The organism is Lentibacillus sp., assembly GCF_035301925.1.
Lineage (GTDB): Bacteria > Bacillota > Bacilli > Bacillales > Amphibacillaceae > Lentibacillus.
The window spans coordinates 1-57,671 of sequence record NZ_DATGTI010000157.1; the positions used below are offsets into that span (position 1 = coordinate 1).

54 protein-coding genes and 1 pseudogene (1 of these 55 running past the window's edge) are annotated in these 57,671 nt (G+C 45.2%); 4 read left to right on the forward strand and 51 right to left on the reverse strand.

Annotation, left to right across the window (positions count from 1 at the left end):
• Positions 1-195: 195 nt before the first annotated feature.
• Positions 196-1,083 (reverse strand): UTP--glucose-1-phosphate uridylyltransferase GalU, encoded by an 888-nt coding sequence (gene galU, locus VK080_RS12720; RefSeq protein WP_324225143.1) that lies wholly within the window; start codon positions 1,081-1,083, stop codon positions 196-198.
• A 349-nt stretch (positions 1,084-1,432) separates the two neighbouring features.
• Between galU and VK080_RS12725 the strand changes: the two genes are divergently transcribed.
• Positions 1,433-2,851: a peptide MFS transporter gene (locus VK080_RS12725; RefSeq protein ID WP_324225144.1), complete on the forward strand. Its 1,419-nt coding sequence runs from the start codon at positions 1,433-1,435 to the stop codon at positions 2,849-2,851.
• 231 nt (positions 2,852-3,082) lie between these two features.
• Here VK080_RS12725 and VK080_RS12730 read toward each other — a convergent pair whose 3' ends face one another.
• The gene (locus VK080_RS12730; RefSeq protein ID WP_324225145.1) at positions 3,083-4,159 is read right to left on the reverse strand and encodes an MraY family glycosyltransferase; all 1,077 of its coding nucleotides are present in this window, start codon (positions 4,157-4,159) and stop codon (positions 3,083-3,085) included.
• Between the two features lie 870 nt (positions 4,160-5,029).
• On the opposite strand from VK080_RS12730, the gene VK080_RS12735 reads away from it, so the two are divergent.
• Together VK080_RS12735 and VK080_RS12740 are read left to right on the forward strand one after the other, a co-directional pair.
• Positions 5,030-5,458, forward strand: a complete 429-nt coding sequence (locus tag VK080_RS12735) for a DUF2935 domain-containing protein (RefSeq protein ID WP_324225146.1) — start codon at positions 5,030-5,032, stop codon at positions 5,456-5,458.
• 200 nt (positions 5,459-5,658) lie between these two features.
• On the forward strand, positions 5,659-5,880 hold the full coding sequence (locus VK080_RS12740) for a hypothetical protein (RefSeq protein ID WP_324225147.1): 222 nt from the start codon (positions 5,659-5,661) through the stop codon (positions 5,878-5,880).
• A 36-nt stretch (positions 5,881-5,916) separates the two neighbouring features.
• On the opposite strand, the gene VK080_RS12745 is transcribed toward VK080_RS12740, so the two are convergent.
• From VK080_RS12745 to VK080_RS12765, 5 genes are all read right to left on the reverse strand, one after another.
• Complete coding sequence (locus VK080_RS12745) at positions 5,917-6,207, reverse strand: hypothetical protein (RefSeq protein WP_324225148.1); 291 nt, start codon at positions 6,205-6,207, stop codon at positions 5,917-5,919.
• Positions 6,208-6,703: 496 nt separating this feature from the next.
• Positions 6,704-9,775: an efflux RND transporter permease subunit gene (locus VK080_RS12750; protein WP_324225149.1), complete on the reverse strand. Its 3,072-nt coding sequence runs from the start codon at positions 9,773-9,775 to the stop codon at positions 6,704-6,706.
• On the reverse strand, positions 9,772-10,638 hold the full coding sequence (locus VK080_RS12755) for an efflux RND transporter periplasmic adaptor subunit (protein WP_324225150.1): 867 nt from the start codon (positions 10,636-10,638) through the stop codon (positions 9,772-9,774). Before VK080_RS12755 ends, VK080_RS12750 begins: the two co-directional genes overlap by 4 nt.
• A gap of 29 nt (positions 10,639-10,667) precedes the next feature.
• Positions 10,668-11,549: a helix-turn-helix domain-containing protein gene (locus VK080_RS12760; protein WP_324225151.1), complete on the reverse strand. Its 882-nt coding sequence runs from the start codon at positions 11,547-11,549 to the stop codon at positions 10,668-10,670.
• 177 nt (positions 11,550-11,726) lie between these two features.
• Positions 11,727-12,227 (reverse strand): competence protein ComK, encoded by a 501-nt coding sequence (locus VK080_RS12765; RefSeq protein ID WP_324225152.1) that lies wholly within the window; start codon positions 12,225-12,227, stop codon positions 11,727-11,729.
• A 403-nt stretch (positions 12,228-12,630) separates the two neighbouring features.
• Between VK080_RS12765 and VK080_RS12770 the strand changes: the two genes are divergently transcribed.
• Positions 12,631-12,822 carry a YjfB family protein gene (locus tag VK080_RS12770; RefSeq protein WP_324225153.1) on the forward strand — a complete coding sequence of 64 codons (192 nt, stop codon included), beginning with the start codon at positions 12,631-12,633 and terminating at the stop codon, positions 12,820-12,822.
• 77 nt (positions 12,823-12,899) lie between these two features.
• Here the strand turns inward: VK080_RS12770 and VK080_RS12775 are convergent, their stop codons facing one another.
• The 44 genes and pseudogenes from VK080_RS12775 to prmC all read right to left on the reverse strand — a co-directional run.
• Complete coding sequence (locus VK080_RS12775; RefSeq protein WP_324225154.1) at positions 12,900-13,226, reverse strand: hypothetical protein; 327 nt, start codon at positions 13,224-13,226, stop codon at positions 12,900-12,902.
• A 351-nt stretch (positions 13,227-13,577) separates the two neighbouring features.
• A complete protein-coding gene (fabZ, locus tag VK080_RS12780; RefSeq protein ID WP_324225155.1) occupies positions 13,578-13,997 on the reverse strand; it encodes a 3-hydroxyacyl-ACP dehydratase FabZ in 420 nt (139 codons plus the stop codon).
• A gap of 134 nt (positions 13,998-14,131) precedes the next feature.
• A complete protein-coding gene (locus VK080_RS12785; RefSeq protein WP_324225156.1) occupies positions 14,132-14,518 on the reverse strand; it encodes a DNA-directed RNA polymerase subunit beta in 387 nt (128 codons plus the stop codon).
• Between the two features lie 374 nt (positions 14,519-14,892).
• Positions 14,893-15,720, reverse strand: a complete 828-nt coding sequence (locus tag VK080_RS12790) for a flagellar hook-basal body protein (RefSeq protein WP_324225157.1) — start codon at positions 15,718-15,720, stop codon at positions 14,893-14,895.
• A gap of 10 nt (positions 15,721-15,730) precedes the next feature.
• Positions 15,731-16,534, reverse strand: a complete 804-nt coding sequence (locus VK080_RS12795; protein WP_324225158.1) for a flagellar hook-basal body protein — start codon at positions 16,532-16,534, stop codon at positions 15,731-15,733.
• 96 nt (positions 16,535-16,630) lie between these two features.
• A complete protein-coding gene (locus VK080_RS12800) occupies positions 16,631-17,632 on the reverse strand; it encodes a rod shape-determining protein (protein WP_324225159.1) in 1,002 nt (333 codons plus the stop codon).
• 783 nt (positions 17,633-18,415) lie between these two features.
• A pseudogene (locus VK080_RS16070) lies at positions 18,416-18,601 on the reverse strand (zinc ribbon domain-containing protein); the annotation flags it as partial.
• Between the two features lie 12 nt (positions 18,602-18,613).
• Positions 18,614-19,588 (reverse strand): transposase, encoded by a 975-nt coding sequence (locus VK080_RS12805; RefSeq protein ID WP_324225160.1) that lies wholly within the window; start codon positions 19,586-19,588, stop codon positions 18,614-18,616.
• On the reverse strand, positions 19,518-19,931 hold the full coding sequence (gene tnpA / locus VK080_RS12810; RefSeq protein WP_324225161.1) for an IS200/IS605 family transposase: 414 nt from the start codon (positions 19,929-19,931) through the stop codon (positions 19,518-19,520). Before tnpA ends, VK080_RS12805 begins: the two co-directional genes overlap by 71 nt.
• 512 nt (positions 19,932-20,443) lie before the next feature.
• On the reverse strand, positions 20,444-20,728 hold the full coding sequence (spoIIID, locus tag VK080_RS12815; protein ID WP_324225162.1) for a sporulation transcriptional regulator SpoIIID: 285 nt from the start codon (positions 20,726-20,728) through the stop codon (positions 20,444-20,446).
• A 608-nt stretch (positions 20,729-21,336) separates the two neighbouring features.
• The gene (locus VK080_RS12820; RefSeq protein ID WP_324225163.1) at positions 21,337-21,471 is read right to left on the reverse strand and encodes a hypothetical protein; all 135 of its coding nucleotides are present in this window, start codon (positions 21,469-21,471) and stop codon (positions 21,337-21,339) included.
• A gap of 108 nt (positions 21,472-21,579) precedes the next feature.
• Positions 21,580-22,617: an AimR family lysis-lysogeny pheromone receptor gene (locus VK080_RS12825; RefSeq protein ID WP_324225164.1), complete on the reverse strand. Its 1,038-nt coding sequence runs from the start codon at positions 22,615-22,617 to the stop codon at positions 21,580-21,582.
• Between the two features lie 930 nt (positions 22,618-23,547).
• Positions 23,548-24,504 carry a peptidoglycan DD-metalloendopeptidase family protein gene (locus tag VK080_RS12830; protein ID WP_324225165.1) on the reverse strand — a complete coding sequence of 319 codons (957 nt, stop codon included), beginning with the start codon at positions 24,502-24,504 and terminating at the stop codon, positions 23,548-23,550.
• 261 nt (positions 24,505-24,765) lie between these two features.
• A complete protein-coding gene (gene spoIID, locus VK080_RS12835) occupies positions 24,766-25,887 on the reverse strand; it encodes a stage II sporulation protein D (RefSeq protein WP_324225166.1) in 1,122 nt (373 codons plus the stop codon).
• A 255-nt stretch (positions 25,888-26,142) separates the two neighbouring features.
• Entirely contained in the window at positions 26,143-27,162 is a 1,020-nt protein-coding gene (locus VK080_RS12840; RefSeq protein ID WP_324225167.1) for an oligopeptide/dipeptide ABC transporter ATP-binding protein, read from the reverse strand.
• Between the two features lie 5 nt (positions 27,163-27,167).
• The gene (locus VK080_RS12845; RefSeq protein ID WP_324225168.1) at positions 27,168-28,118 is read right to left on the reverse strand and encodes a C40 family peptidase; all 951 of its coding nucleotides are present in this window, start codon (positions 28,116-28,118) and stop codon (positions 27,168-27,170) included.
• Between the two features lie 76 nt (positions 28,119-28,194).
• Positions 28,195-29,112: an LD-carboxypeptidase gene (locus tag VK080_RS12850; protein ID WP_324225169.1), complete on the reverse strand. Its 918-nt coding sequence runs from the start codon at positions 29,110-29,112 to the stop codon at positions 28,195-28,197.
• Between the two features lie 546 nt (positions 29,113-29,658).
• Positions 29,659-31,323: a peptide ABC transporter substrate-binding protein gene (locus VK080_RS12855; protein WP_324225170.1), complete on the reverse strand. Its 1,665-nt coding sequence runs from the start codon at positions 31,321-31,323 to the stop codon at positions 29,659-29,661.
• 19 nt (positions 31,324-31,342) lie between these two features.
• Positions 31,343-32,350 carry an ABC transporter ATP-binding protein gene (locus VK080_RS12860; protein ID WP_324225171.1) on the reverse strand — a complete coding sequence of 336 codons (1,008 nt, stop codon included), beginning with the start codon at positions 32,348-32,350 and terminating at the stop codon, positions 31,343-31,345.
• 8 nt (positions 32,351-32,358) lie between these two features.
• Entirely contained in the window at positions 32,359-33,312 is a 954-nt protein-coding gene (locus VK080_RS12865; RefSeq protein WP_324225172.1) for an ABC transporter permease, read from the reverse strand.
• A 1-nt stretch (position 33,313) separates the two neighbouring features.
• Entirely contained in the window at positions 33,314-34,246 is a 933-nt protein-coding gene (locus VK080_RS12870) for an ABC transporter permease (RefSeq protein WP_324225173.1), read from the reverse strand.
• Between the two features lie 369 nt (positions 34,247-34,615).
• On the reverse strand, positions 34,616-35,950 hold the full coding sequence (gene murA / locus VK080_RS12875) for a UDP-N-acetylglucosamine 1-carboxyvinyltransferase (RefSeq protein WP_324225174.1): 1,335 nt from the start codon (positions 35,948-35,950) through the stop codon (positions 34,616-34,618).
• 33 nt (positions 35,951-35,983) lie between these two features.
• A complete protein-coding gene (locus VK080_RS12880; RefSeq protein WP_324225175.1) occupies positions 35,984-36,700 on the reverse strand; it encodes a YwmB family TATA-box binding protein in 717 nt (238 codons plus the stop codon).
• A 103-nt stretch (positions 36,701-36,803) separates the two neighbouring features.
• Positions 36,804-37,037, reverse strand: a complete 234-nt coding sequence (locus VK080_RS12885; protein ID WP_324225176.1) for a DUF1146 family protein — start codon at positions 37,035-37,037, stop codon at positions 36,804-36,806.
• 738 nt (positions 37,038-37,775) lie between these two features.
• Positions 37,776-38,171, reverse strand: a complete 396-nt coding sequence (locus VK080_RS12890) for a F0F1 ATP synthase subunit epsilon (RefSeq protein WP_324225177.1) — start codon at positions 38,169-38,171, stop codon at positions 37,776-37,778.
• Between the two features lie 120 nt (positions 38,172-38,291).
• Positions 38,292-39,695 (reverse strand): F0F1 ATP synthase subunit beta, encoded by a 1,404-nt coding sequence (gene atpD, locus VK080_RS12895; RefSeq protein WP_324225178.1) that lies wholly within the window; start codon positions 39,693-39,695, stop codon positions 38,292-38,294.
• A gap of 274 nt (positions 39,696-39,969) precedes the next feature.
• Positions 39,970-40,833, reverse strand: coding sequence for an ATP synthase F1 subunit gamma (gene atpG / locus VK080_RS12900; protein ID WP_324225179.1), 864 nt, complete (start codon positions 40,831-40,833; stop codon positions 39,970-39,972).
• A gap of 99 nt (positions 40,834-40,932) precedes the next feature.
• The gene (gene atpA, locus VK080_RS12905) at positions 40,933-42,444 is read right to left on the reverse strand and encodes a F0F1 ATP synthase subunit alpha (protein WP_324225180.1); all 1,512 of its coding nucleotides are present in this window, start codon (positions 42,442-42,444) and stop codon (positions 40,933-40,935) included.
• Between the two features lie 21 nt (positions 42,445-42,465).
• On the reverse strand, positions 42,466-43,005 hold the full coding sequence (locus tag VK080_RS12910; protein ID WP_324225181.1) for a F0F1 ATP synthase subunit delta: 540 nt from the start codon (positions 43,003-43,005) through the stop codon (positions 42,466-42,468).
• Positions 43,002-43,529 (reverse strand): F0F1 ATP synthase subunit B, encoded by a 528-nt coding sequence (locus VK080_RS12915; protein WP_324225182.1) that lies wholly within the window; start codon positions 43,527-43,529, stop codon positions 43,002-43,004. The genes VK080_RS12910 and VK080_RS12915 overlap by 4 nt, the downstream gene beginning before the upstream one ends.
• Before the next feature lie 169 nt (positions 43,530-43,698).
• The gene (atpE, locus tag VK080_RS12920) at positions 43,699-43,905 is read right to left on the reverse strand and encodes a F0F1 ATP synthase subunit C (protein WP_324225183.1); all 207 of its coding nucleotides are present in this window, start codon (positions 43,903-43,905) and stop codon (positions 43,699-43,701) included.
• Positions 43,906-43,948: 43 nt separating this feature from the next.
• On the reverse strand, positions 43,949-44,674 hold the full coding sequence (atpB, locus tag VK080_RS12925; protein ID WP_324225184.1) for a F0F1 ATP synthase subunit A: 726 nt from the start codon (positions 44,672-44,674) through the stop codon (positions 43,949-43,951).
• A 24-nt stretch (positions 44,675-44,698) separates the two neighbouring features.
• Positions 44,699-45,067: an ATP synthase subunit I gene (locus VK080_RS12930; RefSeq protein WP_324225211.1), complete on the reverse strand. Its 369-nt coding sequence runs from the start codon at positions 45,065-45,067 to the stop codon at positions 44,699-44,701.
• A gap of 556 nt (positions 45,068-45,623) precedes the next feature.
• Positions 45,624-47,783 carry a S8 family serine peptidase gene (locus VK080_RS12935; protein WP_324225185.1) on the reverse strand — a complete coding sequence of 720 codons (2,160 nt, stop codon included), beginning with the start codon at positions 47,781-47,783 and terminating at the stop codon, positions 45,624-45,626.
• A 397-nt stretch (positions 47,784-48,180) separates the two neighbouring features.
• The gene (gene wecB / locus VK080_RS12940) at positions 48,181-49,320 is read right to left on the reverse strand and encodes a non-hydrolyzing UDP-N-acetylglucosamine 2-epimerase (RefSeq protein ID WP_324225186.1); all 1,140 of its coding nucleotides are present in this window, start codon (positions 49,318-49,320) and stop codon (positions 48,181-48,183) included.
• An 18-nt stretch (positions 49,321-49,338) separates the two neighbouring features.
• Entirely contained in the window at positions 49,339-49,968 is a 630-nt protein-coding gene (gene upp, locus VK080_RS12945; RefSeq protein WP_324225187.1) for a uracil phosphoribosyltransferase, read from the reverse strand.
• 436 nt (positions 49,969-50,404) lie between these two features.
• On the reverse strand, positions 50,405-51,640 hold the full coding sequence (gene glyA, locus VK080_RS12950) for a serine hydroxymethyltransferase (RefSeq protein ID WP_324225188.1): 1,236 nt from the start codon (positions 51,638-51,640) through the stop codon (positions 50,405-50,407).
• A gap of 266 nt (positions 51,641-51,906) precedes the next feature.
• Positions 51,907-52,479 (reverse strand): TIGR01440 family protein, encoded by a 573-nt coding sequence (locus VK080_RS12955; protein ID WP_324225212.1) that lies wholly within the window; start codon positions 52,477-52,479, stop codon positions 51,907-51,909.
• A 98-nt stretch (positions 52,480-52,577) separates the two neighbouring features.
• A complete protein-coding gene (locus tag VK080_RS12960; RefSeq protein ID WP_324225189.1) occupies positions 52,578-53,186 on the reverse strand; it encodes a low molecular weight protein arginine phosphatase in 609 nt (202 codons plus the stop codon).
• Positions 53,187-53,427: 241 nt separating this feature from the next.
• The gene (locus tag VK080_RS12965) at positions 53,428-53,982 is read right to left on the reverse strand and encodes a manganese efflux pump MntP family protein (RefSeq protein ID WP_324225190.1); all 555 of its coding nucleotides are present in this window, start codon (positions 53,980-53,982) and stop codon (positions 53,428-53,430) included.
• A 106-nt stretch (positions 53,983-54,088) separates the two neighbouring features.
• Entirely contained in the window at positions 54,089-55,111 is a 1,023-nt protein-coding gene (locus VK080_RS12970) for an L-threonylcarbamoyladenylate synthase (RefSeq protein ID WP_324225191.1), read from the reverse strand.
• A 679-nt stretch (positions 55,112-55,790) separates the two neighbouring features.
• Positions 55,791-56,237 (reverse strand): hypothetical protein, encoded by a 447-nt coding sequence (locus VK080_RS12975; protein ID WP_324225192.1) that lies wholly within the window; start codon positions 56,235-56,237, stop codon positions 55,791-55,793.
• A 58-nt stretch (positions 56,238-56,295) separates the two neighbouring features.
• Complete coding sequence (spoIIR, locus tag VK080_RS12980; RefSeq protein WP_324225193.1) at positions 56,296-56,916, reverse strand: stage II sporulation protein R; 621 nt, start codon at positions 56,914-56,916, stop codon at positions 56,296-56,298.
• A gap of 119 nt (positions 56,917-57,035) precedes the next feature.
• Positions 57,036-57,671, reverse strand: partial view of a peptide chain release factor N(5)-glutamine methyltransferase gene (gene prmC / locus VK080_RS12985; RefSeq protein WP_324225194.1) — the 3' portion only. Its footprint extends 240 nt past the window's final position; 636 of the gene's 876 nt are visible here — the last part of the coding sequence; the start codon falls outside the window, past its right edge; it ends in the stop codon at positions 57,036-57,038.

The following is a 57,671-nucleotide window of genomic DNA, read 5'->3' on the forward strand; positions in this document are numbered from 1 at the left end:
CTTCTTTTTTATTATTTTTTCCAACGCTTTTTCGGAAATTCTGTAGAACTAAAATGGGCTGTTTGAAAATCGTTCAGCAGTCCCTAATTAACGCCTGAGCTAAATTGAGTCAGGCGTCTGTTCTGGGTTTTTCTAAAAACATACGGTTTTAGCTCACAAAAGAAAATCTATCTGCAGTTGTTTCATCCCATTAAGTCACATCCGTTCCCTATCATTTATTTTCTCATGCAATTCATCCAAATACCTCATCAACGACTCGCGCAAATCATCCCTGGTCAGCGCGATTTCTATCGTTGTCTGGATAAAACCGAGCTGCTCCCCGACATCATAGCGATTGCCATCAATTTCGAGAGCGAACACACGCTGAATTTTATTCAATTCCTGAATGGCATCAGTCAGCTGGATTTCCCCGCCGGCACCGATTTTTTGCTGTCCAAGAAAATCGAATATCTCCGGTGTCAGGATATACCGGCCGATAATCGCCATATTAGATGGTGCTGTGCCCTGCTCTGGTTTTTCGACAAAGTTTTTCACCTGATGCAGGTTGCCAAATTTGTCAAGCGGATCGATAATCCCATAACGGTGCGTTTCTTCATCCGAAACTGTATGTACACCAATTACCGATGCCTGTGCTCTTTCGTACTCACTGATCATTTGGCTTAACCCCGGTGTCTCACTTTGGATGATATCATCACCTAAAAGCACAGCAAACGGCTCATCGCCAATAAACTTTCGTGCACACCAGATGGCATGGCCCAGCCCTTTTGGTTCTTTTTGCCGGATATAATGGATATCCACATTTGCAGATTTATTGATCCGCTCCAGCTGATCAAATTTTTCCTTTTTGATCAGGTTTTCTTCCAATTCAAGTGAGTGATCGAAATGATCCTCGATCGCTCGTTTACCTTTTCCAGTTACAATGATGATGTCTTCAATGCCGGATTGAATCGCTTCGTCAACAATATACTCGATTGTCGGTTTGTCTACAATCGGCAGCATTTCTTTCGGCATCGCTTTTGTTGCCGGTAGAAACCTTGTCCCAAGACCTGCTGCAGGTATGATGGCTTTTTTGATACGTTGCATGATGATGCCTCCCTTGCTTTTCTCTATTCTATCTGAATTTCCCGGCAGGTGCATCTATTTAACTGAATTGTATCATAACGATTGTCTGGTTGTGTTTAAATTTATCCCCATAAACTGGCAGCCACCCATCAAACAAACATTTACCAATTAGGATGAAAACTGTTTTTTCATTGGAGTATTTGAAATTAAATCAAATTGATGAAACAAGTGAAATGTTATTATTTTCAAATATAGCAATTATTTTAAGGTAAAAACATTTTAAATGATGCTTACGAAATGTATGAATTGTATTATAATGTTTACCATCATCTCAAAAAATACAAAATTCGTCATTTTGGAGTGGTTCTTTTTGGACACAACGTTAGACAAGGCACCTAAGCAGGGGGAAACCAAACATCCCCGCGGCCTTTTTCTGTTGTTCATCACTGAAATGTGGGAACGTTACAGTTACTATGGCATGCGGGGCATTCTAGTCCTTTACTTGACAGAACAATTAGTCAGCGGCGGCCTTGGTATGGACAATGCCTCGGCATTAAAGCTGTACGGTTTATATACAGGATTAGTTTATTTAACCCCGATGATTGGAGGTTGGTTAACCGACAGGCTGATGGGATTGCGGACTGCTATAACCATCGGCGGTATTACCATGGCGCTGGGAGACTTTTCCCTGTTCGCTGTTCAAGAAAAGTGGGGGCTTTATTTGGGACTGCTTCTGCTGATTATTGGAAACGGTTTTTTTAAACCGAACATTTCAACACTGCTCGGGGAACTGTATAGCAAGAACGACCCGCGAAAAGACTCTGCATTTACGATATTTTATATGGGGATCAACCTTGGCGCCTTTTTCTCGCCACTGATAGCAGGTCTTATTTATGGTGAATGGTTCCATACAACGCAAAATGGTATTGAACATTTTGGTTATAATTATGCTTTCCTGGCATCTTCTATTGGAATGATTATAGGACAAGTATTGTTTACGACACTTTCGAATAAATATTTAGGCGACATCGGCAAAAAACCAGCACGGGAGAAAGCTATCTCATCAAATGCCAACAAAGCAAAACCATTGACAAAGTATGAAAAACATAGAACAACAGTCATCTTTATTTTGGCAGCATTTGTTATTATGTTCTGGGTAGGCTTTGAGCAGGCAGGCGCTTCATTCACACTGTACACAGAACATTTTATCGACCGGACGATCTTCGGATGGGAAGTACCGACATCCTGGTTCCAGTCCCTGAACCCGCTGTTCATTTTGCTCTTGGCCCCGATTGTATCAGCCATATGGCTTAAGCTGTCCAAAACAAAACGCGGAGACTTTTCAGTACCGACGAAAATGTCATTTGGACTGATGCTGCTTGGACTCGGATTCATGATTATGGTGCCTGCAGTATTAATGACCGGAAGCGATGAGGATAACGTTGCGGTTAAAGCCCATATGCTATTCATGGTTTTCACGTATCTGTTCCATACACTCGGTGAATTATGCTTATCGCCAATCGGGTTATCGATGGTAACAAAATTGGCGCCATTAAAGTTCGCGTCACTATTAATGGGTGTATGGTTCTTGAGTAACGCAACTGCCAATTATCTGGCCGGTCACGTTGCGTCACTTACAGAATCCTTTGGTTTTCTTGAAATCTTCATCTACCTGGGTATTGCTGCTATCGCGCTCGGTCTGCTGTTGTTAATATTAACCAAACCAATTCAAAAGCTTATGCATTTGGATGAGCTGGAGGGTGTTGACGATTCGAAAGGTGTTCAGTAAATACCGGCTTTTGACAAGGGGCTGCTCCAGCAGTAAGGTAATATTCTAAGTGTGCTCGTGCAGAGACTTTATTGGACAGCATTTTTTCCAACATTAAATGGCAGCTTCCCTTATACAGAAAGGGCAGCTGCCATTTTAATGAGGGAGTGGGACATACTGATCAGCCACACATATATGTCCGACCACCACTCCTAAGGTAAAGATGGATTGAAAACTTCCAAGTAAAATGCGTTACACATCCCTTTCCCGTTTCCGAAACACTTTCCCCACCGTATCCAGCACGGGCTTCCTTCCACCCATAACCAATCCACCTAGTTCAGCAAAAATGTGCAGCAGCAGCAAAACCAGAAACGTAATAATAAGAGCAGTTGTCAAGCTTGCATAGGAAAACAGGATGGCCATCACCCCAAATAGGCCGCTGAATGCATAGATGATCAGCACTGTTTTTCGGTGACTGAATCCGGTTTTGATCAGCTGGTAGTGTATGTGCTTATTATCAGGCATCATAATCGGCTCTTTGTTATAGGCGCGGCGGACAATCGCAAACAGCGTGTCAAAAATCGGCACTGCAAGCACGATGACCGGGATAATGAAGCTGAATAAGGCGATATTTTTAAACAGCCCGACAATAGAAACGACTGCAATCATATAACCCAGAAAATTTGATCCGGTATCACCCATATAAATTTTGGCCGGGTAAAAATTGTGATACAAAAAGCCAAGGTTCGCCCCAATCAGGACAATGCACAAGTATGCCGCCAACACTTGAACATCGATGATCGCCATGATAAACATACTCAAAAACGCGATTGTCGTGACGCCTGTTGCGAGCCCATCCAGACCGTCAATCAGATTAATCGCATTGGTGATGCCGATAATCCAAAGGACTGTGATCAGGACACTTGTGAAACCGAGATCAATCATGCCAATAACCGGAAGCGTGATGCGTTCGATAATCAGCCCGGATGAAATGAGAAACGAAGCGGCAATCAGCTGTCCGGTCAGTTTGATGACAGGACGAATGGAAAAACGGTCATCCAGTGCACCTGTGATGAGAATGACAATCGCACCGATAATGATTTCCGGAAGATGCTGGTGATGCGGCTGCAAATAAAGCCCGCCCAAAAAAACACCCGCAAATATGGCCAGACCGCCTATCCTGGGGGTAACGTTTTTATGTATTTTACGATAGTTCGGCAGGTCAACCGCCTTTATTTTAATGGCCAGTTTTTTGACCGGATAAGTCAGCAGGAATGTCGAAATAAGAGCTATAAAAAAAGCAATCGCTAAATCGGTATAATCAAACATGGTCTGTCTCCTTGAGAGCTAATTGTCGAACGGTGTAGTCATTGCTTAAATTATAGTGGAATATGGGGGGGCGGGGCAAATTAATTCGTCCGCATATTAAAATGGAACAGTTTCTCCATCCTATTGAAGCGTATTATGGGATTGGATTGCCGTTATTGAAGTTATTCCGATTTTACTTCTCGTGTTTGGCCTTGCCGATTCGGGACCAGTCGAAAGCACAGGGGAATTGTACGTACCAGGCATCATTTTACTGTTAATGGGGTTTGGTGTTTTATTTATGAACCTGCAGAAGAAAATGGATGTCGAGGCTGAATCGAAAATGGCTGTACATAAAGCGAAACTTCAATCAGTGGGGTTTCTCTCATCCCCCACTGATTATTAGTTGAGCAGAATCGGGCATTTACTGGCAGTTATATTCCCACTTATCCTGCTTTATTCATTCTCAGTCTTGAAATGGGGATATTACTGCCAGTTACATGCGGGATAAATTTGCAATGATCGCCATGTTACATTCCTTCCTATTGCTTCTCTCGTTGGTTTATTTTCAATGGTGCCATAAGTCAAAAAGCGCATCCGCACATGTGAATGCGCTTTTTGACGGCCGGCCCCTTCCCTATGTCCCGATACCGTTCAGCATAACATCAACGGTCTATTTTATTTCGATTTCGTCATTCCAGATTTTATCCGGTTCAGCAGGAAGCGCGCCGGACATGTGCTACCCTTGATTTTATCTATCGACATGTTGCCCTTCCGTCCACCTCAATAGGACAGTTCCTCCGATCACTTGCCTACTATCAAACTGAATCATAAACAAGCTGTAGTTGGCATAAGTATTATTGGACAAAAGTTTTGATAACGGGAGGCTGGACGATGCAATTTTATTACGGGAGTCAAATGCCGCTCAGGGTGCTGGATGAAGCGGAGTTCTGGAAGCAGCAGGAAGCCGAGCATACGGTTGTCATGCGGGAGCTGGTAACGGATTTGGAGGAGGAGTATGTTAATGCTTTGAAACGCTGGGAAAGTGAACTTGATGCTTCTCACCAGCATGTAAAAAGGTTTATTGAGTCGGTTATCAGGAGCCATAACCATATTTCACCTTCACTGCATCAGCAAGTGCTCGATCTTGTTTCATTTTGTCTTCAGGAATCAGTCGCCTTCATCCAATTTTGCAGGCAGGTCAAAGATGAAAGTGCTGTTGTTTCAGGCAATCAGACAGCAAAAGTTGTTATTGACCACATTGTTGATGAGTCGGAATATTTTATAGGTATCGCACAAACGATTTTGTACGAGCAGAATTAGCTGCAGGACATCCTCTCGTATGGGTGTCCTTTTTGTTTGGGGTGGTTTCTTATAGGCAATTTTCAGCGGCGGCCGAAAAGCAGCGTTATGAAGCATTCACCCAAATGCTGAAGTTGCAGCACATTTAGATACCGGTGTTGCTCGAGTTGGGGTGGTTTTGGTACGAGTTGGGACTGCTGTCGCTCGTTTTGAAGTGCGTATTGAACGATTCAGCGCTGATCTCGCACGAGTTGGGGTTGTTCTCGCACGATTTGAAGCGTGTCGCTCGGTTCAGTGCCCCTGTCGCTCGGTTGGGGACCGTTCTCGCGCGTTTCAATACGTTTGTCGCACGTTTTCGGACCTTTGCCACACTTTCCCGGATGCTGCTTGCCGGGGCCATTGCGATTGGGCTGATTTTGCAGAAGCAGCGAATCAGCTTATAAAAAATGAATGGGAAAAACAGCACCCTAAGCCTGGAGTCAATGTTCATTTGTCGCAGCATCGATGATTAAGATGATGGCCGTAATAATGTGCATGATCATGCCGATAATTGGAATAACACCAACAAATGAGGTAACCATCCCGAGTATACTTCCGGTTAGATTCCCCTTTTCATTGCGTGCGATGAACAGTGTCACAATATGCAGAATAAACATAACGAACAAGGCTCCCCAAGCGGTACTGAGGATAAACGATCCACCGATGATCGGGATGCCGAGAAATGCCTCACATCCGCCGGTTATCCATTTCATAATTCTGGACAATGACATGATGTTGCCTCCATTCAATATTCTCTACTCATAATAGCATATTTAAGGAAGGAGGAAACGATTCGGATTGGATTTGTTTTAAAATATGTTTCGTCGTATGATGACAAATGGTAAATTTTAGGGGGACGTCTCACGAATTTATCTACCGGTTGCGCAATTTGACAGATTGTCGCGCGAAACGATGCCATCTTCGCGCGATTTGGGCTGGTCACCGCGCGAAATGCTGCCTCCGTCGCGCGATCTGCGCTGGGTGTCGCGAAACGGTGCCATCGTCGCGCGATCTGGGCTGGGTGCCGCGCGAAAACGGGCCTCCGTCGCGCGATCTAGCACTTTTTCCTGGCGTCCACTATGCCCCATACCCCACGCCCATGCATGCCCTAATCTTCCATCCAATACCTCACACCCTACGCTCCAGTCGCACAAACTCCCACTGCACTCCGCTACGAAAGCAACAAAAGCTCCCTGCCATAAAGCAGGGAGCTTTCATTTAACCATATTATTCAGCTTTTTTCTTCCTCCGCGTAAATTTAGCGGTCAGATCATCAAATAACGTATAGACGACTGGAATCAGGAGCAGTGTGAAAATGCTCGAGATCGTCAGACCGAATATGATCGTAACAGCTAACGGCTGCTGCATTTCAGCGCCTTCACCCAATGCGAGTCCGAGTGGCACCATGGCCAGAATAGTGGTCAGTGTCGTCATCAGGATTGGACGGAGGCGATTGGTACCTGCTTCGAGAATGGCCTCATAGCGACTTCTGCCATATTCGTCCCGCCGCAAAATATTAATGTAGTCAACAAGCACAATTGAATTGTTGACGACAATCCCAGCGAGCATAATGATTCCGATAAAGGCCGGAATACTGAGCGGTAAGCCAGTCACAAACAGTCCCACCAATACACCTACTACCGTTGCAGGCAGCGAGAACATGATGATAAACGGGAACAGGAAGTTTTCAAATTGAACAGCCATGACGGCATAGACTAGGAAGATGGAGAAAACCAGTGCAATGGACAGATCCGTGAATGATTCGGCCATATCCTGTGCCTGGCCTCCCATGTCATAACTGTAGCCTTCAGGAAAACTCATATTGTCCAGTTTCTGACTAATGTCGCTAGTTATGCTTCCCAAATCACGGCCGATAATTTCTGATGTCACATTCAGCTGCGGCTGCTGATTTTCGCGTTGTAATGTGACAGGACCCTGCACTTCCTCTAACGTTACCAGTGATGCTAATGGCACGGATGCACCGCTCTCAGACTGGATTTTCATATCTTCCACATCATTGATAGTGCTGCGCTCATCTTCCGGAAACATCAACGTTATGTCCATTTCATTACCGTCCTCACGGTACTGTGCAGCTGTCTGACCGGTAAACTGCAGCTGAATCTGGCTCGTAATTTGCTGCTCGGTCAGTCCATACATCGCCGCTTTTTCGGAATCGACTTCAATATGCATTTGCGGGGCGCCGTCTTCAGCAGATGAGGCTGCGTTATGCACACCTTCAATTCCGGAAATGGCATCCACCACTTCATCTGCCAGCTCACGAAGCACCTCATGTTCAGGTCCGTTCAGACTGATTTGAATCGGATTACCCAGGCCGGCAGCACTGTCCGTTGAAATAACAGATATATCTGCTCCCGGAACGGATTCCAGGTCCTCACTCATGGATTGGACGACATCATCCGTGGTCTGTGACCGATCGGATGCCGGTATCAGCTGCATCATATAGGTGGCCTGATTGCTGGAGGATCCCATTCCGGCTCCCCCACCACCACCGACATTGAGGTAACTGACGTCAATGACATCATCATATGCCGCTAACTTTTCATTAACATCTTCTGTCACACTTTGCATATGCTCCAATGAACTTCCAGACTGTGTTTCAATATTGACCTGAAGCTGTCCCTGGTCGGATGATGGCATAAATGAAGCCCCAATCATTGGAATGAGTGCCAGACTTCCCACAATGATCGCCATCGTTCCAAAAACAGTTGTTTTTCGGTGTCCGAGAACCCATTTGAGTACTGCGCGATAGCCATTCTTCACTCGTTCCAGAAAACGGTTGAACCAATAGCGGCGTCCGCTATCCTCTGTTGCTTTGGAAAGCAACTTGGATGAAAGCATTGGAACGAGTGTAACCGCTGCAACTAAGGATGTAATCAGAGCGAATGATACGGTCAAGGCAAGTGGTGTGAACATATCAGACGCAATGCCCTCGACAAATACCATTGGCAAAAAGACGACCAATGTTGTTGTCGTCGAAGCAATCACGGCCGGCGTCAATTCTGATGCACCTTTAATAGCAGCTTGCGTCAGCGAATAACCGCGCTGCCTGTATGTGAAAATGTGTTCCAGAATCACAATTGAACTGTCGACCATCATCCCGAGACCAAGGGCCAAACCGCCCAGTGTCAGCACGTTCAGTGTTTCCCCTGTAAAATACATCAGTGTAAAGGTTGAAATAATAGCGATTGGAATGGACAAACCAATCACAATCGTGGCACGGATGCTTTTCAGGAATAACAATAAGATCAGGAATGAGATAGCAGCACCGATCAGGATATTTTGCACAACCGAATTGATCGACATGTTAATATATTCGGACGTATCAATGATCACGTTTGTACTGAGTCCTGACGGCAGTTCCCCTTGGATTTCATTCATACTATCGTTAATATTGCTCGCCACTTCAACTGTATTGGCGTCGGTTTTTTTCATGATGGACAATACAACAGCCGGTTCACCGTCCACCAGTGTTTCGCCTGATGATTCTGTATGTGTATCTTTCACCTCAGCCAATTCGTCAATATGGACCGTTTCACCCGTTTGGGTCTGCACAAGTGTTTCTTTAATATCGTCAAGTGATTCAAATTCACCGGTTACCCTCAGCTGCAGGTCCTGGTTGCCTTTTTCCACAACACCGACTGATGCCGATTGATTGGCATTGTTCAGTGCCTGGGTGATCGTTTGGGCTCCCACACCATATTGTTGGAGTTTAGTCTGGTCGAGGACAATTTGAATTTCCCGTTCTTTTGCCCCTTCAACCGTTACGGATGCAACACCACTCTGACGTTCAAAAAAAGGTACAATTTGTTCGTCAGCGACTTGTGTCAGTTTAGCCGCATCATCTCCGGTCAGGCCGATCCACATGAGCGGCATTTGCTCCGGGTTGAACCTTAATACGCTTGGATCACCGGCGCCATCAGGCAATACCCCTTTCACCTGATCGACACTTTCCCGTACATCAAGCAGTGCCTGGTCAAGATCTGTTCCATTATTGAACATCATCATCACAAGTGAGGAACCGGATTGTGACTGTGACTGAACGGTTTCGATTCCCTCTACTGAGCTGACCGATGATTCAATCGGGCGGCTGATCAGGTTTTCAACGTCCTGTGGAGCTGCGTCTTCATAGGATGTGGCGACAACCGCAATCGGTAAATCAATTTCCGGAAATAGATCAATATTCAGGTTGCGTAATGAGACCGTCCCCAGCGCAATAATGGCCAGAACGATCATAATCACACCAACAGGTCGTTTGACAGATGTTTTGACGAGTTTCAAGAATTATCCCCCTCCTGCACGACGTTGACGTTCATGCCGTCTGACAGGGTTAAAAGTCCATTGACAACGACCTGATCACCCTCCTGGACGTCACCTTCAACAGCTGTTTCTTCCGACTGGGTTTCCTGAATCGTTACATTTTTTCTGACAGCTTGATTATCTTCCACGACATAAACAAACGATTCGTCGTTTTCTGTGAGAACAGCTTCCGTCGGGAGAAGAATTGAATCGTCTATCCGCTTTTCCGGAACATTCATCATCGTGACCATTCCGGATAAAATATCGTCATCATCATTTTCCACGGTTGCCTCAACCGGATAGAGACCAGTATCATCAGGCATCGTACCGACCGATGTAATCTCGGCTTCATATTCCTGGTCGTCAATCACGACCGGATATGTATCTCCTGTTTCTAAAAGATCAAGTGTGTCAGCAGCAACGGTCAAATTAATTTTCATAGGATCAAAATCAGCAATAACCATGAGTGGTTCAGAATCGGAGGCCATCGCATCCTCTTCTGCCGTCAATTGAGCAATTTCACCCGCTCTTGATGCATAAATCGTCTGACTTCCGGCAGCGGTCTGAATGGTTGCTAAATGATCATCCTCTTCCACCGTATCGCCGTTTTCCACTTCCAGTTCGGTCACTTCCCCGGGGGCCTGCACCATGACCGGTGTCGCGCTGCCTGGTTCTGTGCGGCCATACAATGACTTTTCAATGACCAGATCACCTTTGCCGGCTTCTTCCGTTTCAACTGCCGTGACCTGTTCCTCCTGTTCATCATTCGTTTCTTCGTCCTGGCTGCAGGCCGCCAGCATGCTGATCAGCAGCATGACCATAAACGTTAACAAAATTTTTCGCATGGCTCTGTAACTCCTCTTCTTCTTTGTTTTTAATCCAATAAATCAATGTGTAACAGGCGTGCAAGCTCTTGACATTCCTGCGCAAATTCCGGGATTCGCTGAAAATGAACGAGTAGTCCCTGGATGATCGCTTTCTGCGGGTGTTCCTTTCCCGTTTCATCCAGCATGATCGCAATCACATCTTTCAGTTCGCGCGCCTGATCTTCAGGTAATCCAAGTGTATCGATTTTGGTTTTCATAGCTATCAACACACCTATAACAGATGTCTCTTCCCAATACACATTCGGGATATGATCCGCCGTAACCAATGGTGTTTCCCCGCGTTCCATTAAGCCGCTGACGATATCATCCATCCTTCTTACGATATAGGGGCCCAGTTGGTTCCGATTAATATGAATTCCGTCGATAATAATCCATTTGAAATAGGCGTTGACCAAACCTTCCAGCTGAATGATCATATCCGGATAATAGGGCTCCAGCCGATCACCGTAGATATGGCTGATGTTTTGCCAGAGCCAGCGGACATTCTGTGCGTTCATTTGCCGGATGAGTGTATCCGTATTTTCCCCGGTAGACATATTCTGATAAATATGCATTGTGAGAAAGTCTTTATACTGGTAAATGTACTTTGTCACCACTTCAATCTGTTTGGCAAAACTATCGCGTGGTGCCAGATTCTCTTTTTGGACACTTTCAATCCGGTTGGCAATTGCCTCATAATAATGGTGGAATGCTGTCATGATGAAATCTTGTTTGGACTGGAAATGCAAATAAAAAGCACCTTTGGAAACGCCTGCCCCGTCTGCAATCGCCTCAACCGACGTCATGTGGAAGCCTCTTTCAGCAAATAATTTCATCCCGGCTTCGATTAGCTTTATTTTTTTTTCATTCATATAAACACCCGGTTTCATGTTAATTAACGTATTACACCGCCTAAGAACTGTACTAACCAGTCAGTCATTTTCCCATTCTACACGTGCAGAACCATTAAAGCAAGTGTCAAGATACATGAGTCAGGCTTCGTGTTCCACCAGGGAGGGGACAGACCTGCTGTCCCCTTCTCGGACTATTAACGAAGAAACATCAAACTAAAATCGTCTCCACAAGAATGGATGGTTCCCAAAGAAGACTGAACGGTTCAATTTGGCAATAATCTGGCTTGTCCGTTTATATTGCATGTCAAATGTGGCTTCTGACGTGTTGACGTATATCCCGGTTCCATCATGAAACGCAACATATGTCTTATCATCACGCTGTTCATATTGATCGATATGATAAAATGACAGCCATACATTGTCCCTGTTTCTGGAAGAAGCGGTCGGCAGCATGTAGACGCCTTTTTCAGGAATAACCGGCACCGGTATTTTGCTGTTCAATTTCAAAAGATCTTTCACGAATTCTCGCCGGCCATTCAGGGTTGAGCCGTATAAAAGACACGTATGATCGATGATTTGCTCGGGACTATACACGGAATGCCGTTCCCGGGAAACTTCCAAAATGCGTGATCGGTAATAAGCAGAGTCTTTTGTCAAAATTGCTTTCGTTTGTTGACCGATAATGTAAACTGATGATGAAAACTTTCCCCCCATGACTTCTCCCCCTTGTAAACTGGTGACGCTAAACATCTCTATCTGCATAAAAGCTTTTCAATAAACCAAGATTTCTAATCTGAGACTATTGTACTATGAATGAATGCCTTTATCTATTCATCTCGGATAAATATTAAAATTATTTAAAAAATGGTGGGTACGGGATTTTGAAAAACTCACTATCTGGCCTTTAATTGTTTGGATTATTGACGATATAAAAGGTACGGTGCTGTCATTTTCCGTTCTCATGGGGCAGTCACTGTAAAAGGTTGTTCAAAAAGTCCGATAAAAGAACACGTCGAGGTAGAGGACCTTCGACTGAATACCAGCACGTCCTGTGTCGAACAATGAAGTTTCGCTTTATCTCAATTTTGAACACGCACTGTAAGGAGGTTTTTAGCGTATGGACGTTGCAGCTGCATCAGTCGTCATGGCAAACCAGCAAGTGCGAGCTGATGCAAGTTTAGCCGTGATGAAGAATGCAAAAAATACGGCAGAACAACAGGGTCAGCAGCTGATTGAAATGCTGAATCAGTCACAGGTGCCATCTGCATCGCACCCGACACTCGGTAAAGCTGTAGATATAAAGTTATAGGCGATAGACCCTGTCCGGTAAAGCCGGAACTGAAAAATCCCCTTAAATGCAAGGGGATTTTTAATACCGTTAACGATTTACTGATTGTTGTCTTCTTCATCGAGCGGATCGTCATTATTGGCATCGTCATTATTGCCATTGTCCTGACCGCCGTTATCATCACCGTCGATGCCATCCTGATTGGTATCCGTTCCATCCTCATTTGTACCATTGTCACCGCCGTTTTCAAGCTGCGGGTCATCCTGGTTGTCACCATTCATATCAGGATTGTCTTCCTCCTGGTTCAATGGTGCCTCATCTTCGTTCTCCCCAACCGGATCTTCCTGCTCATCGTTTCCACAAGCGGCAACCAGCGACAATGCCAAAATTGGTACACCCATTTTTATAAGCCATTTACGTTGCATATGTGTCCCTCCTTTTTTGTTCACTTTCGCCCATAGCTTAACCATTATATGAAATGTAATACTTATTTTTTAAAAAATCCCGCTGCGGCCTCGTCTATTCAGAGTTCGGAGACTAGAGCCTGCTTGAAAAAATCAGCAAGTTTCATTATTGAAAATCGTATTTGAGAATGATATTTCTACTAATTTTTTTAAAATCCTCTTGTATAAAGGCGATGTGCTGATCGGATGCTTAAATGCACTGATAGATCGGGAAAATTTTCTGCTAAACTGCAAAAAAGAATTCGCTATGAAAAACTCGAAAACGCCAATAAAAAATTCCCCACAGCCTAGGTGGAGAATTGACGTCATGTGTTATTTAACGGCAAAGGTGATTTCCGCTTCACAGGCTACTTCGCCGTCAACGGTTGCCACACCTTTTCCTTTGCCAACAGGACCTTTCAACCGAATGATCTCGACTTCCAACTGCAGCTGATCGCCTGGTTTTACCTGCCGTTTAAAGCGGCATTTATCAAGGCCAGCGAGAAAGCCGATTTTACCCTGGTTTTCCTCAATGCCAAGCACACCAATCGCTCCGGTCTGGGCCAGTGCTTCCACAATCAGCACGCCCGGCATGACCGGATAGTCGGGAAAATGGCCCTGAAAAAATGGCTCATTTGCTGTAACGTTTTTCAGTCCGACAACCCGCTTGCCTTCTTCAACTTCGGTCACTTTATCGACCAGCAGGAACGGATAGCGATGCGGGATAGTTTCCTTGATTTGTTCGATATCCATGCAATCTCTCCTTTACACTGTGTACTTCATTATAACAGATGTTCGGGTGACAAGCGGATAGGTCAGGACAGACGTTCAGAACCAGTATGTCTTTCTCAATACGTAAAACATGTCCAATCATCATCGGACATGCGTTATTCTTCTTTTATCACAATATCGATAATATGCTGCCAGGTTTGCCATTCCAATGCGTCAGTCGGATTGCCGTCCCCGATTACACCATAGCCAATCATCAAGCCTGACGCCAGTGCAATTATCGACAGAACCAGAACAACGATGATACGCAGCCAGATCGGAAAAATACGGCGACGTGGTTTTTTATGTTTCCGCTTTTCCTGTTTGCGTTTTTTCTTCTGTTCTTTGCGCGTCATTTGATCTGGTGATACTTCCTGCTGCTGTTTCTGTTTTTGTTCTTGGCGCGTTACCTTGTCCCCGGCTTTTTCCCGCTGTCGTTCGTTTTCCTGTTCTGCCGTTTGACTGCGTTGTTCAGTCTCTGTTTTTTCTTTCTGATCTAATGGCATGGCTTGTTTCTCCTTACATCCATTGTTGCTTGTGACTCCTGATGCTGTATGTATCAGATGGCAAATGGGTCAGCCCGCACGTAATGGTCAGTAACCCGTCAGAAAACGGCGGCTAACTGTCCCATAAATGCCCGATAAGTTTCGGGCCTGCACGATGCAGGTCACAAAGGCGTTGCGACAGGACGTCGCGCATTTAGCCTTTGTTCCTTATTACCAGTGGGGGAAAAGCGCCCCCACTGAATGAAGTTTCACTTTTCCCCGCATGTAATGGTCAGTAGCCCGCCAGAAAACGGCGGCTAACTTCCCATAAATGCCCGATAAGTTTCACTAACATTCAGTGGGGGAAAAGCGCCCCCACTGAATGAAGTTTCACTTTAACGCAGCTGGTTAACAAGTCCCATCATCTGATCCGTCATGGAAATCGTTCGGGCATTAAACTGATATGACCGCTGCATGTTAATCATGTCGGTCATCTGGCTGGCAAGATCGACATTCGATTGTTCCAGGGCACCACTTTGCAGTACGGTGTTGACCTCAACCGGCTGCATGATGTCTTCAAAATCATAACCTAATTCTTCTAAATCCGGCAGACGAAATGCATTATTGCCAGTTGCTTCTAGCAATCTTGGTCGAACAGCTTCAGTGATTGCCAGATTTCCGGCAATTTCATTTACATCACCACGTTGGACCGAAATTTGTCCATTTGGCTGAACCGTTATGTCATCAAAGCCATCCGCTATAACGATTGGACCGTTTTGGCCCAGCACAGGGTGACCATCTTTCGTCGTAAGCATGACAGCCTGATTATCGTTAACCGGGCTTAAGTAAAATGAACCGTCGCGTGTATACCGCGTCTCCGTTACCCCATTTTCAGTCACTTGAATTTGAAATAAATGATTTTTTTCCAATAGGGCGGTATCAAGTGCCCGATCCGTTTCCTGAATTGAACCTTGCCGCAGATCGATATTCACCGACCCGAGTCTTGCGCCCGAACCGACCCGCACGCCATCCGGGGTCAGGCGGCCTTCAGCATTGGCGGGGGCTGTCATGTTGTCGATCTGCTGGAATAGTAAAGAGGCAAAATCCGCCTGTCGTGTTTTATAGCCTGTTGTTTGGCTGTTCGCCATGTTATTGCCGATAACATCCAATTTATTCTGCAGCTGATTCATCGTCACAGCTGCTTGAATCATCGATCGTGACATCAAACCCCTCTTAGCCTAACCGGGCAATTTCACTGACTGCTTTGCCCATACTTTCATCGTAAGCCTTCAATACCCGCTGATTTGTTTCAAACAGACGGTACGATGCCATCATTTGTGTCATGGACTGGGCTGCATCGACATTTGACCGCTCCAATGCACCCTGCTGAATGGTAAAGGTGGCATCAGCCGGCACAGGACCGGCTTCCCCATTGAACAGTCCATTCCCTTCCTTGGCTAATGCGTTGACATTATCAGTATATGCAATACCAAGCGGAATATTTTCTCCCGCAACCTGCAAAATCCCATCTTCGGTAACCGTAAATTCCATACCGCCCGTCTGAATCGGGGCTCCGTCCTCATCCAGCACGTAATAACCTTGCGTCGTGACAAGAAATCCCTGGCCGTCTACCGTCAAATTACCGTTCCGGGTGTAGCGCACCTCACCATCTTCATTTTGCACAGTAAAGAAAAGACCGCCCGTTTCATCAGGAAGCTCACCGTTGACCAGTGCCAGGTCAGTCGTGATACCCGTTTCCCGGATATCACCCTGTCCATAGTCCGGAATGTTTTCATGGACATAAACCCCCGTATTGAGCGGGCCTATAGGATCCCTCACCGAAAAATTCAGCCCGCGTGTCGTCGGAACATGTTTTTTGCCCATCTGATGCATCAGCAACTCGGGAAAGGCACGCAATGCAGGCTGATCCGCCTTATAACCCGGTGTTTGCGCATTCGTTATATTATTGGATAAAGCCTCCTGCTGCCGCTGCTGGGCAACCATTCCGCTGGCAGCTGTGTAAAATCCTCTCAGCAATTTGGTTCAGCCCCTTTTAACAGGATGGTGAAAAATCGGGGAATGCAGATGTCAACACGATGTGCCCGGGCACTATCCATCCCCGTTTTAAGTTGATTAAACAATTTTTTTCCGTTCGATTTTATCGATATTTTCCAGCATAATACCGGTCCCTTTAGCCACACAATCTTTCGGGTCTTCAGACAAGAGGACGGGAACTTTCAACTCTTCCGCCAGAAGCTGGTCAATCCCGTGGGTCAATGCACCGCCGCCGGTCAGAATAACGCCGCGATCAATGATATCTGCTGACAATTCCGGCGGTGTCTGCTCCAGCACCTGTTTGGCGGCCTGTACAATCATCGCGACCGGCTCCCGAAGTGCTTTTTCAATTTCCTCCGAATAAACCGTGATCGTCCGTGGCAGACCGCTCACCATATCACGTCCGCGGATGTCCATCTGCTCATGACGTGAGTCTTTCCAAACGGTTGCAACATTAATTTTGATATCTTCAGCCGTCCGCTCACCGATTAGCATTTTGTATTCTTTTTTGATGTATTGAAGAATCTCCACGTCAAACTTATCCCCGGCCATCTTGACCGATTCAGCCGTTACGATATTGCCCATCGACAGCACTGCGACATCTGTTGTACCACCGCCAATGTCCACGACCATATTCCCGCTCGGCTGATAAATCTCCATGCCGGCTCCAACCGCTGCCACTTTCGGCTCTTCTTCCAGGTAAACTTTTTTGCCGCCGGATTTTTCAGCCGCTTCCTTAATTGCTTTTTGCTCCACTTTTGTAATATTTGTCGGACAGCAAATCAGCATTTTCGGTTTCGACAAAAATCCTTTTACATTTATTTTATCAATAAAATGCCGCAGCATCGCTTCTGTCACATCAAAATCGGCAATCACGCCATCTTTCAACGGGCGGATGGCTTCGATATTTCCCGGTGTCCGCCCAACCATACGGCGTGCCTCTTCTCCAACCTCAAGCACACGGCCGGTATTTTTATCCATTGCCACAACGGAGGGTTCATCCAAAACAATTCCTTTTCCTTTCACATGGATCAACACATTGGCGGTCCCAAGGTCAATCCCGATGTCCCTTGAAAACATTCATTAGATCCTCCCTGCTATCAAATACTTTCTCGTATCCGTATGTACACACACTGCTACTAATATTATATTTTACCACAAATTACAACATATAACTGCCATTTGCGAAAAAAAAGATAGGAAAAAATCACTATACGCAGGGTGGTTATTCTGCAAGTGCCCGGCCTATGTTCATCAGAGCATGCTGTTATGCACGGGAACATGTTTTTTGTTTTGCGCCCATGGCCGGGCGGGAACATGTTTACTTTTTCGCGCCCATATCCGCTCCGGCCGGGAACATGTTTATCTCATTTGCGCTTATGTCAGAGCGTTCAGGCTGATAAAATTTTCTCACCATTTGTTTAATGCTTTACAAAAAATATTACTTTTAAGCAAGAATTTTCATAAAAATGTCGAACTATAGTATTGATAAAAATGATAAAAAGGAGTGTCTTACTTTTGTACCCTACAACTATGAAGCACCGGAAAAAATCCCACGAGTTGTTAGCTTACGAAGCGTTGTTCAGGCGTATTATTGATTCAATAAGAATTGCACATTTAGTGGTAAATTACATGAATCTCAAATATATGGGTAAAAATAAAGGAAGGAAGTATATCTCTCCCGGTTTGAACAATTTTCCACAGAAATCCACCTTCCCACTGCCATCAAATTTCAATGCAAAACATTTACCACAACTGGAAATGTAGTGAACTACATCGCCATTAAAATGACGAGCTTCTCGTTTCTTAGAGACGGCAATCCATCTCTCCACGAAGGCATGTCCCGTGCCATACTTTATGTTATTAAGAAGCCGTTTCCAGTTTTTCTTTTGCCCTCCTTAAGATGTTTTGGGCCGCATTCACATCACGATCCACCGTGTAGCCGCAGTTCGGACAACAATGTGTGCGTTCATTAAGGGTTTTACGAACAATTTGCTGGCAGTTGGAACATTCTTGACTTGTATTTTGTGGATTCACTTGAATAACCCGCTTACCAGCCTCTTACGCTTTGTAAGTCGTGTACGCAATAAGTGAACGCCACGAAGCATCCAGGATCTGTTTTGCCAGTGTCTTACGTTTCACCATGTCTTGAATGTTGAGATCTTCAAATGCAATGAGGTCGTATTGATCTGCCAGTTGGCGGCTCACTTTGTGCGCTCGATCACGACGATTGGCCAACTGTTCATAAGTTTTTGCCAGTTGCTGCTTTGCCTTGTGCCATCGACGAGAACCTTTCTTTCGTCGTGCCAGGATTTTGTTCCAATAACGAATTTTCTTCTCGGATTGTTTTAAAAAATGGTGGTTTTCGTATAAGTCGCCATTCGAGGCGGTAGCCAGATTCAAAATACCCAGATCAATACCAATTTCTTCACCCGTTGTGGGTGCTGGGTCAACATCAATTTCACAGGAAAAACACGCATACCATTTGTTGTTTTGACGGCGAATGGTACAGGTTTTAATCGTTCCCTCGATCTGTCGATGACACTTAATGCGAACATTGCCGATTTTGGACAGCTTGAGGCATTTCCCGTTTAGAGCGAAGCCACTTTGAGGATAGGTAAAACTATGATAGCGATTGTCACCCTGGAATCTCGGAAATCCTGCTTTCTGTTTAGCCTTCAGTCGTCGAAAAAAGGCTTGGAATGCTTTGTCCAAACGCCCGGCAACATCCTGTAACACTTGAGATTGTATCTTCTTGTAGTCAGGGACCTCCTGCTTTAATAGGGGAAGTTCCTTTTTTTGGCCATAATAATGAACGGAGACATCACGTGTTTTATAAGCAAAGATTCGCTGCTCAAGCATCGCGTTATATAACTGGCGGGACATCATGAGTACCCAATTCATGCTGGCTTCTTGTTCCTGGTTTGGTTCCAGTTTAAACTTATACGTTTTTTCATTATCATCTCTACCCTCTTTTGGATTGATTCGCAATATATTTTTGGTTAGCATCTTCCGAAATAGAGCCAATCGTTTCAATATAAAAGCTACTGTTCCAAAGCCGTCCTTTCCACAGATATTGCTTTATATGAGGAAATTCCAAAAGTAGTTTGCGGGCAGAAATCCCTTTTAGCATTTTCACCATATAGGAAGGAGCCACTTTTGGGTGAGCGGACACAAAAGCATGAATATAATCAAACTCACCCACTTCGATCATATGGACGATAAAACCTTTTTCTGCCGCTATATCCCGGAAAATTTCTTTGAGTCTTTTTTCGATAGTCTCGTTTAGAACTTTGCGCCGATATTTCACTGACCAAACAACGTGATAATTCACATTATAGACACAGGTTCTTGCGTGGATAAGATTATTTTTTGTCATACATATAGTATGCCATTTATAAGCATTAACTTCTATTATAATAGTTATTATTGAATAACATATGGTTTTAGATTATGCAAAGATGTCGGCGATTCATCTCCCCATTCGAAATGGGGAGGATTCTCGCCGGTTATCCTAAAATAAGGCGATACAGCTGGTTTTGGTTGATATTTCCTGGATTGGGTTGATATCCTCCTTTTCCGGTTGATATTTCTCAAATTAGGTTGATATTTGCAGTCACCGAGAATTCCATGCCAAAAAACCCGGCCGCACTTGGCCGGGTTTTCAGTATAGATGTACCTCCTTGTGAATAGGCTTAATTTTTTACTCTGCTCCTGCCCATGTTAAGCGGGCGATTTGTCACCCACCTCCCTGTGAAGTGAGTTTGTTTGTACTGAGCTCCACCCCCTATAAAAGTGGATAAACTTTGTAAGATCATGCACCTCCTGGGACGTGGATTGTGCAGCTTTGGTGATACCACCCCCTTTAGTGCTCGTCAGTCGTGGAAATGCTCATCCGACTGGCTTGACGGTGGAGTCTTCTGTCCTTTTATCTTCTCTGTATTTGTTTCGGGTTGCTTCGCCTCCGCGGAGATGGCGGATTGATTTGTGATAGTTGAGTACATCTTTGACTTGGTTGTAGAGTTCGGGATTTATTTCCGGCAAGCGTTCTGTTAAATCTTTGTGGACTGTGCTTTTGGAGACACCAAATTCTTTGGCAATCAATCGGACAGTTTTCCTCGTCTCCACGACATATTTGCCTATCCTGATTGTCCTTTCTTTGATGTAATCGTGCACACCGTTCGCCTCCCTAAGTTGGATATTTCCGAGGTGTGGTTTGAGACAAGGTGATACAATTACGCTGTTCACTTATCTGCTGGACAATTCTTCTGTGCAGCTCTAGCTGTATTTTCCTTTTTGGATCGACTGAAGAAAAAACCCCTTCACACATGACGTTTGTATGTATTGGATAAAATTCAGGTAATTGGATGGAAAGCTACACAAGCTCTCACCTCAGACTATTCTGAATGCTTGGTTTGTAACATTTTATTAACGTTCGGCGGGGAATATGATTAAAATCGCATCTTTGAGGAAATGAGGACAAGACGTATTTCTTGTAAGCAGAAAAAAGTCACTTATAGGATGGTTCCATTGTTCATCGATTAACTCAAAAATTCCCGAAATCTCAGCTGGCATCTGGGCCTTTGAAAATACTTCGGGAACCGCTCGATTTTTTATTTTTTTTAAGATATAATAAAAAAGAAAATAGGGATTCGGCTTTAATGCTGTATCTACACAACTGAACATATAGGAAAAAACAAACGATTCCCGGATTTGTGGTGTGTTCTATTCTCTTAAACCACTTATCCGGACGTTAAATTTTTATTTTTGGGACCTCACTGTCATTACATCATGTCTCCCAAATCTGGATCATAATTTATAACTGGCGGCTGGTCTCCCGCTAAACCTGTTGATCCAAGAGGTAATACACCTAACACTAGTGTTGCAGCGACACCTAACGAAACAATAAATTTTTTCAATTTTAAGCTCCTTTCAATTTAGTTTTAATTTAAAAAGCCGACCCTATTTTCATATCCAACAAATTTATGCTGTGCAAATGGCACCTGCATCAAAAATCAAAATACAACCTAACTGTTCATTTTTTGAAGCGCATTAAGCGGCAGTCTGCTGAAAAAGTAGTCGCTTCGTTTTTCAATAAATTGATTGTAAGACTGCAAAAGAATGGTTTTATCCCTTTTCGCCATTCCCAAATAATACATTCTGAATGGCGAGTTGGTTTCTATCTCACTTAAAATGGCCTCTGCTTTGGCATAGTTTCCTTTAGCTATTTCAATATGGGCCTGTTCACTTTTGTCAGTTGATGTAACCCCTTTAACCTTGTTGAAATGCGCCGAGATAAAAGGGATATTCTGCTGTTCGATTGTCTCCACAATTTTATCCAGGTTTTCTTTTTTAGCGATTTTCAGTGCTTCCGTATAGTGGTACATGGCCTGAAAATATGTGTCAAAAATGTACGATAAACCAAGCGCCATATGCAGACTGATTTCCGTTTCGGGATTGTTTGTTTGTGTAAGAACCCGAAACGCGTACTTACGTGCAATGATCACTTCGTTACGGACGAGATAATAAATGAATAAATTATGATACAATCGAGTGTGAAAAAACCCAAGGAGGAACCCGTCTTCTATTTTTTCAAATAAATTTTGCTGTTTTTCCATGATGTTGCCTAATTTTCCGTATTCGTTCTGCCTAAAATAAATTGATGTTTTAATAAACTCGAGCAGACATTTCAGCTCGGGTTCCTCTGTCTGAAAAGTGTTGGCACGTCTTAAGATTTCGTTTGCCGAATACCGCATTTGTTTACGGTCCAGTGTCAGCTGATAAACGTCGGCCCATTTTCGGTTGGAGTCAGATTCTGAGGATTTATTTTTGATGATTAACCGCTGCAAATCATCAAAATAACCGTTCATATATAAATATTCCATGCCTTTTTTACTGATATCATCCGAGGTTGTTTCCAGGCAAAAGTTTCGCACGAGCTTCTGAACGGTTTGCTCTTCGTACTCTTGCCGCAATAGCAATATGATTTGCTCTAAAGTCATCTCGTCATTCCTGGACAAGGTTCCAATTGAATCAGGCATCAGTTTCGCCTTGGAATCTGGCATGAGTACACAGCGCTCCTTTTGTTCATTATACTTAATGAGATTGATTCTAAATTACCCAAAACTCTCTTCTCTTTTACAAGGAAGAAAGATTATTTTCCTCGATTTACTTTCCGAGGCCAACAAATAGGGTCAAACCATAAGTTACCCTAGCCTTCCTATAATCCACTTAATAAAAGATTCTGTTAAATCATGTGTTTAATTATCATAATATCACAAAATTCGCTAAAAAAAAGGATAATCGTTCGACATTTTTTGCAAAATACTTCCGTTATTTTCCTTAATGGCGATTGGGCAAACAATAAAGACGATATCCTCGAAAAGATAAATATTTTTTCCTTTGATGCGCTGCCAAAGCTTTCCTTGTTCTGTCGCGTTGTCGGCACTAGGACGTTCTGTATGCCGTAAGATCCCCACATCAAGGTTTTAAAGAAGCTAAGTGGATGAATCAGCAGCCGTCAAGGAACTTGTCCAGACTGTCAAGAGATCCTGCTTATTACTAAATTTTTGTAGATAAAGCTTTCGTTTTTCATATAAGAGGATGTTCTAAATAAGTCCATTAAAAATGACATGTCGAGAAAGGGGGCCTTCGACTAAGTTCCGACACGTCCTGTTTCGAACGTCGAAGTCACCACAAACAAGAGAAGCTCCACCACAACACACGCAAGCCCACTGCACGAAACGACGCCGCCTCGAAATTTTGACGCAAAGGACGTGGCAGTGCAGGCGCCCGTTATTGTCATCGCGAACTTGGCCTGCCGGTCCTTTTTATCCGCTTTTTTGAACACGCACTATAATATTTTCCATAAATTATACTTTCCTGATGTTGCAAAAAAATAACCCTAGCTGCATTTACTAGGGTTTTTGTATTAATAGATTAAGCATATGATGATGTGGAAGGTGAATCAATTTTATTTTCACCTGTCGCATCAGTTACATACCAGGTCTTGGTACACTATCCATGGCGTCATCTTCATTTTCGCCTGAATCCGGATTCTCATTTTCGCCTGAATCTGGACTGTCATTATCAGACTGATCGGATTCGCTGTCTTCTTCGGCGTCGGATTCGGAATCAGTATCTTCTTCTTCTGTAGCATCGGACTCACTATTATCCTCTTCCGTTGCTTCAGATTGGTCACTCTCATGTTCGCTTCCGTCAGACTCTGCATTTTCGTTTTCCGCTTCATCGTTTTCGGAAACAGCTTCATCAAGTGCGCTCATTGGCTGATTGAAGAAGTCTTCAGGGTTAACATCCTCGCCATCTTTTCTGATTTCAAAATGGAGATGTGTTCCGTTGTCTTTTCCGAAAAGATTTTCGCCGGCGGTTCCAATCGCATCACCTTGTTCGACTTCACTATCGGCAGAAACCTGTACGTCTCCTAAACTGGCATAATGCGTTGTGACATCATTGGCGTGTGTTATGGTTACGACATTACCCAGCAATGGATCTTCCTTGACCTCAGTAACTGTTCCACTTAATGACGCCAACACATCAAATGTTTCACCGTCAGCAGATGCAATATCAATACCTGTACTTTGATAGTAGCGGTCGTTGAATACGACAATTGCATTCTCCTGATCTTCCTGGTCCGCGTTGTAGTCAAAGTATTTAGTTACGATTTCTGCTTGATCCATATTTTCCACAGGTGCTTGAATGACTTCCTGCTGATCCATGACAGGACGAGCATCCTCATCATGTTCGACTGGTGTATAGTCTTCTGTATTTTCCTCTTCCTGGCTCTCATCAATCTGGTTGCCAAGGTTCTGATACCATATCACCAATGACAGTAGGAGTGCAGCTATTGTCAAGTACACTGCCGGAAAAAACCACTTTTTGCGGAAAATGCGACTCCACTTATTTTTTGGAGTTCCGTTGTTTTCCTCTTTCATTTGTCATCACCTCAACAACCATTCTGAGCAGAAAAATCGGAAACTATACATTTTAGTCAAAAAAAATTCCGGATTTATGCATTTTTTCTGAAATTCAGTATAAAGTAAGAGGTTAATCAAATGGTTAGTCCGGAACATTGACATTAATGATGCTGCTTTGGCAGATTTGGTGGGGGTATCACAGGTTTTCGCTCCTGCTTTCCACTCCCCCTCAATTTACACAAAATAGTGCCCGGGATGATCGTGACATCCCGGGCATTTTCATTTGGCCACCAGCGTTGGGGCGGTGTCGGATACGGTGCTTATCTCGACTCCTTGGTAATAATGCTGCACAATTTCTTTATAAGTTTTGCCTTCTTCGGCCATTCCGTTTGCACCGAATTGACTCATGCCAATGCCGTGGCCGAATCCTTTTGTCGTGAAAATCAGATGGTCATTCTTTTTCTCGATGGAAAAGTCGCTTGAGCGCAATCCCAGTTCTTCGCGCATTTTCCGTCCCGAATAGGATTGATCCCCCAAGATGAGCTGATCGACACGTTTTCCTTCCGTTCGGGTGATTTCCATTGACAACTCATCAAGCGGGGGAAAATCCGCTCCAAGCAGCTCTTCCAATTCAGTTATCGTGAATATTTGTTGATCCATAAATTTTTGTGTGTTTTTATCCCACGGGCTTTCCACACTGCGCAAGTAAGGCACTTCATCTTCCCAGTAATCCTCCGAGTTTTCCGTATAGCCGTTGCTCGTGGAGAAATAAGCGGCTGTAATCGGCGCATTCTCATAAGTTAAAATTTCACCCTTTGTTGCTGCGACCGCTTTTTTAATTTTGGCCATTTCCTCCTCGTAATCACTTCCCATTGAGTTCCTTAATTCCTGATCATTATGGTACACCTGATCACTTGTCGTGTCCGTTACATCTGGCTGTTCTGCATTGTCCTGGTGAAGCATCCGATTGACGATAAACGTTCTCGCGGCCAATGACTGTGCTTTCAGGGCTTCCAGTTCAAATTCGGCAGGTGTTTCCGAGGCAACCACCCGGGATACGTATGTCTCCAACGGGACAGTTTCAACCTGTTCAGAATTTGCCCGCATGACTTCGACTGCAAACGGGGAATCACCCATTGCAATCTCAACCGCTTCCCCGCTTTGTTCGACAGCTGCCTCCTGTTCTTCTAAATCGGACATAAATGGCACGACGATTAATGTCGGAATTACCAAAATGATCGTCATTAAACTGGATAAAAATAAAATGGTTGATGCTTTCCACGATGACGGAGACTTATTAATCGAAAATGGCTTCTTGTTTTTTTGGAGCAGCTGAATGGATTGAGCTTTGCGCTGCTTTTTCTTTTTCCTGATTCCGGGTATGATTTTGTTTTTTTTCATGTACTGCCTCCTTAACCGTATTTGCATGTAACAGCCTCTAGCATTCCTACTATTAAATTTTATACAGTTTAGGAAAACAATAGAACCAGAGATTATGAAAATCAGTCAGGCAGTAAACCTTTATTTGATAAAAATCGGTTGCCACCTTGCCTTTTCAAGAGTCAAAGACCGGAAATCAGCGTTGATGAAAATCGAACGCGTTAGCCGATCTCGCTATTCAAACGTCTTCTTAAAATCTTTAATAAAACCCGTGCGTTACGTCTGCACGGGCTTTTTCCTGATATGAACGTTCGGTTGATTCGTGTCATTCAACGTTTCATCGTACAGATGACACGCGACATAGTGATTCTTTTCGACTTCAAGCCACTCGGGCTGCTTTTCAGCACAGACATCCATCGCAAATGGGCAGCGGGTGCGGAATACACAGCCGCTCGGCGGATTGATCGGGCTTGGCAGCTCGCCTTCCAGAATGATCCGCTCCCGTGTATCCTCAATATCCGGATCCGGAATTGGAATCGCCGACAGAAGCGCCTGCGTATATGGATGAAGCGGATTGTCGTAAAGTGAATCACTTGACGTCAGCTCGACCAAGTTCCCTAAGTACATGACACCAATCCGGTCGGAAATTTGCTTAACCATTGATAAGTCATGGGCAATGAATAAAAAGGTCAAGCTCTTTTCCGCCTGCAAGTTTTTTAATAGATTAACGACCTGCGCCTGAACGGATACATCCAATGCCGAAATGGGCTCATCCGCAATGATAAAATCGGGATCGAGTGCCAGGGCCCGGGCGATACCGATTCGCTGACGCTGGCCGCCGCTGAATTCATGCGGGTAACGATTCGCATGATCACGGTTCAGTCCGACCTCTTCCAGAAGCTGGATCACCCGGTCAAGCTGTTCCTGTTTGTTCTGATAAAGGCCATGAACTTCCATCGGCTCAGCTATGACTTCTTTAACGGTTGAGCGCGGATTCAATGACGCATACGGGTCTTGGAAAATCATTTGCATCTGACGGTAAAATTCAAATGTCTCCTTGTCATCCAGCTCATGCACATTTTGGCCATCATAATACACATCGCCTGACGTTTTGTCGTAAAGCCCCATAATCGTACGGCCGACCGTTGTTTTACCACAGCCTGACTCCCCGACAAGCCCGAATGTTTCTCCCTTATTGATATGAAACGTCACATCATTGACAGCTTTCAGTATTTGCCCTTTACCTATATTATAATGTTTGCTTAAATTGTTGAGTTGTAAAATTTTCTCTTCCATCACGATTACCCCTCTGCTTGCTGCCAGTATCTGGTTGCAGCACAAAGTTCTTTTTCATATTTCGTGCCTTTCAGTTCAATCAATTCAATCCCGCGTCCGGTTTGCGGGGAGTGAAGCATTTTTCCATGACCATAATAAAATCCGACATGGTGCAATCTACCTTTTCCTTCTTCATAGGCGAAAAAAATCAAATCACCCGGTTCAAGCTGATCATAGGGAACTTTCTCGACTGAAGCTGCCTGATCTCCGGCATCACGCGGAATCTGGTAGCCGTTCGCTTTATGCATAGCATAGACGAACCCTGAGCAATCATAACCGAACGAGCTCATCCCGCCCCAGAAATAATCCAGTCCCAGGTATGGCTCCCCGGCTTTTAAAAGCTCGTTGCCCTGTCTTTTTGGCAATCCCTGTTCTGAGCGGAACACGGTCACGTCACTTTTCCGCAAAAAATGAAAACCGTGTGGCGTATTCACTTTAATGCGATTATTTGTTTTACTTTCAACCGGTAACATCGTCATATAACTGAGTTTCATGATATGTTCGCCGTCTTCACTTTCCAGCCATGCGTGCCGTGACGTGACAGCAGCTGATTCTGCGCGCTGCCAGTCCTGTTTTTTTATTTTTTTCAGCTGGCTGAGCGGCATCCAGCCGGGATAACCGCGTTCATCTTTAACTGACGCTTGTGTCGGGACAACCACATGTGCCCAGTCATCTTTCGTTTCGGTTATCATGACCGCTTCTCCGTACAGCGTTTGCGTTTGGATGCGATTTTCATCGGATAGGGCAACGGTTGCCTCATAACTAAGATGGCTGACCCAGTTATCGATATCAGTCGGATTGGTAATCCCCGGTTTATCAACCTCCCTAGGTGACGACGGTGATGTCCATACTGTCGCAACTTGAACGGCTGTCACCCAGAGCTCCTCTGTAAATTGATCAAACGTTTGTTTAGTCATGGCTTTTCCCCCTTCAATGCTGATCGATGCTGCTACCCGCGTCTGTTTATCCAAATACGCATTTTCCCTTTTCTTCCTAGCAAACGCCCGCTTCAACCGTCAGTGTTTTATCCAATGTATTTAAGGTGGCTGCTTCCCCCAATGGCAGTGAAAAATGCGGGAAGCAATGACCGATTTTAAAGCCGGACATAACCGGACATGCCAGACCAGCAAAATAGTCATCAAAGACCTGTTCCAGGGAAAGGGATGGTTTTCCTTCGGGTGGTCTTGCTTCAGCAAAATCCCCGAGAACAATCCCGGCTGCCGTATTCAATTTTCCCGCAAGTTTCAGCTGATTGAGCATAGAATCAATCCTGTACGGCTCTTCCCCGATATCTTCAAGCAAAAGCAGTTTTCCGTTTGTATTGATTTCGAATGGTGTACCGAGTGTGCTGATGATAAGCGACAGATTTCCACCAGTAAGTTCTGCGGTCGCTTTTCCCGGTACAATCACATTCAGCGGGGAAATGTCTTCTGAATAGTGCAGTGTTACAGGGGCGAACAGCTGCCGAAACATACTTGCAGACAGTTCATCAAAATCCTGTTCAGCCACATCAGATGCAGGCATCGGTCCATGAAATGTTGTCAGGCCGGTTTGCTGGCGGATGGCCGTATGTAAATAAGTGATATCGCTATAGCCCCAATAAATTTTTGGATTTTGGCTGATTAACTGATAATCAATCCGGCTGGAAATCCTTGGTGTTCCATAGCCGCCCCGGGCAAATATAACCGCTTTGATTGAATCATCGACAGCCATTTGATGAAAATCAGCCAGCCGCTCAGCATCAGTCCCAGCCAAATAGCCATACTTTAAATTGAGCGTCTTACCAAGTTTGACATGCAGCCCCATCTTTTCAAAAAACGGAATCGTCCGCTTAACACGTTTCAAATCAGCAGGGCTCGCCGGTGCGGTAATGCCAATTGTATCGCCTTTTGCCAATCGCTGTGGTTTCATCGGATCCAGTCCTTTTTATGAGATAAGAAAGCATAAAATTTTGGATAACGTTTTCGATACCGAAATCGGCCAATTCGCCGATTTCCTTCAATCCGGCATCTGAAAAGACGCATCAGCGTTTTTTCAGATATATGTATTAGAAGCGGAAGAAGGAGTGGCTGGATAGCCATTCCTTCCACACTTCAGATGATGCGTACTGTGGCTGCACAAGTCGGGTGTTGTCGCCGGGCTTCGGCTGCGCGAAATTGTGGTATCGCCGCGCGAATTTCTGCTGTCGCCGCGCGATCTCGAGTGCCTGTCGCGCGAATTTTTGCTGTCGCCGCGCGAATTTCCGGTATCGTCGCGCGAAATTGAATGCTTGTCGCGCGAGATTGTGGCGTCGCCGCGCGTTCTCGAGTGCCTGCCGCGCGAATTCCCGGGATCGTCGCGCGATTTGATGCTCCTGTCGCGCGGAATTCCACTACTGTCCCCATGCGGCCCACCACATCACACTTCATCAGAATATCAATTATACGAACCCCATCAATGGAAGATTTCGGCATCCATCTACTGTTCAATATCAGCCCATTTCAACTCCAGATAACCGACTGGATGGCGCACGACATCTTTCACGTTGTCCTTGTAAATATAGACCTGGTTATAATAATGGATTGGGAAAATCGGCATTTCTCCTGCCAGCATTTGTTCTGCCTCATACATCAGCTCCCAGCGCTTTTCCTCATCCGTTTCCTGCTTGGCCTGGGCAATAAGCTCATCATATTCCTCATTTGACCAGCCGGTGCGGTTCATTGAAGAATCCGTGATAAAACTTTCCAGGAAGTTGACCGGATCACCGTAATCAAAGAGGAACGAACTCCGTGACAGCTGATGGTTCAGAGACTTTTGATCTTCCAGGAAGACGTTCCATTCGGTATTGGCCAATTCAACATCAACGCCAAGGTTTTCACTGAACATATTTTGCATCGTTTCGGCGATGGCTTTATGCTGTTCATCCGTATTATATGTCAGTGTCACCGGCGGCAGCTCATCATAGCCTTCCTCTTCCATACCTTCTTCCAGTAATTGTTTTGCCTGTTCCGGATCAAAGCTTACCATCTCCCCATTCACATCACGGAAATCCTCGCCGGATGGCGTGGTGAAGCCTGGTGAAACAAAAGCTTTGGCAGCTTGCTCATTGTTTTTAGTGACATAGTCAACAATGTCATCCTGATTGATGGCCAGTGCGAATGCTTTTCGGATTTTTTCGTTCTGGAACGGCTCTTCTGTCACATTAAAACGGTAGAAATAAAGCCCCGCCTGATCTTCAATGACCACATTGTCCCCGTCAATCAGCTGATCTGCCATATCTGACGGGATTTCGGTCACATCGAGTTCATCACTTTCAAACATCTGGTACTCCGTGTTGACATCGGGAACCATTACCCAGTTAACCTTATCAAGGTTGACCGTGTCGCTGTCCCAGTATTCCGCGTTCTTCACGAACACCATTTCCTGATCATGTGACCATGATTCAAGCTCGAATGGTCCATTGGAAACGAAAGACTCTGCTTCTGCATGCCATTCCGGATTTTCCTCGGCAACTTCTTTATTAACCGGGAAGAATGCCGGGTTGGTCACTACATGCAGGAAGAACCCTGTCGGTGCCGTCAATGTCACTTCAAACGTCTTTTCGTCAACGGCTTCAACCGCTACATCATCAGCCGATCCGTCGCCGGCGTTGTATGCTTCTCCGCCCTCAATGAAATAGCCGAGAAATGCTGCAGACGAACCTGTTTCCGGATTCAAAAGCTGTTTCCATGCATAAACAAAATCTTCCGCTGTCACCGGGTCGCCATTTGACCAGTTCGCATCCTCGCGCAGGTAAAAGGTATACGTTTTTCCGTCATCGGAAATGTCCCAATCCTCTGCTATCGCCGGCTGTGGCATATCATCCTGCCCCAGTCTCGTCAAACCTTCCATCAGGTTGTTCAAGACATTCCATGAAACGCTGTCAAAACCAATCGGCGGATTCAATGATGTCGGTTCTTCGCCATTATTCATGCGCAATACTTTTTCACCGCCGCTGTCACTTTCTTCTGCTGCATCGGCATCTGAATCTGAGCCGGCATCAGCCGCTTCATTGCCGCCATCATCCCCTGTTGACGTCGTACATGCCGCCAGCACTAAAATGAATGCGGCAAACATAAGAAACAAAAACCCCTTTTTCTTCATGCCTTTGTTCTCCCCCTTGTTATGTTTTATCGGCTGTTAAAGCCAGAAGCTGTTTCGCCCGCTCATCCTGGAGCCAGCAATCCACTTTGTGTGTCTCACTCAGTTCCGACTGGAGCGGGTAAACTTTATCACACACCTCCATCGCCATAGGACACCGCGCTGTGAACGGACATCCCTGTGGAGGTGAGAATAAATCCGGTGGTGTCCCGTCAATCGGGATCAGTTTCTTACCTTTAACATCGAGTCTTGGCACTGATTTTAATAACCCCTTTGTATACGGATGTTCCGGTTCGTAAAAAATTTCCTTTCTTGTTCCTTCCTCGATGATTTTTCCGGCGTACATGACGACAATGCGGTCAGCTATTTTTGCAACAACGCCAAGGTCATGCGTGATTAAGATGATCGAAACACCTGTCTGCTCCTGTATACGTTCAAACAGTTCCAATATCTGTGCCTGGATGGTCACATCAAGTGCGGTCGTCGGCTCGTCGGCAATCAATAGCTCCGGTTCACAAATCAATGCAATGGCAATCACGATCCGCTGCCGCATACCGCCGCTGAACTGGTGAGGATATTGTTTAAACCGCTCTTCCGGATTTGGAATCCCGACCAGATGCATCATCTCGAGTGCCTTTTCTTTCGCTTCAGCACTTGACGTTTTCCGGTGTTCCATCAAACCTTCAACCAGCTGAGTGCCAATCGTTAATGTCGGATTCAATGCTGTCATCGGATCCTGGAAAATCATTGAAATGTCGACACCGCGTATCGAACGCATATCTTTTTCAGGAACTGTTGTAAGTTCTTTCCCTTTAAACGTAATCGTCCCGTTTGATATTTTTCCGGGCGGATCGGGAATCAGCCGCATAATCGCATTTGAGGTGACGCTTTTCCCACAGCCGGACTCCCCGACAATGGCAAGCGTCTCACCCTTATGTAAATCAAAACTGACACCGCGTACGGCTTTGACCGTCCCGCCAAATGTTGAAAAGGTTACATGCAGGTCTTTGACATCAAGTATTTTTTCCATCTGCTCACCTACTCCTTCAACTTCGGATCAAGTGCATCCTGAAGCCCATCACCCAGTACGTTAAATGCAAACATCGTAAACGAAATAAAGAAAGCCGGGAAAAATAATGTCCACCAATAGCCGGATAAAATCGCTCCCAGCGCATCATTTGACATCACACCCCAACTGGCATATGGCGACTGGATGCCCAGCCCCAGGAAGCTTAGAAACGCTTCAGCAAAAATGGCATTCGGCACAGTCAGCGTCATCTGGACAATGATCGGCCCCATCGTGTTCGGGAGCAAGTTTTTCCGGATAATTCTTGGTGTCTTGGTTCCAAATGATTTCGATGCCATGACAAATTCAAAGTTTTTGATCTGCAGGACCTGCCCCCTGACAATCCTGGCCATCCCGACCCAGCCGGTGACTGAGAGCGCAATAATGATTGTTGTCAAGCTCGGACCCATCACAACCAGCAGCAAAATGACAACTAATAGGTACGGCAGGCCGTACAAAATCTCGATGATACGCATCATAATACTGTCGGTGCGTCCGCCTTTATAGCCGGCAATACCGCCGTAAATCACGCCGACAAAAAAGTCAATCAGTGCCGCCATTAACCCGACAAACAATGAAATCCTGGCACCATACCACGTCCGGGTGACGACATCGCGTCCGAGTGCGTCGGTACCAAACCAGTGGTCAGCTGATGGCGGCAGGAACTGGTTCGGGCGATTCTGATCCGCCACAGAATAGGGTGACAGCATCGGCCCAATAATAGCCATGATTCCTAAAATGACCAGGAATACCAAGCCTGTCATGGCCAGCTTATTCTTCTTGAGACGCCTCCATGCATCCCGCCAATATGAAAGCGACGGCCGCGAGACGGTTTCAGCGGCTTCTAAATCTTTTTCTTTCCATCTGAACCAATCATCCGGTATGTCGGCAGGAGAATGAATGGTTTTGACTTCTTTTGGGTTCATCTTATTCTCCTCCCTTCTTATGCAGTTTGATTCTCGGGTCAAGGAACCCGTAAGCGACATCCACCAAGAACAGCATCAAAATCAGAAATGCACTGTAAAAAACGGTCGTCCCCATAATGACCGGATAATCCCGCTGGTTGATGCTCTCCACAAAATATTTTCCCATGCCCGGAATGCCGAAAATTTGCTCAATGACAAACGTACCCGTCAAAATTCCGGCAAGTAGTGTCCCCATGATCGTCACTACCGGCATGAGCGCATTTTTCAGCGCATGCTTGATAATGACTTTCCACGGTTTCAATCCTTTTGCCCGGGCCATTTTGATATAATCCTGTGTCAGCACCTCAAGCATCGTCGACCGTGTCAGGCGGGCGATTATCGCCATCGGGCCTGTTGCCAGCGCGATGGTCGGCATGATCATATGCATCGGACTGGACCATGTTGCTGCCGGAAGAATGCCGAAATTAACCGCCAGTACTTGAATGAGCAGCGTTGCCAGCACAAAGTTTGGAATCGATATGCCCAAAACGGCAATCGTCATGGCCATATAGTCGATGATCCCGTTGTGCTTCAAGGCTGCAAAAATACCAAGAATAATGCCGGGGACGACCGCCACCGCAATGGTGACAATCCCAAGCTCAAATGAAATCGGGAATCCCCGTCCGAGCAAATCATTCACCGTTTCATTCGGCTGTTTAATGGATGGGCCGAAGTCAAATGTGGCAATTGATTTTATGTAAAGCAAATATTGTATGTAATAAGGTTCATCCAAATTATAATGTGCCTCAAGATTGGCCTGAACCGTCTCATTGGTCGTCCGTTCTTCATTAAGCGGCGATCCGGGCAGTGTCACCATCAGGACAAATGTCAGTGTGACAATAATCCAAAGGGTCACCAGCATAATGGCAAACCGTTTCAAAATATAACGCAGCATGCAGTCCACTCCTATGTAATACGCCACCGTTGTAAGCGATTTCATATTTTCCATCTGAATATAACTTTTTATTGCTGAATATCAACGTTTTCAGTCACTGTTTTAATTTTCTTAAAGTTTATCATATTATCAATAAAATGCAAGATGAAATTTATCCAAGAATAGATAATAAATGGGAATTTAGGCATATGCCAGGCGTTATTGAATTATTCAGGATCAAGGTGCTGTTAAAATATGGTTATAGCAGGCAGCAAAAAAACAGATGGATCCCCCATCTGCTTTCGTTGTTCCCATCTGCTATTTTGTCAGGTAAAAATTAAATCCAGCGATTATAGCATTTGCTGCACAGTAAATGGTGCCTTCTTCTTTTTACGATTTGGAAACTTCCACGACTGCTTCATCAGCCATATTTTCAGCTTGAGTAAACGGGTTAACGGCATTTCCATTTTCATCCACCCGTTCAATATCAGCTCCCAGCGTGGCCAATTTTCCGGCAAAATCCACATAGCCGCGATCAAGATGCCTTAATTCGGTCACTCGTGTATGGCCATCAGCGACTAAACCTGCTAATATGAGCGCGGCTGCTGCACGCAAATCAGTTGCTGCAACCTCAGCTGCCTGCAGATCAGCAGGACCTTCGATGATCACACTGCGGCCTTCTATTTTCATTTTGGCATTCATACGGCGGAATTCCTCCACGTGCATGAACCGGTTCTCAAACACCGTTTCCGTAATGACACTTGTGCCATTAGCATTCAGCATCAGAGCCATCATTTGCGATTGCATATCGGTAGGAAATCCTGGATGCGGTAATGTTTTTATATCGGTAGCAAATAATTTATCAGGACCAATCACACGGATGCCATCTTCCTCTTCAAAGATGGTAACACCCATTTCTTCCAGCTTGGAGATAACGGAACGTAAATGTTCACTCTCCGCATTTCTAATCAGGATATCCCCGCCGGTAATGGCTCCTGCAACCATAAATGTACCGGCTTCCACACGGTCCGGAATAATCGTATGTTTGGCACCGTGCAGTTTTTCCACACCCTCGATGCGGATTGTCTCTGTTCCTGCACCGACTACTTTCGCTCCCATTTTATTCAGGAAGTTTGCCAGGTCCACAATTTCAGGTTCTTTAGCACAATTTTCAATAACGGTTTTGCCTTCTGCTAGTGTTGCTGCCATCATAATATTTTCGGTTGCGCCCACACTTGGCATATCCAGATAAATCTTTGCACCATGAAGACGTCCATCAGTTTCCAGTTCCACGTATCCGTTCCCAACGTGCACACGAGCTCCCATCGCTTCGAATCCTTTTAAATGCAAATCAATCGGCCGTGATCCGATTGCACAGCCGCCGGGCATTGCTACCTGTGCATGACCATAGCGCGCCAATAGTGGTCCGAGAACTAATACTGACGCACGCATTTTCCGCACATATTCAAATGGAGCTTCGGTCAATAATTGATTTGACGCATCAACATAAACAGTGTTATTTTCAAATTGTACATTTGCATTCATGTTTCGCAATACTTCATTGATTGTATATACATCAGCCAGAATGGGAACATCAGAAATGACACTTTTCCCTTCGCTGGCCAGGATGCTGGCGGTTATGGCCGGCAGCACAGCATTTTTGGCTCCCTCCACTTTCACGGAGCCTTTCAGTCGTTCTCCGCCTCTTACGATGATTGTTTCCATATTTTATTCTCCTTATAATCCAATTTCACTATATTAATATTCATTGATCAGGATAGGTGTGCCTATCGTTAAACGCTTGCTGTTTTGTGTACTGTTTTGTACCACCATTTGCAAATTCATCGGCTGTTTCATCTTAATCTCTTGCTCCCATAGTGGTGTATACCCGTACACGATTTTTTTAACCGACGTATTAGTCACATTGTCAGTTTGTTTCCGGATGTTCGTCAATTGCAAATCGCTTTTCATTTGATCAAAAAAATAAACACTTTCTATTTTAGCATCAATCGTTGTTGTTAGACAAGCAAACTTTGTCGACTTATTTGTGAAATATGTCGATTTGATGGCGTCAACTCGATTTATATAGGCGATTGCAATTGAATCATTCCAATCTTTCCCTTTTAATACTATAGCAAGTTCAGCTTGATACATTGGGTCTTTTGGAATGACAACATGATAAGTTTCAGAAAAAAGTCCATCTTTTTGTATGCGCTCAATGAAGTATTTTACTGATTTTTCGTCTTCTGTGCCAGTGACCTTATAACCATTTTTATGCTTCATTTTTTCCAGAATACGCCTGATTGCATCTTTGTTCATTTTTTCCTTAATCGTCACCTGCCAGCTGTCAACCGGCAAGTCGCTGCCAGTTACCAGTGAAGCCAGGTCCGTCAGTTCATCTGTCTGTTTCGCAAACGCCGCTGTGTTCATGGTTATTAATAAAAAAACACTTATTATCAGTGCAAGCTTTCGCATAAAAAATCCCCCCTTATCATACTATTTATCAGTATGAACAAGGGGGGGTTCTCCCATACGTTCGAATTAATAGTTTTATAGAATGAGCTGATGCACCCAATGATCAGAAAAGGTACATCAAATCCTGTGACCATTGAATGAATTCAAGGAAAAAGCTGCTGACACCCGTGCCGATGGCAATTGTGATGAACACAATCAGCACTCTCGCTTCTGTTTCCCGTCCTTTTCTGATAAGCGGATCAAAGTTAATGGTCGTGATCACCCGCCAGGTTATATAAATAAAAATCAAATGTGATATCATACTGATGATTGCCATTACACCAATTGAAGAAAACATATTTCCACACCTTTTCGATTGTTCAATCAAACATTTGCCTCACATCAATTGTTACTTTGCCATGTATCAAGGTTTTTGTCAAACGTTGGTGTCTTGGGCCAAGAGGTCAGGCACACTGCCCACTCAATTTCTTAAAAAACATAACACATATATTGTCAGTCAGTCATGTCAATTACTGTTATTATTTCCCGGGAAATATCGACAGAATGGTGTCCCTTTGTGATGTGTAAGATGCCGGTGCAAATGCTGGATAAGAGATTCTGTTGATATTTCAGCTCTTCTGCAGATATTTTGTTTCTTCTGTAGATGCCGCTGCTCTTTTGAAAATAACTCATCCCTTCTGCAGATATCACCGTTTTTCCGCAAATTTTTTGTCAAATTTTCATAGATCAAAAGCGAAAATCTCTTATAACACATTGTTACAAGAGATTTTCGCTTTATCCCGCATATAACGGACATTAATCACCCATAAAACGGGGGATAACTGTCCGTAAATGTCCGATTCGGCTCGGGCCAACACGATGTTGGTCACAAAGGCGTTGCAACACGACGTTGCGTACTTAGCCTTTGTTCCCCTCATTCAGCGGGGCAAACCACCCCGCTGAATGAAGTTTCGCTTTTCCCCGCATGTAAAGGTCAGTAACCCGCCAAAATACGGCGGGCAACTGACCTTAAATGCCCGATTCGGCTCAACTAACATTCATCGGGGAAAACCACCCCGCTGAATGAAGTTTCGCTTTATCGTGCAACGTCCAATCGGTTTATTGCGCGTTTGAGTGCCAATTCTGCTCGTTTGAAATCAATGTCATCCTGTTTGGATTGGAGGCGGCGTTCAGCCCGCTGTTTGGCCTCTTCTGCCCGCTGCACATCGATATCACTGGGTTTTTCCGCTGATTGAGCAAGAATCGTTACTTTATCAGGCCGCACTTCTAAAAATCCGCCACTAACAGCCAAATGTTTTGTATCTTTCTCTTGTTTTAAACGTACTGAGCTGATTGTCAATGGCGCAACCATCGGGATGTGCCCCGGCAATACACCGAGCTCCCCATTTTCGGCTTTACAGCTGACCATGTCAAAACTGTCTTCTAATACCGGACCATCAGGAGTAACAACACTCACAGTCAGTGTTTTCAATGTAACCCCTCCTAGAGACAGGTGAATAGCTGGGTGAAATCACACGGGACAATCTCATGTTATCAATTCGCTGATATCATTGGGATTGTTTTGCTTTCACCCAGTATTTCGCCTGCATTATTAATCCATGTCTTTTGCTTTTTCCACGACTTCCTCAATACGGCCCACCAGACGGAATGCATCCTCAGGCAGGTCATCATATTTGCCGTCCAGAATTTCTCTGAACCCTTTAACTGTTTCTTCTACCGGCACATATGAACCAGGCTGCCCGGTAAACTGTTCAGCCACATGGAAGTTCTGAGACAGGAAGAATTGGATACGGCGTGCGCGGGCAACCGTCAATTTATCATCATCAGAAAGTTCATCCATACCAAGGATGGCGATAATATCCTGCAATTCTTTGTATTTCTGCAGTGTTTGCTGCACTTCACGCGCCACTTTATAATGCTCTTCACCGACCACTTCAGGGTCCAGGGCACGGGACGTTGACGCCAGTGGATCAACTGCCGGATAGATACCTTGCTCAGACAAGCCACGGTCAAGGTTGGTTGTTGCGTCCAAGTGGGCAAATGTCGTTGCCGGTGCAGGGTCTGTATAGTCGTCAGCAGGCACATAAATGGCCTGGATCGATGTTACCGACCCTTTATCCGTCGTTGTAATACGCTCCTGCAGCTGCCCCATTTCGGTTGCAAGCGTTGGCTGATAACCAACAGCCGATGGCATACGGCCAAGCAGCGCGGAAACTTCCATACCTGCCTGGGTGAAACGGAAAATATTATCGATAAATAACAGCACGTCCTGTCCTTGTTCATCACGGAAGTATTCTGCCATGGTCAAACCGGTCAGGGCAACGCGCATACGTGCACCGGGCGGCTCGTTCATCTGACCGAACACCATGGCTGTTTTGTTAATAACGCCGGAATCCTTCATTTCATAGTAAAGGTCGTTCCCTTCACGTGTCCGCTCACCAACACCAGCAAACACGGAAATACCACCATGCTCCTGGGCAACGTTGTTGATCAATTCCTGTATCAGAACTGTTTTACCAACACCTGCACCACCGAACAGGCCGATTTTCCCACCTTTTGTATAGGGTGCCAGCAGGTCAACAACTTTGATGCCAGTTTCCAAAATTTCTGTATCAGTGGTCAGGTCTTCAAATTCCGGCGGCTGACGATGAATCGGATCTCGTCGGTTGTCTTCCGGTACCGGCTCATCAAGGTCAATGTTATCACCAAGGACGTTGAAAACACGGCCAAGAGTCGCTTCACCTACCGGTACGGAAATCGGGCCGCCTGTATCTTCAATTGTCATATTGCGTTTCAAGCCATCTGTTGAGTCCATCGCAATCGTACGAACTGCATTATCCCCAAGGTGAAGTGCGACTTCCAATGTCAGATCAATGTCCACATCATCTTCACCGGGGCGGACAACTAATGCATTATTGATATCAGGGAGCTGGCCTTCGTCAAATTTAACGTCGACAACAGGTCCCATGACTTGTGTAATGTGTCCTTTGCTCATTGATTTCCCTCCTATCCTTCTATCGACCATTCCGAGAAGATGTTCAAAAAGTCCGGTAACAATGGCACATCAAACAGGGGACCTTCTGCTAAAACCGCCCACGTCCTGTGGCGGGCGCAGAACTCACCACAAACAAGAGAAGCCCGCTGCTCGAAACGACGGCGTCTTGAACTTTCAACGCACGAGACGTGCTAGTGCAAGCGCCCGTGATTGTCATCGCGAACTTAGCCTGCCGGTCCTTGTTATCCTCCTTTTTGAACACGCATTCCAAGTGCTACTCAAGTGCTGCTACACCGCCGATGATTTCATTGATCTCCTGTGTGATTGCTGCCTGGCGTGCACGGTTATACGACAATGTCAAGTCATCGATAAGCTCGTTGGCATTATCGGTTGCATTACGCATTGCTGTCATCCGCGCTGCGTGCTCACTCGCTTTTCCATCCAGTAATGCACCATAAATTAAACTTTCCGCATATTGCGGCAATAGCACTTCGAGAATCTGCTCCTGATTTGGCTCGTACTCATACTGACTGGATCCAGTATTTGCTTGTTCTTCAATATTTGTCAATGGCAGCAGCTGTTTTGATGTCACGACTTGCGAAATGGCACTTTTATAATGGTTATAATACATCGTCAGTTCATCGATTTCCTCATCAATAAACATTTGTACCGTTTCAGAAGCAAGCTCTTTTATATCATTGAAATTCGGCTGGTCTGCCATCCCAAGTATACTTTTGGCAATCGGCATTCCCCGTTTTTGGAAAAATTCGTATCCGACACGCCCAACAACGATTATCGTATATTCATCGGTTGACTGATGGCGTTTTTGAATGGTTTCATGAATCTTCTTCAGAACACCGCTGTTATAGGCACCTGCCAAACCGCGGTCAGATGTGATCACAAAATAGCCGGATTTTTTCACATCACGCGCCTCAAGCATCGGATGAGCGGCATCCATATTACTGCTCGCGATGCTGGCGACCACTTCCTGAATTTTTTCACTGTACGGAACGAACGATTTGGCGTTTTCTTCAGCTTTGTTCATTTTAGAAGCCGAAACCATTTCCATTGCCTTTGTAATCTGTTTGGTCTTTGATGTCGAGTCAATTCGTTTTTGAATATCTCTAAGTGATGCCAAGCATTTCACCACCCTTCCTTCACAGGCTGGAGGTTAGACGTCAGAGCCCGGCATGCAGCCAAAGCCCCTTTATCCAAACTCATGTCTTCGTCTGATCATTTATTGGTCACTTGGTAAAAATGTCTTTTTGAACGATTCAACTGCTTCACTCATCTCTTCATCTTCAGCCAGTTTGCCGGTTTCACGGATCGTTGAAAGCAATTCTTTCCGATTTTGGTCGAGCCATGTATGGAACTCAGCCTCAAAACGGGTGATATCCTCAACCGGAACGTCATCAAGGAACCCTTTCGTTAAGGCGTAAATAATCATGACCTGCTTTTCAACCGCCAGCGGTTCATGCAATCCTTGTTTCAGGATTTCCACTGTCCGTGCACCACGGTCAAGCTTTGCCTTGGTTGATTTATCCAAATCTGAACCAAACTGTGCGAATGATTCCAGTTCACGATACGAAGCCAGGTCAAGACGCAATGTACCGGCAACTTTCTTCATCGCTTTCAGCTGTGCTGAACCACCAACACGGGATACGGATAAACCTGCGTTGATCGCCGGACGTACACCTGAGAAGAACAAGTCTGACTGCAGGAAAATTTGCCCGTCGGTAATAGAGATGACGTTTGTCGGGATATAGGCACCAATGTCGCCTGCCTGTGTTTCAACAAATGGCAGTGCTGTCAGTGAACCGCCGCCTTTGTCATCACTCAATTTAGCCGCGCGTTCCAACAGACGGGAGTGCAAATAGAATACGTCCCCAGGGAATGCTTCACGGCCTGGCGGGCGACGAAGCAGTAAGGAAAGTTCACGGTATGCGGCAGCCTGCTTGGTTAAGTCATCATACACAACAAGTACGTGCTTGCCTTGGTGCATGAATTCTTCACCCATTGATACACCTGCATACGGCGCCATGTATAACAGTGGTGCCGGCTCTGATGCACTCGCAGACACGACAATAGTGTTGTCCAGTGCACCATAACGGCGGAATGTTTCGACCGTACTTCTGACGGTTGATTCCTTCTGACCGATCGCCACATAAATACAAATCATATCCTGATCTTTTTGGTTCAGGATTGTATCAACCGCAATCGTCGTTTTACCGGTCTGACGATCACCGATGATCAATTCACGCTGTCCGCGTCCGATCGGAACAAGCGCGTCAATCGCCTTAATACCCGTCTGCAGTGGCTCATTAACTTCCTGCCGATCCATAATGGATGGTGCAGGTGATTCGATTGGACGGCTTTTGGTCGTTTCCACCGGTCCTTTGCCATCAATCGGCTGGCCCAGCGGGTTAACAACGCGTCCAAGCAATTCCTCCCCTACAGGTACTTGCATAACTCTGCCTGTGCGGCGGACTTCATCACCTTCATGAATATCTGAAAACGGACCTAAGATGACGATACCGACGTTTCCTTCTTCAAGGTTCTGGGCCATCCCCATAACGCCGTTGGAAAATTCAAGAAGCTCACCGGCCATGGCATCATCAAGGCCGTGTGCACGTGCAATCCCATCACCGACTTCAATGACAGTGCCAACATCGCTAACTTCAATATCCGAATCAAAATTTTCGATTTGCTGTTTTATCAGTGAACTGATTTCTTCAGCTTTTATGCTCATACCATTTCACCCCTATCTTCTTTAGTCTGCTGTTACAATATTTCGCTCGATCCGTTTTAATTTGCCTTGAATCGTGCCATCATAGATTGTATTGCCGATCTGCAGTTTAATCCCGCCGATGACTGACGGATCCACGATTGTTTCAAGCTTTATCGCCTGTTTATTAAAACGTTTCGCAAACACGGTTTCAAGCTGTTCCTTTTCATCTTCCGACAATTCCCGGACAGAATACACTTTGGCTTCTGCAATTCCTTTCACATCGTTTACCAGCTGGGTAAAATGGTCAATAATGGCGGGCACAATTGCAACACGGTGCCGCTCGGTCAATAATTTCAATGTGTTTAGCACATCGTCTGAAAATCCTTGAAACACATCGTTCATAAATTGATTTTTCTTATCATTATCAACGCGCGGATGTTCCAGGAATGGCACAAGCTTTTTGTTTTCATTAAAAATTGATTTCAGGACATGACATTCTTCCACAAGCTGATCCAACGTTCCTTTTTCATTCCCAAGCTGAAAAAGAGCTTCGGCATAGCGGCTGGTAACAACTTCACTCATCGCTCTTCTCCTGCCTCTTTAATGTATTGATTAATCAGCTCTTCCTGATCCTGTGCACTGATTTCTTTTTCAATCACTTTGCTGGCAATGAGAACGGATAATGAAGCGACTTTGTCCTGAAGTGTCAGTATCGCTTTTTCTTTTTCACTTTCGATTTCTTCCTGTGCTGATTCTTTGATGCGATCTGCCTCACGACGGGCGGATTCGATAATATCCTGCTCTTGTTTTGTGCCAGCGCTTTTCGCATCTTCTATAATCTTTTGTGCTTCCTGTTTGGTCTGTTTTAATTGTTCGGCTGCTTCGGCCCGTGCCTTTTCAGCCTCTGCACGGTCCTGTTCAGCAGATTCAATTTCACTGGCGACATACGCTTCACGTTTTTGCATCACATTCATGAGCGGGCCCCAAGCAAATTTTTTCAATAACCATAGCAGTAATAGGAAAAAAACCAATTGGGTGAGCATATCCCCAACCTGCAGTCCTCCAACACTCGCTGCAATGATTGGAACACCAGTAGCTGAATGCACAGTATTCACTCCTTTCGCAAAACGTCGGGTTGGTTATATACGAATCAAATCATTCAATCATATTAAAATTCACGCTATATCTACTTTTTAATGTTGAGCCGGAACATAAAGGAATGGCGATAATCCGGGCATACCGAACCTCGCCATAACGCGATATGTTAATGCTTCATTACACAACCATAAATGCGATAACAACTGCGAAAATCGGAATCGCCTCAACCAACGCTACACCGATAAACATTGTCGTTTGAAGTGCACCACGCAACTCCGGTTGACGTGCAATTCCTTCTACTGTACGGCTGACAATCATACCGTTACCCAAACCCGCTCCTAAAGCGGCTAATCCAATTGCAATTGCTGCTGCTAAAGCTCCCATTGTAATTTCCTCCTTTTATAAATAAAGCTGTTCTATTATTTCATTAATGGTCTGTGCTCACTTTTTGAGACAGATATACCATTGTTAAAATAGTGAAGATAAAGGCTTGTATGGCTCCAATGAATAAACTGAATGCTTGCCATGCCATCAGTGGTATGCCTGAGAAAATAAAGGCAAAAGCAGAGCCAGATGTTGCCATCGATACGATTAAGCCCAGTAAGATTTCACCAGCATAGATGTTTCCAAATAGACGCAAACCTAATGTCAACGTATTGGTGAACTCCTCGATGATATTTAATGGGAATAGAAACGGCAATGGACGGAAATAATCCTTACCATATTCTTTAACCCCTTTTACTTTTATACTGTAAAAATGGGTTAAAATAATAACCATCGCGGCAAGTGTTAATGTAAGACCGGCATCAGCAGTTGGTGATTTCCACCACAAGTCATGTCCAACAACCCCAATGGTTGCGACACCGAGGATGTTACTCACAAATATGTAAGTAATCAATGTCAGTCCCAGAGGCAGAAACACCTTTCCTGTTTTCCAGTCCATCGTGTCGTTAATCATACCTTTTACAAAGTCAATTAGCCACTCCATGAAATTTTGCATCCCTGTCGGTTTCATTTGTAATCGACGACTTCCAACAACACCAATGATAAATACAATTAATGATGCAACGGCTATCATTAACACATTCGATAAGTTGAAATCAAGCCATGATATCCCGAACACGTCATGCACAATCGGTGCTTCATGATCCACTTTGCTTCACCCCTCTTCCTAGCACTATTCTTTAGATTTAGACATAAAAAAATCTATCATAATGACCAGATAGGATGTCATTAATCCAATGATAACAAAAATCATGTCGAAATAATCATCATAGCGGAGTGCAATCAGAACGACCAAAACGGCTGCTGCCATCCTGGAAAGCGTTCCGAGGCCCCTTGCCCGCTGATTCTTTTCCGCTGATTCAGCAAACGCATTAATTTTGTGCTGCAACAGCCAAAGGTTGTAAAAGCTTGCAGCACTGCCCAAAAGCAGTCCGAGGAAAACTCTTGGGTATGGTGTAAAACCTGCTCCAAGGACGAATACAGCGAGAATGTAGAACATCCACTTGCGTTGTCTATTAACCATCTTTCCATAATACGACATGATATGACTCTTCTCCCAAACTCCGAGCATGATAATCGTCCCCTGTATCAGCTCACTTTGCGGGAATGAGCCTTTGTAACAGAAGTGAGGCAAATCACAGCTGATGCGGAATTAACATCCTATAATTATGTAAGGTTACGTCCCGACACCGCGAGGACATGAAACCCTTACCATTCCACACTAAGCTAGTTTACATTAGCCATATCCCAATGTCAATCAGTATGATAATGAAATAAAATACCAATGGCTGCCAGTATCTCACTGCATCATACGTACCGTTCGACGCGTATTTCAGCCTCCTGATTTCTTATTATATAGGAAGATACCCTCCCAATTCTATGAAGATTTTGTGAACAAATTGTTTGTCGATATGCCCCGATGATTTTTCCCACCTTAACGGGCTGTAAAATTCCTTAAAAACAGCGGCTAACTTTCTGCAAATGCCGATTCTGCTCGATATAGGACGGACATTCTTGATAACACGACGTCTTGGTTCTTGGCCTTTGTTCCCCTCCTTCAGTGGAGACAATCGTTCCGTTGGATGAGGTTTTTCCATTCAGGGGATATGAACACTTGTCTGATAGCTGGCCATTTCCCCGTTAGCAAGTTTGACGTTGATGACAGCCAGATATTGGCCTGATTTGCCGAGATCTGATTGTTCCAGCTGACCTTCATTTAAGCCAACCTGAACGTCCTCCATTTGCACGAGTGTCCGTTCAAAAACAAGTGTATCCGGGTTGTACAACATTATCTCAACACGTTCTGCTGGCTCGGCTAAGTAAAGCTGATAAGCGTACACATCATCGGAAAATGGCTTCAACGAAAAGTCAAATCCCATTGCTTTCGGGTAGTCTGCCGTTTTATTGACAAAAAGATACGGCAGCTGGTACTGCTCCTCATCCTGGTTCAATGTCAGCCATCCCTGATGCAGCCCTTCGGTAACTTGTGAGCTGTTGATCGTCAATTTGATTGGAAGCTTTTTTGTTTCCCCTTCATCCAACGTAAAGGTCAACGGTAAATCCCAGGTCAATCCTTTTTGTTTGGCCGGGACTGAAAAATTATAAGTCTGCTGCCCTTCTGATTGGTTTTCGATGGTGATGTCAACTGTTTTCGTCTCGTTATTCGCATCGATTTTACCAAATGCCAACAGTGGGTAATCAATAATCGTCCCGGTGCTGATCGCTTTTTCCGGCCGAATTTCTCCCATCCCCTGAATGATCGGGGCAAACGGTTCACCCTGTTCGTTTCTGACACGTTTTGCTGTTGTTTTTAACGCACCTTCAAGCTGTTCAGTCGTCCAGTTGGGATGCGCTTCCATGAGAAGTGCCATCACGCCGGTGACATGTGGTGCGGCCATGCTCGTGCCTTGAAGTTCCTGATAGCCGTCTGGGACAGTACTCAAAATATTGGTGCCTGGTGCACTCACTTCAGGCTTCAAATCCCAGTTCACGGTAACCGGGCCGCGTGAACTGAAATCGGCTATGGTTTGTTTCGTTGTTTCATCCTTTGTATCCATGTAGCGCGTTTTGCTGCCGATGTTTTGGATAAGCCATTCACCATCCTGTTTCGAAATCGATGCAACAGGAATCTGTATATTGGCGTCAGCATCCGAAATCATCCCCTGGAACTTCCCCGGTTCATTGTTATAAATGACTGCAGCGACCGCACCAGCATCCTGTGCCTGTTTGGCCAGCTCGGTAAAAGGCGTTTCACCACGCTCCATCAGGGCGATTTTTCCCCGAACATTCTGCCCGTTAAAAACAGCCACGTCATAGCTTTTTCCCAGGTCCCACGGTACAGATCCATTCATCCCGGTCAGCGGAATTTTTTTGTCACTTAACGGTTCCAATAAATATGGGACGGATTGCGGATCGGATACCGCGCCAACGGAAAGCGCATTTGCGGCCGTCGCCGGGGACCCGATTGTCCAGTTTTCCGGTCCGTCATTGCCATTTGCGATGACGACAGGCACACCAAGGCCCGTCGCGCGGTTCACGGCAGCACTTGTCGGAAAATCCGGCCCATTGACTGTGTTCCCAAGGGAAAGATTGATGATATCCGCCCCGTCATCAACTGCCTGCTCCAATGCTGCAATCACCTGGACAGATGTCCCCATGCCACCGGGACCAAGGGCACGATAAGCATAAATGGATGCATCAGGTGCAACCCCTTTCAGTTCGCCGTCCGCTGCAATAATGCCCGCAACATGTGTGCCATGCTGTGTCGGAATCCCTTCTGAGGCAGTGGTCTCCATCGGATCATCATCCAAGTCAACCAGATCATAGCCGCCTGCGTAATTTTTGGCAAGATCAGGGTGCTCATAGTCGATCCCCGTATCAATCACTGCAACCTGAACGCCTTTACCTGTATAGGACGTCTTATTGAGCGCTGAGGGGATAACGCTATTGTCAGTTTGTTTCAGTGACTGGGACTGCGTTTCATATGTTGAAACCGGGTGAACTGCTTTAATGAACTCGAGTGATTCTATCTTGTCAAAGCGATCCGGTTCTGCTTTAAGTGCCAAACCATTGAATAACGTGTCATATATATGAACCACTTCGATATAAGGATAGTACGTGTTAAGGAATGTCTTATGCTCGTCGGGATTACCGTCGACTTCAATGATGACCGATTCTTTCGTCTGGTCGTCCATCGCACTGGCAGTGGGAGACAAAACAGTGAAAGTAAATATGAAAATGAAGAGGAATCGGAACATGGCGGGTTCTCCTTTTTTGCAGTTGGTATATTATTTATTAGGATTTGAAAAGAGATGGAAAAACATACATTTAAGCGGACCGGGAATGTGGTAAAAAATTATCTCCAGTAGCATTGAACTGTTCGGGGGAAGATTTGGTTACTGGTGTGATGTTTCAGTGTGCTGGGTTCGTGCTCTCATGTTTACCGTGCTCGAGTCCGTGACGGTCCTTGCACCCATGTATCGGTTTTCGCCCCATGTTTTGGATTTCGCGCCCATGGTTCGGTTCCTTGTGCCCATGTTGCGGCTCTCGCGCTCATGTTTCGATTCTCCCGCCCATGATGCAACCCCTCATGTCCATGTTTCGATCTTATATTATTAACAGGGCTATCCAACCAAACAAGAAGGATACAGTGGGTCATCCACCGGATCCTTCTTGTTCCTGCTTATTAAAATATGCCACAATCGCATCGGCAATTCTGCCCGAAGCCTCGCCATCACCATACGGATTGGATGCTTTTGCCATTTTTTCATGGGCTGCATCGTCGCTCAACAATTCGTCGGCTAGATTAAAAATATTGTCTTCATCTGTACCGGCTAATTTCAAGGTGCCTGCTTCGATACCTTCCGGGCGCTCGGTCGTATCACGCAGAACAAGAACCGGCACACCCAGAGATGGTGCTTCTTCCTGTACACCGCCTGAGTCAGTCATAATCAAGTGCGATTTGGCTGCGAAGTTATGGAAGTCAACAACACCAAGCGGCTCAATCAATTTGATGCGGTCGTCATCACCTAAAATGTCGTTGGCGGTCTGCTGGACAACTGGATTCAAGTGCACCGGGTAAAGAACCTGGATATCATGGTGGGTATCGACAAGCCGTTTAATGGCGCGGAACATTTGCTTCATATTGCTGCCAAGGTTTTCCCGTCGATGTGCTGTCACAAGTACCAGCCGTCTGTCACCCATTTCATTCATAATCGGACTGGCATAAGCAGCATCAACAGTTGTTTTCAATGCGTCAATCGCTGTATTTCCAGTCACTACAATACGGTCGGACGGCTTGTTTTCATCGAGCAGGTTCTGTTTTGATTTATCAGTTGGCGCAAAATGCAAATCAGCCATAACACCTGTCAATTGGCGATTCATTTCTTCTGGGTATGGTGAGTATTTGTCCCATGTGCGCAGGCCTGCCTCTACATGACCCACCGCAATCTGATTGTAGTAGGCAGCCAGTGACGCTGCGAACGTTGTTGTCGTATCACCATGCACCAGCACAATATCCGGTTTTGTCTCTTTCATGACCTCATCAAGGCCTTCCAGCGCTCGTGTCGTAATTTGCGCCAATGATTGCTTCTTTTTCATGATGTTCAAATCAAAATCAGGTGTGATACCGAAAATTTCCAGCACCTGATCAAGCATTTCACGATGCTGTGCTGTTACCGTTACAATCGGCTCAAATTCTTCAGGTCGTTTTTTCAACTCGAGAACGAGCGGCGCCATTTTGATTGCTTCAGGTCTTGTTCCGAATATGGTCATGACTTTAATGGGGTTATTCATTACCGCTCACCCCAAGCATTATTTCGTGCCATACAACCGATCACCGGCATCACCGAGTCCTGGTATGATATAGCCGTGGTCATTTAATTTCTCATCGAGTGCGGCCAGGAAAATATCGACATCAGGGTGTTCGTTCTGAATGACCTCAACACCCTCTGGAGCGGCGACAAGACACATCAGCCGAATTTGTTTTGCCCCGCGTTTTTTCAGGGAATGGATCGCATCATTGGCGGAACCGCCTGTTGCCAGCATGGGGTCGATGACGATCAGTTCACGTTCTTCTATGTCAGAAGGAAGCTTGATGTAATACTCATGCGGCTTTAATGTTTCCGGATCACGGTATAAACCGACATGTCCGACACGAGCTGCGGGAATCAGTTTCAGCATACCGTCAACCATGCCAAGTCCGGCACGAAGAATTGGAATCAGCCCGATCTTTTTGCCTGCAAGAACTTGGGCTTCTGCCTCCATTACCGGTGTTTCAATTGTTTTTTCCTTTACAGGCAGGTTACGGGTAATTTCAAAGGCCATCAGCATCGCAACCTCGTCAACAAGTTCGCGAAATTCCTTTGTACCCGTATGTTTATCGCGTATGTACGTCAATTTGTGTTGAATTAACGGATGATCAAGCACGTGCACTTTTCCCATTTTGACTGATCACTCCTTCTCATTAGTGGCATCTTTAAAATTGTACTGAAAAATGGCCTGGCTTTCAAGTGAAGCTTTTATAGCGTTTCGGGACAAAGGGTCAGGGTTTGTCCCCTCCTGTAAAGAATTGATCAGCGTAATTATTTTTTATAGTGGTAATTTTTGGTGCACCAAAAATTAAATCCATTGAACGCAGTATCCGCTTTGCTGTCGGCGAATTTTACCGGGAACCGCGCGATATTTTGGTACTGTCGCGCGAATTCAGGACTGCGCCGCGCGAAATAACGTAGGACTCGCACGATTTTAGCTCTTTGTCGCGCGAATTCGGTCCGCCATCGCGCGAATTTCACCAGGTTCCGCGCGATATTTTGAATCCCGCCCCTTCTCACACAAATCCACAGAAAAAAGGACGCTCCCCAAAGGAACATCCTTCAACTTATACGTATAATGGAAATTTGCCGGTCAACGTTTTAACACGGGCTTCGGCTTCACGCAAAACGTTTTCGTCTTCATGATTTTTCAAAACGGATGCTATGATTGAAGCGATTTCTTTCATCTCCGCTTCCTTAAAACCACGCGTTGTCACGGCTGCTGTGCCCATGCGGATGCCGCTCGTCACAAACGGGCTCTCGTTATCAAACGGGATTGTATTTTTATTTGCGGTGATCCCGATATCATCGAGCGCTTTTTCACCCACTTTTCCGGTAAGATTGAGTGGCGTTACATCTAAAAGCAGCAAATGATTATCGGTCCCGTCTGATACGACACGAACACCTTCTTGAATCAAAGCATCACTCAGTGCTTTTGCGTTTTGGATGATTTGTTTTGCGTAGGTCTTGAAATCATCAGACAGGGCTTCCTTGAAGGAAACGGCTTTGGCAGCAATGATGTGCATGAGCGGTCCGCCTTGCATGCCAGGAAACACGTTTTTATCAATCTTTTTCGCATATTCCTCTTTGCATAAAATCATACCGCCGCGTGGTCCGCGCAGTGTTTTATGCGTTGTGGTCGTTACGAAATCAGCATATTCCACCGGATTCTGATGGAGTCCGGCTGCAACTAGCCCGGCAATGTGCGCCATGTCCACGAGCAAATACGCACCGACCTGATCGGCAATTTCACGAAATTTGGCAAAATCAATTTTACGTGAGTATGCGCTCGCACCGGCAACAATCAATTTTGGCTGAACTTCCTTTGCTCGTTCGAGTACGGCATCATAGTCAAGCTTCTCAGTTTCCTCGTCGACACCGTAATCAACAACATGATACATTTTCCCGCTGAAATTCACAGGGCTGCCGTGTGTCAAATGGCCGCCATGGTTGAGATTCATGCCAAGAATGGTATCACCCTGTTCCAGTATGGAAAAATACACCGCCATGTTCGCCTGTGCTCCGGAATGCGGCTGAACGTTGGCATGATCTGCACCGAACAGTTCCTTCGCCCGGTCACGTGCCAGATTTTCCACAACATCCACATGCTCACAGCCCCCGTAGTAGCGTTTGCCCGGGTAACCTTCTGCGTATTTGTTCGTCAGTACCGATCCCATTGCTTCCATAACTGCTTCGGATACAAAATTTTCAGATGCAATCAGTTCAATTTTTTCCTGCTGGCGTGTTTTTTCTGCCTGCATTGCTTCATACACTTCATGATCCGTTTGCTTTACATGATCCATATGTTGTTCCCCCTTGAGTTTGTTATAGATTTTGCCATGATTGATTGGATTTTGTGATATCAACCGAAAATATGATTTATCAACCAAATTTTGTGCGATATCAACCAAATATACGATTTATCAACCGAATTTTTTAAATATCAACCGAGTATTCGTTTTATCAACCAAAATTCCGAGATATCAACCAATTATCCGCTTTATCAACCAATTTTTTACGATATCAACCAAAGCCGCACGAGCCTTAGCCCAGCATCCTGCAGCACTCTTTAATATGCATCGTAACCCGCATCTCGACGATCATATACAGCGCGTTTTCCGCCGATTAATTTCGGGCGGGTGCGTGCGGCAGTGACCCGTGCATTTCCGATCATCCGCTGTTCAAACCTCAATGGTACGGCAACCGGTTTCAAATGCATACCAATCATCGTTTCGCCGATATCGATGCCACTGTCTGCCCGGATTGTTTCAACTACAACAGGATTTTTCATATGTTTATAGGCATAAGACGCCATCGAGCCGCCTGCACGAGGTACCGGGATGGCTGAAACGTCTTCAAGACTGTGCCGCAGCATCGTTTCCTTTTCCACAACCAGCGCGCGGTTCAGATGTTCACAGCACTGAAAAGCGATCGCAATTCCTAACTTTGATGGCAATGCTGATAATGCTTCAAATATGACAGCGGCAATCTCTTCGCTGCCGGACGTACCAATTCGTTCCCCGGCGACTTCGCTGGTCGAGCAGCCGACCACAAATATGTCTCCCGGATTCAAGTGTCCGCTTTCCACCCATTCATTGGAAATAGCCTCCATATCATGTCTGACCCGCTGCTTCAAACCCATCACAGCTCACCTTCCCCTTGCTTTGATTGATTCATTTCATAAGCTGTCACTTTTTCATTCAAGACGATTATTTTCGCAATCTTGGTACATAACACCAATCACTTGTCATACAGCTTTTTGGCCAATTCATTAATATGTTTTTCCAATTCGCCTAAAGTTTTCTGATATATTTCCCTGTCACCGCCAAACGGATCCGAAATATCGTAATTAATCAGACTGGATTCAAGTTTTTGGATCTTTTCCCAATCATCTTGCAAATATTGCCTGAGTGCCTTTTCAAGCTGATGTTGTTTCATTTTGTGCTTATTGCGGTGAATGAACTGTGACCGTTTTTCTTCATAATCGGCATATTGCTGCTTCAGTTCATGCCATATCTTTTTATCTGCATGTGAAACATATTCTTTTAGTGTGAAGTACTTTTCCTGAAAATCAGGATATTCGAGGATCAACGACTGTTTGTGCTGTGTTGTCATCGTCAGGACCAAATCCGCCCACTGCAGCAGCCTGCTCGTCACCGGCTGGGATCTTGAATCCAGGGTAACGCTCTGTTGTTGCAACGCTTCAATCGCATAATCGTTCGGCCGCTGACCCTTGGCAGCATAAATTCCCGCCGACTGCACTTCAGCCTCAGGTACTTTATGTTTTAATAATGCTTCCGCCATCGGGCTTCGACACGTATTTCCAGTACAAACAAACAATATCTTCATTGGATGAACCTCCGATAAAGTGAAACTTCTTCAGTGGGTCGTCTACTACCTGTAAGATAAATCCTATCCAAACTATATCATAGAATGGTATTGTTGTCAGAAAAAAATCGGGGAAAAAGAAGTGGATAAACGCTGAATTCTTGGTTCTTTCCAGAAGTCAGCTTGTGGGTGATAAGCATATCCACCCGCTATCAGACAGATAAAAACCCTCCGCCATTCGCAGAGAGTTTCCTTTCATTGATCAGCCAAACAATATATTCAGTCCAAACCCGCAAAGGATGCTGCCGCCTAAAATTTCACTGTAAACACCGAGCAGGCCATGCATTTTGCGAGCTAAAATCATACCTGTCCAAGTTAGCATCATGCTGGCTGCCCCAAACAGTATTAAGGCGATGGCTGTTTTTACTTGTGACAGCCCAAGACTGAGGCCAACTGAAAAGCTGTCGAGGCTGACACTCAGCGCGAAAAAAATTAATCCAACGCCGATCGGCTGGGCCAGACGTTTTAATTCATGGTTAAACGCAGAAAAGATCATTTGTGCGCCAATTCCCACAAGCAGCAAGCCTCCTGTGAGTATTGCATATTGCCCGATTTGTGCGGAGATTGCTTGTCCCAGTAAAATACCGATAAACGGCATGATCATATGAAATAAACCAACAACAGCGCCAACAAACGCAATCCGTTTCAACCTTATCTTCTGCATTCCCAGGCCAAGGCTGACTGAAAAGGCATCCATTCCCAATGCAATTGCCATAAACACAAGTGATACAATTTCGCCTATGTGATAAACCGACATCCGCAATCCCCCCTCGGACATGCTAATAGATTATATGCCTGTCCGGGGGGAAATATGCAAGCAATCCACCCGCGTGTTAGAGGGTCATGTTATCCACAAGTCCAAATTAATGATCCACATATGCAGTGGCCGCTTTTTCAAGCCGATTCATGACGGCCAGTCCGATGTCTGTTTGTGGAAACGTTTCACACAAAATCAAATCGACATCACCATTTTTAAAAATACGCAATGCATCATACAGCCTGGATGCAATTTCACGCAGATCCGATCCGAGCGGAATAATACGGTCTGCCTGCAGTTGATCGGCCGTTTCCGTGCTGGCCATAACCCCAATCCGTTTCTGGCTGTCGCGTTCCCTGTCAATGATTACCTGGATGTTTTTGGGCATGCCCGCCACCAGCCACATAGGAACTTCGGGCGCGTAATGTGTATATTTCATACCCGGTGATTTTGGGTTATCAGACGTGTTCGCCAGCGCCGGATCAACCATAACAGTGCCCACTGCCTCCTCAAGCTGTTCTTTCGTGATGCCGCCCGGTCTGAGAACGACCGGTATATCCTGTGAACAATCAACAACCGTTGATTCCACCCCAACACCGGTCGGTCCGCCATCCACAAGCCCGGCAATTTTTCCCTGCAAATCCGCCCAAACATGATCAGCAGTGGTCGGACTTGGCTTTCCGGAAATATTCGCACTAGGGGCCGCAATCGGCAGTTCGCATGTTTTAAGCAATTCCTGGGCTACCGGATGTTCGGGAATTCGTACACCAATTGTGGATAACCCCGCCGTGACATTACTGGCACATACACCGTTACTTGGCAAAACAACCGTCAGCGGACCTGGGGTGAATGTGTCCAGTAATGTTTTGGCAATGTCCGGCAATATGCTGACCAGTTTGCTCAGCTGCTCTTTTGTTGCAACATGGGCAATCAGTGGATTGTCTTCCGGTCTGCCTTTTGCCTTGAAAATCTTTGAAACTGCACGACTGTCGGCTGCATTCGCCCCCAATCCGTAAACTGTTTCAGTCGGAAATGCCACCGTCTCGCCATTTTTCAGAAGTTCAGCCGCTTCCTGAATCGCTTGATGATTGGGCTGTTCCTTTTGCATGTTCCATCGTTTCGTCTGCACACTCTGTCCCTCATTTCTATCGTTTCGCCGCATATAATGGTCAATAACCCGCCAATATACGGCGGCTAACTGACCCTAAATGCACGATTCAGTTCGGGCCTGCACGAGGCAGGTCACAAAGGCGTTGCAACAGGACAAGGAAAGCTTCGACAGCGATACATCGCACGAAGAAAAGTGTCTTTCCTTTTTCGAGGACGCCCGAGTACTTAGCCTTTGTTCCTCTTTTTCAGCGGAGAAAACCGCTCCGCTGAATGTAGTTTCACTTTTCCCCGCATGTAATGGACAGTAACCCCCCAAAAAAAACGGGGGGATAACTGTCCATAAATGCCCGATTCGGTTCAACTAACATTCAACAGGGATAAAACGCCCTGTTGAATGTAGTTTCACTTTATTCTAGCTGAACAGGTTTTTTTACGCAAAAAAATAAGCCTGATGGAAGTTTTCCACAGGCTATCCACAGGGTGAAAACGGGGCCAGCGCCCGGCTTCAATAATATTTTTCTTTTTCTATTAAACACGGGCTTCAACAGCATTTCAGCCCTGTTATGATGGCAACAACTGTCTATCAGCCGATTTATATCCTAATGCACGTTTTCCACAGTGATGTGTATAATTTTTGCTGTTATCCAACTGTTTTCAACAAGTTATCAACAGTCGCTGTGCGTAACTTTTGAAACGCGTTATGAGACGTTATAGGTCCACCAACTGCCGTTATTGTCAGGGTAATCCGACACTAACGCATTTTCCTTTTGTGGGGAAAATTGCAGTGCTTCAAGCAAAACATCAACCATTGGCTGATGGCTGTGGACAAATAGTTGCTTTGCCTGTTTTTCTTTGGCTAATGCGAGTATTGATTCCAATAAAATCGGCAATGACGCAGCTGCGTTCTTTGTCACATAAAGCTGTTTCAGCCAGTAAATATCGTCATCTACCGTATCGATGACAAAACATCCCTCGATCTGACCTTTTAACTCAACAACATAACCCTTTTCCAGCAATATATCTCGTTTGACATCCTTGTTGTTTTCCAAAAAACGTTCCAGCTTTTCTTCTGAAGCATAATTCGCCGCGATTAGTTCCATTTTTTTCACCTCAATGATTTTAGGCTTTTCCCAATACGTGTCCAAAAAGCTGCTCTTGATGAACCTTTCTAGTACGTTATGCAGAAACTAGAAAATCTATGACCTAATCAAACCATTCAAAGAGGAAAAATTTTACCTCGGCTTCTTCTTTTTCGTCCTCGGGTTCTTCATCGGGGTCTTCATCTGATTGGCCTTCTTCCGCTTCAGCAACACTGGTACCGTTTGAAAAATCCAGAAAACACAACGGCGGGAAAAGGACACACCACCAATTGGCACCCTGGCCATCCCCAAGGGTGATCAGCACGGCTTCATATTCACCCGGTGGGTACAGATATGAACCGTATAGCTTGGCTGGGAAAGTGACTTTTTTCCCATATTCAACATCAAGGGCCTGCTGCTCATTCTCCGCTTCCAGAACACTTGCGGCAATATCATGGATTTCCGGGATCTTTGCCTCTATTAATTTTCTTGCATCATTAATGTCGGTCAAATCTTCAACCCATTCAGTGATGGCAGCATTCACCTCATCACGGACCTTCCGTTTCAGCGCCTGATCGTCCTGCTTATCACTGTTAGCCAGAATGCGCAGACGAATCGCTTCATCTGGAATCACTTTGATATCGGACTTGGTGCTGCCTGATCCAGCTTCACCAATCATTATTTGAACTGACATTATTAATATCATCATCATGAATATAATGGCTGAAATCGTAACCTTTCGCATCTAAAAAACCCCTCTCCAATCTGTTATCCAACATTATGGACGAGGGGTGTATTTTTCATACTATTAATCTATTAATTTATTGGGACATGGAATCAGGCTCCGTCCCGTTTTAAACCAGGTCATTTTTTGGGACATAAAACCTGGCCCCATGCCGCGCTGATAATGCGGTCTTTTCCGTTAATATCCTGGATAATGGTTACGTCGCATTTCCCGGGTGCACTTTCCAGCAGGGATTTGATGGCCTGTCCCTGCTGATGCCCGATTTCGAAAAAAACATAACCTTCTTGTTTCATCACGTTCGGCAGGTTGTGGATGATTTCTTTATATGCGCCCAGGCCCTGGTCGTCCGCGAAAAGTGCGCGTTCTGGATCAAAATTTTTGACCGTATCAGAGAGCAGCGTTTTTTCTTCAGGAGCGATATACGGCGGGTTGGACACAATCATATCAACGTGAATATTTTGCTCAATCAGCGGCTGCAAATAATCACCCTCCAGAAAAGTAACGTTTGCACCGAATCGATCTGCATTTTCACGGGCAACGTCAAGCGCTTCCGACGAAATATCGGTTGCGTAAACATGAGCCTCTGGAATTGCCAGTGCCAGCGTTATCGCGATAATCCCGCTCCCGGTACCGATATCCGCCATTGTGATCGGCCCATGTGGCACTGTCCGGATGATATGCTGAACAAGTTCCTCTGTTTCAGGACGTGGTATAAGTGTATGTGCATTAACATAAAAATCCCTGCCGTAAAATGA

Bases quoted from the DNA above. Each gene is read 5' to 3' on its own strand.
- VK080_RS12785 (WP_324225156.1), bottom strand. From the start codon at position 14,518: ATGCCATTAGATCAGAAAGAAAAAACAGAGACTGAACAACGCAGTCAA.
- VK080_RS12840 (WP_324225167.1), bottom strand. From the start codon at position 27,162: ATGGAAGAGAAAATTTTACAACTCAACAATTTAAGCAAACATTATAAT.
- galU (WP_324225143.1), bottom strand. From the start codon at position 1,083: ATGCAACGTATCAAAAAAGCCATCATACCTGCAGCAGGTCTTGGGACA.
- VK080_RS12855 (WP_324225170.1), bottom strand. From the start codon at position 31,323: ATGAAGAAAAAGGGGTTTTTGTTTCTTATGTTTGCCGCATTCATTTTA.
- VK080_RS12755 (WP_324225150.1), bottom strand. From the start codon at position 10,638: ATGCGAAAAATTTTGTTAACGTTTATGGTCATGCTGCTGATCAGCATG.
- murA (WP_324225174.1), bottom strand. From the start codon at position 35,950: ATGGAAACAATCATCGTAAGAGGCGGAGAACGACTGAAAGGCTCCGTG.
- atpE (WP_324225183.1), bottom strand. From the start codon at position 43,905: ATGGGAGCTTTAGCAGCAGCAATTGCAATTGGATTAGCCGCTTTAGGA.
- spoIID (WP_324225166.1), bottom strand. From the start codon at position 25,887: ATGAAAAAAAACAAAATCATACCCGGAATCAGGAAAAAGAAAAAGCAG.
- VK080_RS12955 (WP_324225212.1), bottom strand. From the start codon at position 52,479: ATGGGTTTGAAGCAGCGGGTCAGACATGATATGGAGGCTATTTCCAAT.
- VK080_RS12870 (WP_324225173.1), bottom strand. From the start codon at position 34,246: ATGCTGCGTTATATTTTGAAACGGTTTGCCATTATGCTGGTGACCCTT.
- VK080_RS12880 (WP_324225175.1), bottom strand. From the start codon at position 36,700: ATGCGAAAGCTTGCACTGATAATAAGTGTTTTTTTATTAATAACCATG.
- VK080_RS12845 (WP_324225168.1), bottom strand. From the start codon at position 28,118: ATGACTAAACAAACGTTTGATCAATTTACAGAGGAGCTCTGGGTGACA.
- fabZ (WP_324225155.1), bottom strand. From the start codon at position 13,997: ATGGATATCGAACAAATCAAGGAAACTATCCCGCATCGCTATCCGTTC.
- VK080_RS12860 (WP_324225171.1), bottom strand. From the start codon at position 32,350: ATGGAAAAAATACTTGATGTCAAAGACCTGCATGTAACCTTTTCAACA.
- VK080_RS12735 (WP_324225146.1), top strand. From the start codon at position 5,030: ATGCAATTTTATTACGGGAGTCAAATGCCGCTCAGGGTGCTGGATGAA.
- VK080_RS12830 (WP_324225165.1), bottom strand. From the start codon at position 24,504: ATGAAAGAGGAAAACAACGGAACTCCAAAAAATAAGTGGAGTCGCATT.
- VK080_RS12790 (WP_324225157.1), bottom strand. From the start codon at position 15,720: ATGTCACGATCGATGATTCAAGCAGCTGTGACGATGAATCAGCTGCAG.
- VK080_RS12770 (WP_324225153.1), top strand. From the start codon at position 12,631: ATGGACGTTGCAGCTGCATCAGTCGTCATGGCAAACCAGCAAGTGCGA.
- VK080_RS12965 (WP_324225190.1), bottom strand. From the start codon at position 53,982: ATGTCGGTTTATCACATAGGCGAAATTGTATCACTTGTGTTTATGGCA.
- VK080_RS12765 (WP_324225152.1), bottom strand. From the start codon at position 12,227: ATGGGGGGAAAGTTTTCATCATCAGTTTACATTATCGGTCAACAAACG.
- VK080_RS12935 (WP_324225185.1), bottom strand. From the start codon at position 47,783: ATGTTCCGATTCCTCTTCATTTTCATATTTACTTTCACTGTTTTGTCT.
- upp (WP_324225187.1), bottom strand. From the start codon at position 49,968: ATGGGAAAAGTGCACGTGCTTGATCATCCGTTAATTCAACACAAATTG.
- glyA (WP_324225188.1), bottom strand. From the start codon at position 51,640: ATGGATCATGTAAAGCAAACGGATCATGAAGTGTATGAAGCAATGCAG.
- VK080_RS12775 (WP_324225154.1), bottom strand. From the start codon at position 13,226: ATGCAACGTAAATGGCTTATAAAAATGGGTGTACCAATTTTGGCATTG.
- VK080_RS12910 (WP_324225181.1), bottom strand. From the start codon at position 43,005: ATGAGTGAAGTTGTTACCAGCCGCTATGCCGAAGCTCTTTTTCAGCTT.
- VK080_RS12865 (WP_324225172.1), bottom strand. From the start codon at position 33,312: ATGAACCCAAAAGAAGTCAAAACCATTCATTCTCCTGCCGACATACCG.
- VK080_RS12730 (WP_324225145.1), bottom strand. From the start codon at position 4,159: ATGTTTGATTATACCGATTTAGCGATTGCTTTTTTTATAGCTCTTATT.
- atpD (WP_324225178.1), bottom strand. From the start codon at position 39,695: ATGAGCAAAGGACACATTACACAAGTCATGGGACCTGTTGTCGACGTT.
- spoIIR (WP_324225193.1), bottom strand. From the start codon at position 56,916: ATGCGAAAGGTTACGATTTCAGCCATTATATTCATGATGATGATATTA.
- wecB (WP_324225186.1), bottom strand. From the start codon at position 49,320: ATGAATAACCCCATTAAAGTCATGACCATATTCGGAACAAGACCTGAA.
- VK080_RS12745 (WP_324225148.1), bottom strand. From the start codon at position 6,207: ATGTCATTGTCCAGAATTATGAAATGGATAACCGGCGGATGTGAGGCA.
- VK080_RS12825 (WP_324225164.1), bottom strand. From the start codon at position 22,617: ATGCCAGATTCCAAGGCGAAACTGATGCCTGATTCAATTGGAACCTTG.
- VK080_RS12850 (WP_324225169.1), bottom strand. From the start codon at position 29,112: ATGAAACCACAGCGATTGGCAAAAGGCGATACAATTGGCATTACCGCA.
- tnpA (WP_324225161.1), bottom strand. From the start codon at position 19,931: ATGACAAAAAATAATCTTATCCACGCAAGAACCTGTGTCTATAATGTG.
- atpA (WP_324225180.1), bottom strand. From the start codon at position 42,444: ATGAGCATAAAAGCTGAAGAAATCAGTTCACTGATAAAACAGCAAATC.
- VK080_RS12930 (WP_324225211.1), bottom strand. From the start codon at position 45,067: ATGTCGTATTATGGAAAGATGGTTAATAGACAACGCAAGTGGATGTTC.
- VK080_RS12800 (WP_324225159.1), bottom strand. From the start codon at position 17,632: ATGTTTTCAAGGGACATCGGGATTGACCTTGGGACCGCCAATGTGTTG.
- VK080_RS12885 (WP_324225176.1), bottom strand. From the start codon at position 37,037: ATGTTTTCTTCAATTGGTGTAATGGCAATCATCAGTATGATATCACAT.
- VK080_RS12960 (WP_324225189.1), bottom strand. From the start codon at position 53,186: ATGAAGATATTGTTTGTTTGTACTGGAAATACGTGTCGAAGCCCGATG.
- VK080_RS12760 (WP_324225151.1), bottom strand. From the start codon at position 11,549: ATGAAACCGGGTGTTTATATGAATGAAAAAAAAATAAAGCTAATCGAA.